The 57,315-nt window shown below is 41.5% G+C and carries 63 protein-coding genes, 1 tRNA gene and 1 pseudogene (2 of these 65 cut by a window edge); 22 read left to right on the forward strand and 43 right to left on the reverse strand.

Annotated elements, in window-relative coordinates; genetic code table 11:
• On the reverse strand, window positions 1-111 hold the start of the coding sequence (lpxD, locus tag B9Y69_RS12075) for a UDP-3-O-(3-hydroxymyristoyl)glucosamine N-acyltransferase (protein WP_085473222.1). It extends 933 nt beyond the left edge of the window; 111 of the gene's 1,044 nt are visible here — the first part of the coding sequence; it begins with the start codon at window positions 109-111; the stop codon falls past the left edge of the window.
• A gap of 43 nt (window positions 112-154) precedes the next feature.
• Window positions 155-1,399, reverse strand: a complete 1,245-nt coding sequence (locus B9Y69_RS12080) for an HD domain-containing protein (protein ID WP_085473223.1) — start codon at window positions 1,397-1,399, stop codon at window positions 155-157.
• Window positions 1,400-1,639: 240 nt separating this feature from the next.
• On the opposite strand from B9Y69_RS12080, the gene porX reads away from it, so the two are divergent.
• The 6 genes from porX to B9Y69_RS12110 all read left to right on the forward strand — a co-directional run bounded on the left by porX (window position 1,640) and on the right by B9Y69_RS12110 (window position 7,057).
• Entirely contained in the window at window positions 1,640-3,193 is a 1,554-nt protein-coding gene (gene porX, locus B9Y69_RS12085; RefSeq protein WP_085473224.1) for a T9SS response regulator signal transducer PorX, read from the forward strand.
• Window positions 3,194-3,231: 38 nt separating this feature from the next.
• Window positions 3,232-3,642 carry a tRNA (adenosine(37)-N6)-threonylcarbamoyltransferase complex ATPase subunit type 1 TsaE gene (gene tsaE / locus B9Y69_RS12090; RefSeq protein WP_085473225.1) on the forward strand — a complete coding sequence of 137 codons (411 nt, stop codon included), beginning with the start codon at window positions 3,232-3,234 and terminating at the stop codon, window positions 3,640-3,642.
• Between the two features lie 60 nt (window positions 3,643-3,702).
• The gene (locus B9Y69_RS12095) at window positions 3,703-4,251 is read left to right on the forward strand and encodes an RNA polymerase sigma factor (RefSeq protein ID WP_085473226.1); all 549 of its coding nucleotides are present in this window, start codon (window positions 3,703-3,705) and stop codon (window positions 4,249-4,251) included.
• Entirely contained in the window at window positions 4,248-5,051 is an 804-nt protein-coding gene (locus B9Y69_RS12100) for a hypothetical protein (RefSeq protein WP_085473227.1), read from the forward strand. Before B9Y69_RS12095 ends, B9Y69_RS12100 begins: the two co-directional genes overlap by 4 nt.
• Before the next feature lie 33 nt (window positions 5,052-5,084).
• The gene (locus B9Y69_RS12105; RefSeq protein WP_144036563.1) at window positions 5,085-5,915 is read left to right on the forward strand and encodes an outer membrane beta-barrel protein; all 831 of its coding nucleotides are present in this window, start codon (window positions 5,085-5,087) and stop codon (window positions 5,913-5,915) included.
• 92 nt (window positions 5,916-6,007) lie between these two features.
• Entirely contained in the window at window positions 6,008-7,057 is a 1,050-nt protein-coding gene (locus tag B9Y69_RS12110; RefSeq protein WP_085473228.1) for an ABC transporter ATP-binding protein, read from the forward strand.
• On the opposite strand, the gene B9Y69_RS12115 is transcribed toward B9Y69_RS12110, so the two are convergent.
• Genes B9Y69_RS12115 through B9Y69_RS12125 form a run of 3 tightly spaced genes read right to left on the reverse strand, consistent with a single transcriptional unit; the run spans window position 7,058 to window position 9,657 of the window.
• Window positions 7,058-7,573 (reverse strand): TlpA family protein disulfide reductase, encoded by a 516-nt coding sequence (locus B9Y69_RS12115; protein ID WP_085473229.1) that lies wholly within the window; start codon window positions 7,571-7,573, stop codon window positions 7,058-7,060.
• A 16-nt stretch (window positions 7,574-7,589) separates the two neighbouring features.
• On the reverse strand, window positions 7,590-8,405 hold the full coding sequence (locus B9Y69_RS12120; RefSeq protein ID WP_234991221.1) for an alpha/beta hydrolase: 816 nt from the start codon (window positions 8,403-8,405) through the stop codon (window positions 7,590-7,592).
• A gap of 40 nt (window positions 8,406-8,445) precedes the next feature.
• Window positions 8,446-9,657, reverse strand: a complete 1,212-nt coding sequence (locus B9Y69_RS12125) for an alanine dehydrogenase (RefSeq protein WP_085473231.1) — start codon at window positions 9,655-9,657, stop codon at window positions 8,446-8,448.
• Between the two features lie 127 nt (window positions 9,658-9,784).
• Here B9Y69_RS12125 and B9Y69_RS12130 point away from each other — a divergent pair, with 127 nt between their 5' ends.
• The 5 genes from B9Y69_RS12130 (at window position 9,785) to ytxJ (ending at window position 14,244) form a co-directional block, all read left to right on the forward strand.
• Window positions 9,785-11,707: a polysaccharide biosynthesis protein gene (locus B9Y69_RS12130; protein WP_085473232.1), complete on the forward strand. Its 1,923-nt coding sequence runs from the start codon at window positions 9,785-9,787 to the stop codon at window positions 11,705-11,707.
• An 87-nt stretch (window positions 11,708-11,794) separates the two neighbouring features.
• On the forward strand, window positions 11,795-12,460 hold the full coding sequence (locus B9Y69_RS12135) for a tetratricopeptide repeat protein (RefSeq protein WP_085473233.1): 666 nt from the start codon (window positions 11,795-11,797) through the stop codon (window positions 12,458-12,460).
• An 83-nt stretch (window positions 12,461-12,543) separates the two neighbouring features.
• Window positions 12,544-13,032: a 6,7-dimethyl-8-ribityllumazine synthase gene (gene ribH / locus B9Y69_RS12140; protein WP_085473234.1), complete on the forward strand. Its 489-nt coding sequence runs from the start codon at window positions 12,544-12,546 to the stop codon at window positions 13,030-13,032.
• A 161-nt stretch (window positions 13,033-13,193) separates the two neighbouring features.
• Window positions 13,194-13,913: a hypothetical protein gene (locus B9Y69_RS12145; RefSeq protein WP_085473235.1), complete on the forward strand. Its 720-nt coding sequence runs from the start codon at window positions 13,194-13,196 to the stop codon at window positions 13,911-13,913.
• 1 nt (window position 13,914) lies between these two features.
• Entirely contained in the window at window positions 13,915-14,244 is a 330-nt protein-coding gene (gene ytxJ / locus B9Y69_RS12150; protein WP_085473236.1) for a bacillithiol system redox-active protein YtxJ, read from the forward strand.
• Here ytxJ and B9Y69_RS12155 read toward each other — a convergent pair.
• The gene (locus B9Y69_RS12155) at window positions 14,234-16,720 is read right to left on the reverse strand and encodes a beta-N-acetylhexosaminidase (protein WP_085473237.1); all 2,487 of its coding nucleotides are present in this window, start codon (window positions 16,718-16,720) and stop codon (window positions 14,234-14,236) included. The genes ytxJ and B9Y69_RS12155 overlap by 11 nt on opposite strands.
• A 184-nt stretch (window positions 16,721-16,904) precedes the next feature.
• Here B9Y69_RS12155 and B9Y69_RS12160 point away from each other — a divergent pair.
• Window positions 16,905-16,976 (forward strand) — tRNA-Glu (locus B9Y69_RS12160).
• A gap of 64 nt (window positions 16,977-17,040) precedes the next feature.
• On the opposite strand, the gene B9Y69_RS12165 is transcribed toward B9Y69_RS12160, so the two are convergent.
• The 20 genes from B9Y69_RS12165 to B9Y69_RS12265 form a co-directional block, all read right to left on the reverse strand.
• The gene (locus B9Y69_RS12165; protein ID WP_085473238.1) at window positions 17,041-17,745 is read right to left on the reverse strand and encodes a hypothetical protein; all 705 of its coding nucleotides are present in this window, start codon (window positions 17,743-17,745) and stop codon (window positions 17,041-17,043) included.
• A 213-nt stretch (window positions 17,746-17,958) separates the two neighbouring features.
• On the reverse strand, window positions 17,959-19,302 hold the full coding sequence (locus B9Y69_RS12170) for a TlpA family protein disulfide reductase (protein WP_234991223.1): 1,344 nt from the start codon (window positions 19,300-19,302) through the stop codon (window positions 17,959-17,961).
• A gap of 12 nt (window positions 19,303-19,314) precedes the next feature.
• Entirely contained in the window at window positions 19,315-20,541 is a 1,227-nt protein-coding gene (locus B9Y69_RS12175; protein WP_085473239.1) for a thioredoxin family protein, read from the reverse strand.
• 35 nt (window positions 20,542-20,576) lie between these two features.
• On the reverse strand, window positions 20,577-22,079 hold the full coding sequence (locus B9Y69_RS12180; protein WP_085473240.1) for a retropepsin-like aspartic protease: 1,503 nt from the start codon (window positions 22,077-22,079) through the stop codon (window positions 20,577-20,579).
• Between the two features lie 22 nt (window positions 22,080-22,101).
• Complete coding sequence (locus tag B9Y69_RS12185) at window positions 22,102-23,214, reverse strand: TlpA family protein disulfide reductase (RefSeq protein WP_144036564.1); 1,113 nt, start codon at window positions 23,212-23,214, stop codon at window positions 22,102-22,104.
• 395 nt (window positions 23,215-23,609) lie between these two features.
• A complete protein-coding gene (locus B9Y69_RS12195) occupies window positions 23,610-24,167 on the reverse strand; it encodes a hypothetical protein (RefSeq protein WP_085473243.1) in 558 nt (185 codons plus the stop codon).
• Window positions 24,168-24,169: 2 nt separating this feature from the next.
• The gene (locus B9Y69_RS12200) at window positions 24,170-24,715 is read right to left on the reverse strand and encodes a hypothetical protein (RefSeq protein ID WP_085473244.1); all 546 of its coding nucleotides are present in this window, start codon (window positions 24,713-24,715) and stop codon (window positions 24,170-24,172) included.
• 30 nt (window positions 24,716-24,745) lie between these two features.
• Window positions 24,746-27,127: a phage tail protein gene (locus B9Y69_RS12205; RefSeq protein ID WP_085473245.1), complete on the reverse strand. Its 2,382-nt coding sequence runs from the start codon at window positions 27,125-27,127 to the stop codon at window positions 24,746-24,748.
• Window positions 27,120-29,405: a hypothetical protein gene (locus tag B9Y69_RS12210; protein ID WP_085473246.1), complete on the reverse strand. Its 2,286-nt coding sequence runs from the start codon at window positions 29,403-29,405 to the stop codon at window positions 27,120-27,122. The genes B9Y69_RS12205 and B9Y69_RS12210 overlap by 8 nt, the downstream gene beginning before the upstream one ends.
• 2 nt (window positions 29,406-29,407) lie before the next feature.
• On the reverse strand, window positions 29,408-30,325 hold the full coding sequence (locus B9Y69_RS12215; RefSeq protein ID WP_085473247.1) for a hypothetical protein: 918 nt from the start codon (window positions 30,323-30,325) through the stop codon (window positions 29,408-29,410).
• A 2-nt stretch (window positions 30,326-30,327) separates the two neighbouring features.
• The gene (locus B9Y69_RS12220; RefSeq protein WP_085473248.1) at window positions 30,328-34,302 is read right to left on the reverse strand and encodes a hypothetical protein; all 3,975 of its coding nucleotides are present in this window, start codon (window positions 34,300-34,302) and stop codon (window positions 30,328-30,330) included.
• On the reverse strand, window positions 34,295-34,492 hold the full coding sequence (locus B9Y69_RS12225) for a hypothetical protein (RefSeq protein WP_085473249.1): 198 nt from the start codon (window positions 34,490-34,492) through the stop codon (window positions 34,295-34,297). The genes B9Y69_RS12220 and B9Y69_RS12225 overlap by 8 nt, the downstream gene beginning before the upstream one ends.
• Window positions 34,493-34,518: 26 nt before the next feature.
• Window positions 34,519-34,989 carry a hypothetical protein gene (locus B9Y69_RS12230; protein ID WP_085473250.1) on the reverse strand — a complete coding sequence of 157 codons (471 nt, stop codon included), beginning with the start codon at window positions 34,987-34,989 and terminating at the stop codon, window positions 34,519-34,521.
• 6 nt (window positions 34,990-34,995) lie between these two features.
• Window positions 34,996-35,496: a hypothetical protein gene (locus B9Y69_RS12235; RefSeq protein ID WP_085473251.1), complete on the reverse strand. Its 501-nt coding sequence runs from the start codon at window positions 35,494-35,496 to the stop codon at window positions 34,996-34,998.
• Window positions 35,497-35,527: 31 nt separating this feature from the next.
• On the reverse strand, window positions 35,528-35,914 hold the full coding sequence (locus B9Y69_RS12240; protein ID WP_144036565.1) for a hypothetical protein: 387 nt from the start codon (window positions 35,912-35,914) through the stop codon (window positions 35,528-35,530).
• Between the two features lie 41 nt (window positions 35,915-35,955).
• Entirely contained in the window at window positions 35,956-36,381 is a 426-nt protein-coding gene (locus B9Y69_RS12245) for a hypothetical protein (protein WP_144036566.1), read from the reverse strand.
• Window positions 36,382-36,467: 86 nt separating this feature from the next.
• On the reverse strand, window positions 36,468-36,842 hold the full coding sequence (locus B9Y69_RS12250; protein WP_085473254.1) for a YcbK family protein: 375 nt from the start codon (window positions 36,840-36,842) through the stop codon (window positions 36,468-36,470).
• A 1-nt stretch (window position 36,843) separates the two neighbouring features.
• Window positions 36,844-37,368, reverse strand: a complete 525-nt coding sequence (locus B9Y69_RS12255) for a phage holin family protein (RefSeq protein WP_085473255.1) — start codon at window positions 37,366-37,368, stop codon at window positions 36,844-36,846.
• Between the two features lie 13 nt (window positions 37,369-37,381).
• Window positions 37,382-38,269 carry a phage major capsid protein gene (locus tag B9Y69_RS12260; protein ID WP_085473256.1) on the reverse strand — a complete coding sequence of 296 codons (888 nt, stop codon included), beginning with the start codon at window positions 38,267-38,269 and terminating at the stop codon, window positions 37,382-37,384.
• A 39-nt stretch (window positions 38,270-38,308) separates the two neighbouring features.
• Window positions 38,309-39,277 (reverse strand): hypothetical protein, encoded by a 969-nt coding sequence (locus B9Y69_RS12265; RefSeq protein WP_085473257.1) that lies wholly within the window; start codon window positions 39,275-39,277, stop codon window positions 38,309-38,311.
• Window positions 39,278-39,416: 139 nt separating this feature from the next.
• Here B9Y69_RS12265 and B9Y69_RS12270 point away from each other — a divergent pair, with 139 nt between their 5' ends.
• From B9Y69_RS12270 to B9Y69_RS12310, 8 genes and pseudogenes are all read left to right on the forward strand, one after another.
• Complete coding sequence (locus tag B9Y69_RS12270) at window positions 39,417-39,854, forward strand: helix-turn-helix domain-containing protein (RefSeq protein WP_085473258.1); 438 nt, start codon at window positions 39,417-39,419, stop codon at window positions 39,852-39,854.
• On the forward strand, window positions 39,854-41,398 hold the full coding sequence (locus B9Y69_RS12275; RefSeq protein ID WP_085473259.1) for a hypothetical protein: 1,545 nt from the start codon (window positions 39,854-39,856) through the stop codon (window positions 41,396-41,398). Before B9Y69_RS12270 ends, B9Y69_RS12275 begins: the two co-directional genes overlap by 1 nt.
• Before the next feature lie 15 nt (window positions 41,399-41,413).
• The gene (locus tag B9Y69_RS12280; RefSeq protein WP_085473260.1) at window positions 41,414-41,716 is read left to right on the forward strand and encodes a hypothetical protein; all 303 of its coding nucleotides are present in this window, start codon (window positions 41,414-41,416) and stop codon (window positions 41,714-41,716) included.
• A 1-nt stretch (window position 41,717) separates the two neighbouring features.
• Window positions 41,718-42,191, forward strand: a complete 474-nt coding sequence (locus B9Y69_RS12285; RefSeq protein ID WP_085473261.1) for a hypothetical protein — start codon at window positions 41,718-41,720, stop codon at window positions 42,189-42,191.
• Between the two features lie 128 nt (window positions 42,192-42,319).
• A pseudogene (locus B9Y69_RS19460) lies at window positions 42,320-43,441 on the forward strand (phage portal protein family protein).
• Between the two features lie 140 nt (window positions 43,442-43,581).
• Complete coding sequence (locus B9Y69_RS12300) at window positions 43,582-44,760, forward strand: minor capsid protein (protein WP_085473264.1); 1,179 nt, start codon at window positions 43,582-43,584, stop codon at window positions 44,758-44,760.
• 81 nt (window positions 44,761-44,841) lie between these two features.
• Window positions 44,842-45,369 (forward strand): phage virion morphogenesis family protein, encoded by a 528-nt coding sequence (locus B9Y69_RS12305; RefSeq protein WP_085473265.1) that lies wholly within the window; start codon window positions 44,842-44,844, stop codon window positions 45,367-45,369.
• 10 nt (window positions 45,370-45,379) lie between these two features.
• Window positions 45,380-45,811, forward strand: a complete 432-nt coding sequence (locus tag B9Y69_RS12310; protein ID WP_085473266.1) for a hypothetical protein — start codon at window positions 45,380-45,382, stop codon at window positions 45,809-45,811.
• A 355-nt stretch (window positions 45,812-46,166) separates the two neighbouring features.
• Here B9Y69_RS12310 and B9Y69_RS12320 read toward each other — a convergent pair whose 3' ends face one another.
• Genes B9Y69_RS12320 through B9Y69_RS12345 form a run of 6 tightly spaced genes read right to left on the reverse strand, consistent with a single transcriptional unit; the run spans window position 46,167 to window position 49,321 of the window.
• Window positions 46,167-46,697, reverse strand: coding sequence for a hypothetical protein (locus B9Y69_RS12320; protein WP_085473268.1), 531 nt, complete (start codon window positions 46,695-46,697; stop codon window positions 46,167-46,169).
• 26 nt (window positions 46,698-46,723) lie between these two features.
• Entirely contained in the window at window positions 46,724-47,449 is a 726-nt protein-coding gene (locus B9Y69_RS12325) for a hypothetical protein (protein ID WP_159451843.1), read from the reverse strand.
• Window positions 47,352-47,849 (reverse strand): hypothetical protein, encoded by a 498-nt coding sequence (locus B9Y69_RS12330; protein WP_085473270.1) that lies wholly within the window; start codon window positions 47,847-47,849, stop codon window positions 47,352-47,354. Before B9Y69_RS12330 ends, B9Y69_RS12325 begins: the two co-directional genes overlap by 98 nt.
• Before the next feature lie 12 nt (window positions 47,850-47,861).
• Complete coding sequence (locus B9Y69_RS12335; protein WP_085473271.1) at window positions 47,862-48,308, reverse strand: hypothetical protein; 447 nt, start codon at window positions 48,306-48,308, stop codon at window positions 47,862-47,864.
• Window positions 48,309-48,345: 37 nt separating this feature from the next.
• Entirely contained in the window at window positions 48,346-48,648 is a 303-nt protein-coding gene (locus B9Y69_RS12340; RefSeq protein ID WP_085473272.1) for a hypothetical protein, read from the reverse strand.
• Complete coding sequence (locus tag B9Y69_RS12345; RefSeq protein WP_234991225.1) at window positions 48,635-49,321, reverse strand: RNA-directed DNA polymerase; 687 nt, start codon at window positions 49,319-49,321, stop codon at window positions 48,635-48,637. Before B9Y69_RS12345 ends, B9Y69_RS12340 begins: the two co-directional genes overlap by 14 nt.
• Before the next feature lie 9 nt (window positions 49,322-49,330).
• Here B9Y69_RS12345 and B9Y69_RS19340 point away from each other — a divergent pair, with 9 nt between their 5' ends.
• A complete protein-coding gene (locus tag B9Y69_RS19340) occupies window positions 49,331-49,570 on the forward strand; it encodes a hypothetical protein (RefSeq protein WP_234991227.1) in 240 nt (79 codons plus the stop codon).
• A 238-nt stretch (window positions 49,571-49,808) separates the two neighbouring features.
• On the opposite strand, the gene B9Y69_RS12350 is transcribed toward B9Y69_RS19340, so the two are convergent.
• From B9Y69_RS12350 to B9Y69_RS12400, 11 genes are all read right to left on the reverse strand, one after another.
• The gene (locus tag B9Y69_RS12350; protein WP_085473274.1) at window positions 49,809-50,285 is read right to left on the reverse strand and encodes a hypothetical protein; all 477 of its coding nucleotides are present in this window, start codon (window positions 50,283-50,285) and stop codon (window positions 49,809-49,811) included.
• A 2-nt stretch (window positions 50,286-50,287) separates the two neighbouring features.
• Window positions 50,288-50,641, reverse strand: coding sequence for a hypothetical protein (locus B9Y69_RS12355; RefSeq protein WP_085473275.1), 354 nt, complete (start codon window positions 50,639-50,641; stop codon window positions 50,288-50,290).
• A gap of 4 nt (window positions 50,642-50,645) precedes the next feature.
• Window positions 50,646-51,038, reverse strand: a complete 393-nt coding sequence (locus B9Y69_RS12360) for a hypothetical protein (RefSeq protein WP_085473276.1) — start codon at window positions 51,036-51,038, stop codon at window positions 50,646-50,648.
• Window positions 51,039-51,162: 124 nt separating this feature from the next.
• Window positions 51,163-51,396 carry a hypothetical protein gene (locus B9Y69_RS12365; protein WP_085473277.1) on the reverse strand — a complete coding sequence of 78 codons (234 nt, stop codon included), beginning with the start codon at window positions 51,394-51,396 and terminating at the stop codon, window positions 51,163-51,165.
• Window positions 51,380-51,691: a hypothetical protein gene (locus B9Y69_RS12370; RefSeq protein ID WP_085473278.1), complete on the reverse strand. Its 312-nt coding sequence runs from the start codon at window positions 51,689-51,691 to the stop codon at window positions 51,380-51,382. The genes B9Y69_RS12365 and B9Y69_RS12370 overlap by 17 nt, the downstream gene beginning before the upstream one ends.
• Before the next feature lies 1 nt (window position 51,692).
• A complete protein-coding gene (locus B9Y69_RS12375) occupies window positions 51,693-52,349 on the reverse strand; it encodes a hypothetical protein (RefSeq protein ID WP_085473279.1) in 657 nt (218 codons plus the stop codon).
• A 168-nt stretch (window positions 52,350-52,517) separates the two neighbouring features.
• A complete protein-coding gene (locus B9Y69_RS12380; protein ID WP_085473280.1) occupies window positions 52,518-52,970 on the reverse strand; it encodes a hypothetical protein in 453 nt (150 codons plus the stop codon).
• A 12-nt stretch (window positions 52,971-52,982) separates the two neighbouring features.
• Complete coding sequence (locus B9Y69_RS12385; RefSeq protein ID WP_085473281.1) at window positions 52,983-53,609, reverse strand: RecA family protein; 627 nt, start codon at window positions 53,607-53,609, stop codon at window positions 52,983-52,985.
• On the reverse strand, window positions 53,609-54,502 hold the full coding sequence (locus tag B9Y69_RS12390) for an AAA family ATPase (RefSeq protein WP_085473282.1): 894 nt from the start codon (window positions 54,500-54,502) through the stop codon (window positions 53,609-53,611). Before B9Y69_RS12390 ends, B9Y69_RS12385 begins: the two co-directional genes overlap by 1 nt.
• Window positions 54,503-54,524: 22 nt before the next feature.
• On the reverse strand, window positions 54,525-56,567 hold the full coding sequence (locus B9Y69_RS12395) for a hypothetical protein (RefSeq protein ID WP_144036567.1): 2,043 nt from the start codon (window positions 56,565-56,567) through the stop codon (window positions 54,525-54,527).
• A gap of 22 nt (window positions 56,568-56,589) precedes the next feature.
• Window positions 56,590-56,784: a hypothetical protein gene (locus B9Y69_RS12400; protein ID WP_085473284.1), complete on the reverse strand. Its 195-nt coding sequence runs from the start codon at window positions 56,782-56,784 to the stop codon at window positions 56,590-56,592.
• Between the two features lie 118 nt (window positions 56,785-56,902).
• On the opposite strand from B9Y69_RS12400, the gene B9Y69_RS12405 reads away from it, so the two are divergent.
• A protein-coding gene (locus tag B9Y69_RS12405; RefSeq protein ID WP_085473285.1) for a S24 family peptidase crosses the window boundary here: on the forward strand, window positions 56,903-57,315 show its 5' portion. 322 nt of this gene lie beyond the right edge of the window; only the first 413 of its 735 coding nucleotides appear in the window; its start codon is at window positions 56,903-56,905; its stop codon lies off the right edge, out of view.

Here is a 57,315-nt window from a genome sequence, read left to right on the forward strand (position 1 = left end):
ACACCCTTCCGTGCCCTCTTCTATTTTAGCCAGCTGACTAACAACCACTTCCGGGCTACCTTCTACCGTGCCTCCTAACAGTGTTGCGATTTGATTTGCAGTAAATTGCATCTTACAAATGTATACTTTTTCTTAATTATTTCTTATCACTTTCTTAAAGATGGCCGAATACCAATCCAACCTCTTTGGGATAGGAAATCGCATATTTTTCTACGCTCTTGGCCAAGGCCTCTAGGTTTGATAAATCCGAAGCTTCCGTAATATCTTGTACTACCCCTTGCTTATTTAATATTTTAATATTGTTTTGCTTCAGATCGTATGCGCTATTGCGCACTACCTGCGTATAAACAAAGTAATCGACTTCCTCTTCAGTCAACCTAAAATGCGCTTTAACTTTTGCACGAACCTGCTTCACCTCTTCCTCTGAGAAACTCGCATTACGCAATTCGGTACGCAACAAATTACGCTGCATCAGCTTCGTACACAACACGCGAAGGATTTTATCCTCTCCAAATGCCCATTCTTTGACGGCCGAAAGGATATCGGTATCGTCCAAACGCATAAAATTGGTCAAGTGTACCGGGTCTTCCAAAAAATTATGAATATCAACTTTATTCGTTAAGAAATGTCGTAACGCTTGCGTTGCAAATAACGACGCGCCTTGTGCACTAATTTCTTTTGCCCGTGCTAGAATCTTAATCAACATCAGCTCTGCGCCAATAACCGTTTTATGCAGGTATACCTGCCAGTACATCAACCGCCGCGCAATCAAAAATTTCTCAACCGAATAAATCCCTTTTGCCTCCACCACCAATTCATCATTGTATACATGTAGCATTTTTATGATGCGATCAAACGATATTACCCCTTCGGAAACACCCGTAAAGAAGCTATCCCGATTGAGGTAGTCCATACGGTCAGTATCCAGCTGGCTCGACACAAGCTGATGAAAGAATTTGCGCGGATACTGATCATTGAAAATCGTTATCGCCAAGGTCAGTCTACCTTCAAACTCTTCGTTCAGCTTATCCATTAACAAAGCTGATATCATTTCATGTGAAACACCCTCGATCAAGGTGTGTTCTAATGAATGTGAAAAAGGACCATGTCCAATATCATGCAACAAAATTGCTGCCAACGCTGCTTCCTCCTCTTCCGGAGAAATCTCCACATCTTTACTTTTTAATGTATCGATTGCGAGACTCATCAAATGCATCGCCCCTACCACATGTTGAAAGCGCGTATGCAAAGCACCCGGATAAACCAGGTGCGTCATACTCACTTGTTTAATGTAGCGAAGACGCTGAAGATAAGGATGCTGAACAAGATCGAAAATAAAAGCCGATGGAATTGATACAAATCCATATACGGGGTCATTAATGATCTTCTTCTTATTCAACTTTCACAGTATTTATACAAATTAATTACCTTTGGTAAAGGCGCATTTTTCGATTATAAAAGAACACACACTTTACCAAAACGAATTTAGGCGCAAAGATAAGTAGAATGAAGTTAATTAATGTTAAAAACGAGGCGAAACTTTCCTTTTTGACTATTTTAGTTTGCGGTTCAATTTCTACGCACCTCGCTTGAACCATGAACGCATAAAGCAGATACGTGCTAAACAGAACAGAATAAGATGCAAAAAACACATATACTTTGGGCCGATGATGAAATAGAATTCTTGAGACCGCATATATTGCTACTCGAGGAGCGCGGTTACCGCGTAAAGACGGTAAACAATGGCAATGACGCGGTTGATGCTTTTCAAAACGAGCCCTTTGACTTGGTTTTTTTGGATGAAAATATGCCTGGTAAAACCGGACTTGAAACTTTAGCTATCCTAAAAACTATTAACCCAAGCATTCCAACTGTTCTGGTAACAAAAAACGAGGAAGAGCATCTGATGGAAGATGCCATTGGCTCTAAAATTGACGACTATCTGATCAAACCGGTCAATCCCAAGCAAATTCTTTTGACCATCAAAAAATTCACAGAGAACAGACGTCTGGTGAGCGAAAAGACATCAATGGCCTATCAGCAAGAATTTCGTACGCTTGGCATGACCATCAACGATGATCTCGATCATCTACAATGGGTAGAAGCTTACAAAAAATTGATCTACTGGGAACTTTCTTTACAAAAACTCGAAGATGCAGGAATGCATGAAATTCTTACCATGCAGAAATCTGATGCCAATACATTGTTCTCAAAATTTATCGAGAAGAATTACATCAATTGGATACAGCAAAAAACCGAAGGCCCTATACAATCTCACCAACTATTCAAGAAGAAAGTTTTTCCGGCCTTACAAAATGACCGTCCGACATTTTTCTTTTTAATCGATAATTTACGTTATGATCAATGGAAAATGATTAATGATGTAATGACAGATTATTACCGCCTAGAGGAAGAAGACGCTTATTACAGCATCCTACCTACAGCGACGCAATATGCACGTAACGCCATCTTTAGTGGGCTTACCCCCCTAGAAATGGAAAAGCGATTTCCAAACTTGTGGCAAAATGACGAAGATGAAGGCGGAAAGAACATGCATGAGGATAAATTTCTTGCGGATCAAATAAAAAGATTGTATCGTCGTGAAATCAAACACTCGTACAACAAGATATTAACGCTAGAACAAGGTAAAGATATTGCGGATTCTATTAGCAACCTGATGCAAAATGATTTGAATGTGCTAGTCTATAATTTTGTGGATATGCTTTCGCACGCGCGGACCGATATGGCAATGATTAGAGAATTAGCTAATGATGAAGGAGCCTACCGATCACTTACACTGTCGTGGTTTGAACATTCGCCTCTTCTGGACACATTAAAATGGCTAGCCCAACGCAATGTCCGTGTGATCATCACAACAGACCATGGAACAATCCGGGTTAAAAGGCCAAGCAAGATCGTTGGAGACCGTAATACGAATACCAACCTGCGATATAAACAAGGTAAAAACCTTAACTACACCAACAAGGAAGTATTTGTCATCAAAAATCCGCATGATGCGCAATTGCCTAAACTACATGTTAGCTCTTCTTTTGTCTTCTCTAAAGATGATTACTTCTTTGTGTACCCGAACAACTATAATCACTTTGTAAATTATTACAATGGTACGTTTCAGCATGGCGGCATCTCTTTGGAGGAGATGATTATTCCGTATGCTGTTTACAGCCCAAAGTAAAGCAGTTATAGTAAGAAAACTTTCCTGTATATTTGGGCATGGAGATTATCGTACATGACCTAACCGAGCTTGACGCGGCTGCAGCACAACTTATACAACACTTTAAAGACGATCGTGTTTTTCTTTTTTACGGAAACATGGGGGCTGGCAAGACTACTTTTGTTAATGCAATATGCAAGGCACTTGGTGTCATCGACAGCACCTCCAGCCCGACTTTTTCTATTGTCAATGAATACCAGTCTCCGGTAGGTGCCTTATATCACTTCGACTTTTACAGACTCAAGACAGAAGAAGAAGCGCTTGACCTCGGATATGAAGAATACTTTTATTCGACGCAATACTGTTTCGTCGAATGGCCAGAAAAAATACCCAACCTCCTCCCTACAGATGCTCGAAAGGTACATATTGAAGTCCTTTCACCCACCTCACGAAAAATAATTGTAAAATAATTTCACCTCCGTGCAACCTTTCTGCAACGAGTGCCGTCTTGCTAGTATAAGACCTATAAATTGGAAAATGTTAACTTAGATATAATATGGAATGGATGCCTCGTGGGGGATCGCAAGGCGCAGTTTGAATTGTATCAACAGTTTTCTGCCAAGATGTTTGGAGTGTGTCTCCGCTATGCACAAAGTAGCGATGAGGCGGAGGATATTCTACAAACAGGTTTTATTAAAGTATTTTCAAAATGCAAGCTGTACGACAGCAAAGGCTCTTTGGAAGGATGGATTCGTCGCATCATGGTCAACACTGCCATCGAGGCGCACCGCAGAAATAAGGTTGCTTTCTTAGAAAGCCTCAACGAACAACACCACTTTATTGAAACCAATAGTGGCTCTAGCGATGAAAACATCCACTACCAAGATCTCCTTCGCCTAGTGACAACGCTGCCGATAGGTTATCGTACCGTATTTAACATGTATGCTATCGAAGGCTATTCGCATAAGGAAATCGCAGCGATGCTTGATATTAGTGAAGGCAATTCAAAATCACAACTTTCAAGAGCGCGCCAATGGTTAAAAGATAAATTAGTGCAAATCGAAAACTTAACGTCATGAACGATAAAGATCTAGATAAGCTTTTTCGAGAACGGCTAACTGGTGTTGAACCTCAACCGTCATCTCGTGTCTGGGAAAATATTGAAGCAGAGCTTGATGCAACGAGTGGCTCATCCAAGGTTCGGAAATTAACGTGGTTAAAGTACGCAGCAGCAGCTGTTGCCGTGGTAGGGATTGGTGTTGCCTTATACGTACAACCCGTCGAGATGGACAGCAAGGTCGCAAAGATAGAAGCACAAAAAGAAAGATCCGATGTAAATATACCGACCACCTCTCAGACGACCCAACAAGCAAAGCTTGATGACACAAATGAGCAACAGAAGGTAGAAACGTTAAATCGGGTTCCACAACCAAGCTCTAAGCAACAGACCGTTGAACGCTTCGCGCAGGTGGATATGAGAAAAGAAAAACAACAAACCGTCGTTTCGAGTTCAGAAAGTGCACATCAATCATCGGTTGATGTTGAAACAAAAAAAGAACAAGTTTCTCTCGCAAAAATAGCATTGGCAGCTGTTGATATTCAACCGCAAAAAGCAACATCTACTCAAGCATATGTAACCTACCAAACGGTAGAGGTAGCTCCCATACGACCGCTCATTGATATTGTTGAAAATGAAGAAACTATGCTTGCTTCAGGAAAGCAGAAAAAAGAAGGCCTCGTTTCTGGACTTTTAAATAAGATATCGGGCGCCCTGAGTAGTGATGAAGAAGGACCAATACGCTTCAGTAATGACGAAGAAGGCTCATTTCGACTTGACATAAACAATGGCTACGCAAAAAACAGATTAAAAAGGAGATAAATATTTCAATTAGAAACCGTAATTATCAGAACTATGAAAATATCGCATAAACATATCGCACTACCTTTAATGGCGTTAACGATGCTATACACCGGCCGTGCAATAGCACAAGAGGAAAATAAAACAACAACAGTTATCACAACGACGACCAAGACGGACTCTGTAAAAAGCGAAGAAAAACAGGTGAAAATCAACGTTTCTGTAGGAAAACAAGATTACGATGACCGAGGTAAAGAGATTAAATATCCTCGCATTTTCGGCGGATTAACATTTACACGAATTGACTGGGGCTTCTCCAGACTCATAGACAATGGTAGCTTTACCCTTTCTGATGAGAATAAATTTCTAGAGTATGGTAAAGCCTCCAACTTTGGTTTCGATGTCGCTCAGTTTGGAGTACGAACAGGCGATGCGACCAAAGTTTATATCTCTACTGGTTTTGAGTGGAATTACATCCGTCTGAAAAAGAATGTTGTTTTAGATCCCGACGCGACACCATTGGCATACACGGAATCTGATATAGCCTATAAAAAGAATATCCTCACAAGCACGTACCTGAGAGTACCATTAACTTTCGAGTGGCGTAGCCGAAAAAACCATAAAGGAGATCGTGCGAAGATTGCGGTAGGTGCAATGACGGGTGTTCTTCTGAAAGGTTCACAGCGACTAAAAAGCAGTGAAATGGGCAAGCAGGGCTTTAGAGATAACTACAATTTAGCGAGCTTTCAGTATGGTGCATTTGCTCGTGTAGGATTTGGCTCCATGGCTTTGTTCACAAAATACTACTTTAATGATATGTTCGAGAACAGCCCAGATCAAAAGAACCTGAACAACCTAACTTTTGGCTTAACGCTAGGCTTTTAACCAACACCGCGAAGACCATATCACCTTCCTTCGCCGATAAAAATATTAATGCTTATTTTTGTGCCGGACACTATAGTCCGGCACTTTAGTTTATGGCGAATCAACCTTCTTCTTGTCAATATATCCCTTCTGATGTACAACGTAATGACGTATCTCTTATACATGGAGAATCTCTATCTCATGTCTTCGAGGCAAAAAACAACATTGTCGCTGTAGACAAGGTAAATTTCGCCATTGAGGAGGGAAAGATTACGGCTATAATTGGAGAGTCCGGTAGCGGGAAGAGTACACTGCTAAAGCTTATCTATGGACTGCTAGAGCCTTCAATGGGTGAGGTCCGCTATAAAGGTTGGTTGGTTCCTACACGAAAGGATAAGTTAATCCCCGGACACGATGCAATGAAATTGGTTTCTCAGGGATTCGACGACCTTAATCTTTATGCAAAAGTATGGGATAATATAGCCTCTCAACTCCCCAATACAAACTTGGAGCGCAAACGATCTAAAACAGAGGAAACGCTAGAGAAATTAAAGATTTCACATCTATCGCAACAACGTATTGCCGATCTAAGTGGCGGAGAGAAACAACGTGTTGCTATTGCGCGCGCGTTAATCAACGAACCAGAGGTGCTCTTAATGGATGAACCTTTTAATCAAGTTGATGCAGCATTTCGCGATGCGTTGCAGCAAGATATTCGACTTATTGTCGAAGAAACCGGGCTCACGATTATCTTGGTGTCTCACGACCCAAGTGAAGTACTAGCTATGGCCGATAGTCTTATCGTCATGAAGGAAGCAAAGATTTTAGAACAAGGAAGTCCCGACGTCTTATATTACACGCCACAAAACAGCTACACGGCACAGTTACTGGCAAAAAGTAATATTCTGACCCCGCGTGAAGCGGCCACCCTCGGGATAGATTCTATGACTAAAATTGCAATACATCAAGAAGATATTGACTATCGTATAGACGCCGAAGCAACATTTTGGATAAAAGATATTCGATTTAGAGGTTTTTACAAGGAGCTGATTCTCACAGATGGAGCACTACATTTACATGTCATAAATTACCCCATTGAAAAAATAGAAAAAGGCACCAAGGTCGCAATAACAATCAAAAGACATACCGCCATCCAGAACTAACTATTTATTCAAGCTCTTTTCAATCAGTTGAATTAAACCAGAAAACTCAGCCTCCGTGTAACCAATAGATTGATAGATAATCTTACCTGTTTTATCGACCAAAACATTTCGTGGTATCTGTGATTCAGCAAAAAGACTAAAGACTTCTCTTTTCATATCGGGATAGAAAGGAAATGTGTAGTTATTTTTAGATGCGAATGGATCTAGTTTATCCCATCCCTCCTCACGGGCTAAGACCATAACAGCAAAATCATCACGGCCACCCCATTTCTCCCATACCTCCTTTTGCATACGCGGTAACTCTTGTCGACATGGCGGACACCAAGTCGCAAAGAAATTAATCAATACGACCTTCCCTTTTAGATCACTAATATTGACCTTCTTTCCTTCTTTATTTGTAACGTGGAATGCCGGAACTTGTTCGTTTACCTTTACTTTCCATGCTTGCGCTGAAGCGCCCTGAAAAAACAGGGTTATGAGCAATGTAAAAACACCGCTGCGGAATATATTTTTCATACTTTTTTGATTTTAACTACTCACTATCTACTTTCTCCAGCCACTCGAACATCGCGTCAGCCCATTTTCTAGAATCTGTCGCATTGTTCAGACCAAATCCATGCCCCCCCGTATCATAAATAAAAATATCATTTTTCACCCCACTCCGGCGAAGACCTTCCTGATAAAGCATCGCGTTTTCAAAAACAACGGCTTTGTCGTCTTTCGCATGAACCAAGAAGGTGGGCGGTGTACCCTTATTCACCTGCTTGTCCAGCGAAAAGTATGTGATATCCGCGGCAGCAGGTTGTGCTCCTAACAAATTGTTTTTTGATCCCTTATGTGTATAGGCGTCTTCCATCGAAATAACAGGATAGACTAATACAGAAAAATCCGGCCGTAAGGGTATCTGTTTAATATTCTCGATTTTAACATCATCAAAATGCGTCGATAATGAGGCCGCCAGGTGTCCCCCTGCTGAAAATCCCAGTACACCTACTTCCTCTAGCTCATAATGAGTTCGAATAAATTGCATCGCCCGCTGTGCATCCTGTAACGGACCATATTTTCGATCGACCATAGTTGCATCTTTTGGTAATCGGTAGTAGAGAACAAAAGCGTTATATCCGTGCGCATTAAAAGCTTTTGCGACATCGTGTCCTTCATGTTGCAAAGCTACACGCGCATAGCCGCCACCAGGAATGATAAGCACGGCTTTCTTTGAAAAGATACCATCATATTTATACAGAACTGGCGTATCTTCTTCAGACAGACTCGATATGTCCTGTTTACTGTTTGGAATTTCAGTAGGGTAAAGCACAACCTTCTCTTGCGCTAGCAAATAATAACTCATAGTAACGAAACACAAAAAAGAAAATAATCTTTTCATAAAATTATTGATTGGCAACGATAATCAGGTTTAAGTCTTTAGATGGTAGATTAAACTTATCAGCAACGTCTTTATTTGTCAACATTCCTTGATAGAGATATATAGCACTTCGAATACATTGATCGGACCAGATCTTATTATTCATTCCTCCAACCTCCCCAATTTGAAGCAACAGGGGCGTAAAAATATTTGTCAAGGCATAGGTTGCCGTACGCGCCACACGAGATGCGATATTTGGAACGCAGTAGTGAATCACATCATATTTTCTAAAAACCGGTCGATCATGCGAAGTTACTTCTGAAGTTTCAAAACAGCCTCCCTGATCTATACTAACATCAATCAACACCGAATTAGGCTTCATATGCGACACGGTTTCTTCTGAAATAATACACGGAGACCGTCCATTTGTCGCACGCAATGCTCCAATAACAACATCACAAGACTTCACCGCTTTATTCAAAACCAACGGCTGAATAACAGATGTAAAAACACGACTACCGACATTATTCTGTAACCGCCTTAACCGGTAAACCGAACTATCAAACACCTTAACCTGTGCGCCTAAAGCAATTGCTGTCCGCGCAGCATACTCGCCCACTGTCCCAGCCCCAATGATCACCATTTCGGTTGGAGGGACGCCAGTGACCCCACCCAACATTAACCCTTTTCCTTCAAAAATATTACTCAAATACTCCGCTGCGATAAGAACCGAGGTCGCCCCAACAATCTCACTCATCGCACGTACTACAGTCAAATGTCCGCCTTCGTCTTTTAGATATTCGTATGAAAGTGCTGTAATTTGCTTTTTCATCAAAGCCTGAAGTATCGGCAGTTCCATTAAAGATGGTTGATGCGAGGACATCAACACTTGTTTCGGACGCAACAACCCAACCTCTTCCAAAGTAGGGCTCGCTATTTTAATGACAATATCACTTTGGAACACTTCTGTCTTGTCGTAAGAAATACGAGCGCCCTGCTCACTATAATGCCGGTCCAAGAAATTAGACGACTCGCCTGCTCCTGCCTCAATCACGACTTCATGACCATGCTCCACCAAAAGCGCAACAGAAAGTGGCGTTAACGGGATCCTCTTTTCTTGGAGAGACAGCTCCTTTGGTACGCCAATTTTAAGTGAGTATTTACCCTTCCTTATCGCGGCTAAAGACTCTTGTGGCTGAAAAACCCCTTTCTGTGCAATCTTGGTAATATCATTCATGTTACTTACCCTGTTCTATTTTCGGATTATACATCAGTGAATTTAGACATAATTCTCCATATTTACATCGGTGCGTAATTAAATACATTTTTTTTGTATAAATTTACATAAGTGTAATATCGTATAGATGCAGAAATTTCCCATTTTTAACCAAATTGGCATTGTCCCGCGTTGGACAATCTTTTTTTGTGACTTAACCATCGCCGCTATAGCTTTCGTCTTTGCTTATGCGGTCTTCTATTCGTTTAACCTAAACGCCTACAGCAGAGTGAATTTTGCCGTAGAGATGATTCACTGTTTAACGATAACATCCATTTCCTTTTTTGTATTTCGACTCTATTCAGGAATTGTACGTTATACGAGCGCTGTCGACTCTATCCGTATACTATCGACACTCTTATTCAATATCATCATCCTATTTGCAATCAAGCTTATCTTCATTGCATTGCGCATCCCTTCGGTCTTACCCACAAACCTGATCATTATTTATAGTCTGTTTGCATTTACCGGATTAACGACCTACCGAACACTCATCAAGATCTTTTTCCAATACTCTAAAACACGTGGAGCAGACAAAAAAAATATTGCAGTTTTTGGGGCAGGCGATTTAGGGATAGCCGTGAAACGTACATTTGACCACGACTCCAAATCTAACAAAGTAATTGTGGCCTACTTGGATGATAGCGACAGTAAAATTGGAAAATCTATTGATGGCGTAAAGATCTATGACAGCGCAAGCTTGAACGACCTGATTGATAAACTTGCTATTGATGAGCTTATTTTTGCCACACACAACCTGAGCCTAGAACGCAAAGAGCAAATTGTTGAAACCTGTCTCGACAAGAACGTAAACGCGCTGACCTTACCACCGGTAAACGAAATCATCAATGGAAATATAACCGTCAGCCAAATTAAAAAAGTTAAAATTGAAGACCTCTTAGAGCGTGCTCCAATTAAACTCTCGCACGAGAATATCTTGGACCAACTTGAAGGGAAACGCATTCTGGTCACGGGAGCAGCAGGTTCTATTGGAAGTGAGATTGCCAAACAGCTGGGAAAATTTAAGCCCCAATTGATTATTCTTTGTGACCAAGCAGAATCGCCTCTGCACAACTTACATCTCGACCTCCAAGATCGTTTTAAACATCAAGCCTACCATTCCTTTATTGCTGATGTTAAAAACGAAGAACGAATGCGTACACTATTTGAGACATTCAAACCCCAGTACGTCTACCATGCGGCGGCCTACAAACATGTCCCTGTGATGGAAAACCATCCGGTAGAAGGTGTTCAAACGAATATTAGAGGGACGTTTACCTTAGCTAATTTGGCCGTTGAATATGGGGTCTCCAAGTTTGTTTTTGTGTCTACGGATAAAGCCGTAAACCCTACAAATGTAATGGGCGCGACGAAACGGATTGCGGAAATATATGTCCAATCATTGAACAATCGAATCTTTGAGCAAAACAACGAATTTAAAACCCGTTTTATCACGACTCGATTTGGGAATGTATTGGGTTCTAATGGGTCCGTCATCCCGCGTTTTAGAGAGCAAATAGAAAAAGGCGGCCCTTTAACGGTAACCCACCCAGAGATTACCCGTTACTTTATGACGATTCCAGAATCCTGTCAGCTCGTAATAGAAGCTGGATGTATGGGCAATGGCGGCGAGATTTTTGTGTTTGACATGGGTAAGTCGGTAAAAATTGTTGATCTTGCGGAGAAAATGATAAAACTGTCCGGCTTTACACCATACCAGGATATAGATATTAAATTCACCGGACTACGTCCCGGTGAGAAACTATACGAAGAGCTTCTCAATGACTTAGAGAATACTTTACCGACACATCATCAAAAAATCATGATTGCGAAGGTGAGAGATAATAATTTCGATGAAGTATGCGCCTTAATCGACCGCTTATTCGAAATTGCAAAATCGAATAATAGTTTAGATATTGTTCGACAAATGAAATGTATTGTCCCCGAATTTAAAAGTCAAAATTCCATCTACGAGCAGCTTGATGTAGAACGGACACCTACAACTAACTGATATAAAGCAGAGAATTTTCATTTAAAGTTGCAATAAATTTTTAAAAGTGTAATTTTGCGTTCCATATTAATAATACGATAATAACAAATGTCAAACATTAATGTAAATCCAATCGAACCTAAAAAAACTGGTTCATTTTTTCAGGACAACCAAAAAAGTATAACCTTCATCGTTGGCGGTATCGTGGTCTTGATATTGCTTTATTTAGGTTATCAGAAACTATATCTAGAGCCACGCGCAGAGAAAGCAGCCAATCAGCTGTATAAAGCGGAAGAATATGTTATGATCGACTCTCTACAAGCTAAAGCAATCAGTGGAGACGGTTCTTTCTTAGGTTTCAAAGAAATTGCAGACGAATACTCGAATACGAAGTCAGCAAATATTGCAAATGCATACTTAGGAGGACTATATTTACGTCAAGGTAACTACCAAGAAGCGATTAAGTATCTTCAAAAATACAGTAACACAGGAAGTGAAATCTTAGACCCACTTGTCATCGGCCTTATCGGTGATGCTTACTCAGAATCCAAAGACTACAAAGCTGCTGCCGATCAATACAAGCGCGCTGCAGAAAAGGCTAAGAACTCTTACACTACACCTTTGTTCCTTAAAAAATTAGGTTTAGTTTACGAAGCATTGGAGGATTTCAAAAATGCGGAACAAACATACCAATCTATTAAAACAGATTATCCAGAGAGCCCAGAAGCAAATCTAGTGGATGGACTAATTGCTCGAGCGAAAGCAAAGCAATAATATAAAATTCAATTACTTTTAGTGAAGGAGATGCCAAAAACATCTCCTTCTTTTATGAACAATGTTTTATTTATCTTTGCGCCATGTCAAGTAGCTTAAAAAATTTATCCGATTTTTCACATATTAAAGTCGGCAATGCAGAGGGATTGAAATTTGCAATCGTTGTATCACAATGGAACGCTCAGGTAACTGGCGCCCTCCTAAATGGTGCTATTGCAGGTCTTGTGAACCATGGTGCACAGGAAAGTGATATTGATATCATCGAAGTACCCGGCAGTTACGAGCTTATCGCGGGTGCAGATATTGCTTTTCGCAACTCAGGCTTTGATGCCGTAATCTGCTTAGGGTGTATTATTCAAGGCGAAACTCGTCACTTTGACTTTATCTGTGATGCCGTAGGTCACGGTGTGGCAAACGTAGGAATCAAATACAATAAACCAGCTATCTTTGGCGTTTTGACTACAGATAACTTGGAGCAAGCCCTCGACAGAGCGGGTGGTAAACATGGAAATAAAGGGGAGGAAGCTGCTATTACGGCAATTCAAATGGCGCTGATTAGTAAACGGTACTAATGGTACTATTTTTGTAAAACAAAGCTTATGAAACGTTTTCTACTCCTATCTATTGGCCTTCTTTTTTTAGGAGCCACTCTTTTTTCCGCTTGTGCTCCGCAGGAGAAGTGTGCTGCTTACAGCACCTATCCGAAGAAAAAAAGTAGAACGAAGTAAACAGAATGAGAAAAATTCTCCCCATTATAGTCTTCCTTTTAGCTTTTGGCAGCTTATCCGTCGTAGCACAAAGTGGGAGCATAGCAAGTTTATGGAAAGGTGTTGGCGGTAAAAGTAAATGGAATGCAACAGATTTCATCTTATTTACCGCCAATGGCAACGATTCCCATTATCTACAGAATGGCAGACGGTTTCTGATTAATAAAAAAACAGGAGAGTGCCGTTTTGAAGGACGAACAATGAACAATCAAAACATAGTCGTCCTTTTCAACTATAAAACAGAGAAATTACTGCGTTATTTCGTCAACGGTAAGGAGGAAAAGAAACACGATGTTGATATCCTTGCATCCTTTAAACAGGTAAACGAGCAATTTCTTCGGGACGCTTCGCTATTATTTCTCCCCACGTTAATGGATAGACCGGATACACGAGTTGGAAAGGTAAGCTCCAAGATAATTAATGCAGAGAAGTTGCATGCCGTTTCCTTCCAGCTAAAAGATAATTTTATTGCTGGCGATATGTTATTTAATGCCGATGATGGTTTTATTCGGCAGCTCATAGACAAAGAAGGAAATGCCTTTTATGTTAATGGCTATAAGGATATTGGTGGCGGTCTATTCCTCCCAACAATATTCAAAAACCTACAACACGCCGATCGAAATACAACATTCACCACCGTTGCTGCATTTACCGATATGGAAGCGGCAAAATTTGAAAATTTATAAAATGAACTGGGAATCTCTTCAATCGCTTGATCAATTACAGAATCTGGCGTCAAGCAATCGTCCTTTTGTCGTCTTTAAACATAGTACACGTTGCTCTGTAAGCAGCATGGCCAAAAAAAGTTTGGAGTTTGATTTCGACCAGCTTCCAGCGGGCGCTGTAATCTATTTTTTAGACCTTATTGCTTTACGGGATATATCTAATTTTATTGCCGAACACTGGGCTGTAAAACACGAATCTCCCCAGCTGTTAGTGCTTCAGGGAGATTCATGCTTGTACCATGCTTCGCATCAAGATATTGAACTGAGCGAGGTCTTGTCTTTTATTTCGTAAAAACGGTCGGCAGACTCGTTCTGCCATCTTCACCTACAGTGACAAAGGTTGCAACTTGTCCTTTCTTTAACGCTATAGGAGCATTATATTTTGCACTTGCTGCTGTCGGCATCCGCCCATCTGTCGTATAGTATATAGCAAAACCGGGGTATTCTGCCTTCGCATGAAGTTTTCCTTCTATTTCTTTAAGACCAACAGCCGGCAAACGAAACTTAACAGTAGCGGCAATTTTTTTCAATTCATTATTCCCTACTTTGTTGATAAATTGACTGTAGTCTTTATCGAATGCCGTTAAGGAGAAAGCATTATCGTCTTCGTAATCTTTACGAGGAGACCAAGCGCGTTCTGCCAGAGCGAAAAGACGAGGGAAGAGCATATAATCAGTCCGTTCTACGGTTTGAATTGTCTCCGCCCATAAGCCTCCTTTTATCCCCACTAAATTCTTCCGTCCCTCTTCTGTCAGGCGAACGCTGTTATTAAAATGGCCTTTAGGGAACTTAGCTCCATTTATACTATATTCAATCGTGGAAAAGAAATGTTCGGGCAAGAAAGTATAAGACTGATACAGATCTGCGTAACTCGCCCATTTCAAACCTGGCTCGTCAAAATTTGTACTCCATGCCATGTCAAAATAGTTATTGTTCGCACTGATATAAACCGTTTCATAACCAGCATTAGCCAAGCGATAAGCAAGATCCTCTTGTCCACCACCAACAAGGTTGTTCCAAACGTCGAGCTGGATATTGCCATTTTTTAACGTTGGATTTACATCCATTCCTTTTCCCTGGTTCACCATGCCCATCTCTTCCCATCCAGCCATCTGTAGACCTCGTGCATGACAAAGTTCATTGATCTTTTGGATATAGTATGGCCACACCTCATAAACCGTCTTAAAATTCTCCTTGCGCATCAATTCCATTATTTTAGGTGATTTTTCCCAAACGCCGTTTGGCACCTCATCGCCACCCAAAGAGACCTTTTCAAGAGTAAGCCCAGCATCCCTATACATCTGCTTAAAATCATCCAACACAACGCCTAAAAACGCATAAACAGACGGAAGCGCCGGGTTCATGATATTATCATTGAAATACTGCGCCGAACTGTAGACCGATTTATCATCAAAATCATGTAACAGGTACTTTTCAGCCTCGGCTTTATTTCCTTCTTTCATATACCTGTGATATCGTGCTTCCATTGCCTTAATTGAAGCGCGGGCATGTCCAGGCGTTTCAATCTCGGGCACGACGGTAATATGACGTTGCTTCGCGTATCGTAAAATCTCGATAAAATCCTGTCGCGTCAGATAGTGCCCTTTCGTGGGCCCTGCTCCCGAGCCATAGGCAGGCTGTATCGTAGAACCGTTATGAAACATTGCCGAACGATTTGCCCCCACCTCAGTAAGCTCCGGAAAGGATGGTATCGCTATACGCCAACCTTCATCGTCGATAAAATGAAAATGAAAGGTATTAAGCTTGTAATATGACATTAAATCCAAATACTTTAGCATACTTTCTTTACCTCGAAAGTTACGAGCAATATCCAACATGAGCCCGCGATATCCATACCGCGGTTCGTCTTGGATGGAGACGAATGGTAATTGAATGGACGTAGCCTTAAAGTCGGATACCGTCAATAAGGAGCGAACAGTCTGTAACGCGTAGAAAATACCGGTTCCGGTAGAGGCCTCCATCCGTATGCCCTGACCATCGATTTCTAATCCGTATGCTTCTTTTCCATAACCGGCTTTCTTCACAATCTTCAGGAGAGCATCCTCCCCTCCTTCGGTAAAGCTAATTCCAGAAAACTGGAGAGCAAACTCGTTGAGGTTCGCGATTTCGGTGTAAAAAGCTTCATCAACACGATATGAAACAGCTCCTTGTAGAGTAAGTTGTCCTTTTTTCTGTTGTATACTTTTAGGTGTCGGCAATATTAATTTACTATCACTAGCCTGGTCACGTGCCTGGATCTTGTCGTATAGCTTCTCCCAAAATAGATTTTGATCTGCTGCGGTTCCTTTAATTTTAGCCGCCTGTAGCGGTATATTATAATGTTTGGAGTGATCTACACGATCTTGGTAATAAAAACCATTCGGAACCGTTGATACATTCACAATTGGATACTTTGAAGCATAGATCATAACAATGGAGTCCTTAGCTTTCAACTGTGTCCCATCTGCAAAACGAATGCAAAAGAGATTCCCATTCTTATCGCTTAATTCAAACTTGCTATCTTTCTTTTCAACAAGTGGAAAAATAGTATTGAACCAGATATCTCCCCTGTCAAGTTGCACCGTCTTATTTTTCGTATTTTTAAGTACTAAAACCAGATCGAGATTATCCTTACCATTATAATTTTCAGAGGCACGCCACGATATTTCGAATTGATCTTTCTGAACCTGCGCATGTATAGGTTCTAATATAGAAATAGCCATAATAGAGGAAAGGAATAATTTAATACCAAGAAATGATTTGCACATGATGGTTATAATTTGATTGTTCTAAAATAATAAAATTTTTCAATTATTCGAGATCGCGAGTAAACGCATAGTAAGGCTGTTAATCTAACTTTAACTCCATTAAATCAACTTTTATAAACTTTTTTCAAAAAAGTTTTGCAAAATGAATTAACCTTTCTATATTTGCACACCGAAACAGGAAAACGGCCCGTTCGTCTAGGGGTTAGGACGCAAGATTTTCATTCTTGAAACAGGGGTTCGATTCCCCTACGGGCTACAAAAAGCGACTTCAAAAGAAGTCGCTTTTTTTTTGTTAAAGGTTATTGTTTGAGAGTATGGTGTTAAAATAATTGGGTACCATACTCACTTGCATTGTCATTGTCCTGCTTCTTAATATCATTATACATTTTGACATAATTAATAAACACCGTACTAGTAAGCTTCTTCTCATTTTCAAGTTGCATTAACAGTTCTGGAGCATCAGGCATAAAATCCTTCAAACTGGCTATAATGCGATCTTTAGACATTCCGCCCATCAAAAATCCTCCTTGACTTTTAAGTACAAGCACTTCATTTTGCGATTTTTTAAATATATAATACTGGGGAGGGCTCGTAACGCCTCCTATTGGGGCACCTCCTGGCACTACACTTGCCCTGCCTGGGGTCGTGGTTCCTCCTTCACCATAAACAATAATATCTCCATCCGCACATACTTCCAAAAAGGACAATATGCCCTCAGATCGTGCACGATCATAAATGCGATACTTCTTCGGTTCCGATCCAGGTATTTTAACTTTTCCATCTAAGACATGCGTAGGTGCAAATAGAGTTTGACTTTTTGCATCAAAAGCACGAAATACCTCTCTAACTCCAAAACTTTTCTTTTTCCCATCAACCTTAAATTTTACAACTCTAGCATTACTTGAGACAAACTCACCATATATCGTATCACTCTTTGGTGTAATAATATAGCTTACGTCTGTCTGGGTAAAGGCCCTACTAAAGAATAGAATAAAGAAGACCACTAAAAGGTTTATTTTTTTCATAGTTGAAATGTTTTTGAAATGGCCGAATATACATGTAATAACTTACAAAACAAGGCTCATTACCGATCAACCATATGTTCCAAGTAGCTATACTAAATCTGGATCAGACTATTTCAGGTATACATCGTTAGATGTTCAGGATTAATACTCAGTGAGATTCTGTGTATTAATATGAACCCCACTTCACCTTAATAGTTATGTGGGGTTCAAACACTATTTCTTCAACCACTCCTCAATTAACGTCTTGAGTTTGGGATCTGACGGTCGTGGGCTATCGGCGGAAATTAGATTTCCATTCTTATCTATCAAAATGTATCGCGGAATACTATTTACTGCATAAGCAGTAGACAAGGGGTTTCCGACGCCTGCGTGGAGTTGAATTCCTTTTAAGTGTTTAGTCTTTACATACTCCTCCCACTTTGGTTTATCCTGATCTGTAGAAATTCCAACAAACGCTACCGCTTGGTTCTTGAATTCCTCGTTCAATTTTTCCCAATGTGGTTCTTCCGCACGACATGGACCACACCATGTTGCCCATACATCCAATAGAACAACTTTTCCTTTCAGATCATTTAACCCGACAACTTTTCCTTTGACATCCGGAAATTTAAACTGAAATGCAGGCACGCCTGTTTTTGTTTCCACCAACTTAGTTTCCACCGCTAGAGCACGCTGCTGTTGTTCTGGCAACAGAAAGTATTTCTTATATTGGTCGTTCATTTCTTGGAAATCATTGTATGAACGAGCCCCCTCGAGACGTTGTAAAATATATTGTCCTTTCAACACATCCGAAGGAATTGCAGCGATCTGCTCATCGAGCTCCGGCATTTTCCCAGAAGGCATCTTACGGAACACTAAAGACGACAAAAATCGATCGCCATAAGGTAGATTCAACAAATTCTCTGTCAGATACTGGTCTGCATTAAATGACGTATAATATTCACTCATTTCCTCCTTACTCGGATGTGCTGTACGTGGCATATAAAGATATGAAATTGCATAGTACGCAAAATCCGTTGATACGATTGTTGGGAAAAGTTTATCAAAAGTTGCATTTCCAGTCTTTACGGAATTTCCTATTCCTGCAATCTGCCCCTTCATTGCCTCTACCTCAGGAAAAAAATCCACATAGGTACTCATACCGCCAGGAGTTGTGCCTTTTACCTTGAAACTTTTCGATTTTTGGTCCCAAGCGTACAGCGCTTCATTCTCTTTACTATTCTTTCCCACCAACACGTAACCATCCTTATTCAGTGTAAGATTTAAGTCTTCATTTCCGCGAAAATAGAAACGATTAAACCCTTGCTGGCTTAAAGGGCTTCCTGTGCCTATCGAATAAAACCCTTCATACTCCGGCACAAACCTAAAACCAAAGCGTCCCTTCTCATCGGGTGTAGACGTTGCTATCTCCACCAAACGACCATTCAACACTTTATACAGTCCTACTTTCTTTGCAGCCGTACCTTCCACCACTCCGGTAATATTACTCGGCGCTTGCGCATAAGTTAAAAACGTTGTTGCAACAGCAACAAGAACAAACATTATTTTTTTAATCATCTTAAACTTCATTTAATCCATGGTAAAACCAATCGGCTTTTTAACATCCTTTGCCTGAAAACCTGTTAATTTTTTATTTGTAATCGCCGTCCTCAACGCATCGACATCCTCCTTCTTTATGGCGAGAAACTGATAAGGCAATTTCTCATCAACAAGCGCTTCTGACACACTTTTTGCCTCCTGGAAATCGCCCAAGTAAGCACAAATAAGGCTCAACTTATAAGCATCAGTAATATCTGATTTACCCGTCTTAAAGGCGGTTGCATACTCTTCTTTCAATTTTTTCAAGAATGTGGGATTATCTTTCTGGTCAATAATAATCTCGCCCAAAGCATTACTACGATGTGCCCAGCTTGGAAAAATTTCGTACTGACTCGCTAAGGAAAGATATACCTCTGCATTTTTACTTCCTTTGTAATAAGAACGCACTAAATTGGGTAGAAACACCGACCATAGACGTTCATTATATACCGGACGGATATGCTTTAAGGTCTGATGGAAACTATCCAATTGTTGCGCCTTTCCGAAAGCTTCAATACGTTGTTCGGCAGCACGATTGACCGGATTCATCAAGAGGCTACTGCCGTATTTTTCCAAAAATTGAGGCAAGTTGTCATAGATACGGTTGGTAATCTCCGGACTATTAACCATAGTACTCGAAACAAAAGATACTTCATCCAGAAGATCCTTTCCCTGTAGAAAAGAAGTTAAAGAGGCTCCATCTCCCTTTTCACCACTACGCATAAAACGATAGTTGTAAGCGTCCGGATACTTTTTATCCATATCCGTATCAAAAGCTAAGAATGTACCTGCACTTTTAAGTTTTCTTGCTTTTTCGAGCAAAGGCACAAAACGACGTACTCCAAAAAAGCCTGCTTCAATCAAAATTGCTTTTCCGGAAGCATCCAGAATCACGTAGGTCGGGAAACCGCTTGCCGCATATTTACGTGCTAATTTCTTCCCATCCTCTTCCTTAAAGACATCCGTTTTATACAATAGGAAATTAGGCTCCAGCACCTTCACAACCTCGGGATCCGGAAAAACTTTATCATCCATCTCTTTACAAGGCATACACCCCTCAAAATAAAGGTCGACCAAGATCATTTTATTCTCTTTGGCCGCCTGCTTTTTGCAGTCTTCAAAAGTACCTTTAAAAACATGCCCTTGCTGTGCAAGAATTTCGTTGTTTAGCCCTATCAAAAAGCAGACAAACAACAGTTTTAATATCTTATTTTTCATTGGTTTATAATTAGTCCGTCTCCTAAGAGGAACCTCTACAGAGAAATTACGGTATTGTTTAAAAGTTTAATCTGAATCTTATTTCCGGCTTTTGAATCCGCACAAAACTGATCAATCACCGCTGGTTTCTTCTGCATACTCTGCGAACTGTGCTCTGCAATACTATGTATTACATCACCCACTTTTAGTGTCCCTTCCTGTGATGGCATACCGGTAGTACCTAAGACAACGAGTTGTCCCTTATTATCCCAGCCCATATGGAAACCGCCCAATACAAAATCTTGTGGGAAAGGGTATAACTTATTCGGTTGAAAAAACACTTCGTTTTCGGCTACATTAATGGTCATATTATAACGACTCAACAACCTTATACCGATGGAACCATCCGCGCCAGGGTTCCAGCTTTCATTATTACTACTTCCACCCATCAAAGTCACCAGTAAGCCTTTCATCGGCACAAGAGGAGAAACTGCAAACTGATAACTTTTCCCCATAAAGGTAGGTGAAGAAATACCCATACTTATTGTGGCCGCTTGCACTTCGGGTTTAAAACCCGACACTAATAGCTTATTGCTACGTACAAATGGCCGAAAGCAGATGAGGTCATACGATGCCCCCGTATCAAACACAAAATTACCGCTATAGCTCTTACTCTCTACAATATCCAACTGTCCAGGAAGAAGCATTACTCCTGACGGCATAGTTACCGCAACGGTATGACCTTCGCCCGAATAAGAATGTTCGCCAAAGCTATACAGGGACATCACATTATTGTCGTAGTCAATATGAGTGATATACTTGCGAAGAAGTGTGTTACCAATAATGCCTTCCGCATGGTCTCTACCCATCTCTGGGAAGATCGCTATTCCCATACCGGTTAAAGTTAGCGTATCCAAGTACACGGTATTTCCATCCGAAACTTGGATCTGTTTATTTCCTCCCACCACGGACGCATTATTTTCACGCGTAACCTTTAAACCGATTTCATCTGCTAGATGTTGACTCACCGCCATCCCATCGGCCCCTGTATCAAACAATAGACGAATCGGTCGTTGAAGCGTATTAATCTTCAGCGTCAGAATAATTGACCCATTATAATTTTCAAAGGGGATCTTCGCTAATAATCGGGATTCCGATTCACGCCGAAGACCATACAACCAATCAAACAACGTGATATACATCAGCTTACCGTCAGAATCAAGTAATGCCTGACTTTTATCGATCTTACCATCCTTTTGCGTAAACTGTACATCATACAACATCCCCTTTTTTACCTTTCTATTCGCCAGTACCTTAACCGATACAGCGGAATAGTTTGTTAGAATTTGTTTCAACCGATATTGCGCACCTTCCCCAGTATTACCTGCAACAGCAAAAGATCCTGAAAGGTAGGGCAATAAAACCTGCTCTTGCTTCTGCTGAAAAGCTTCCTCCAAGGCCTCAAACACCGGTTTATTTTCTTGGGCTACTGTATGCACAGTTGTGACCAGAAATAAATACAAGAACGTCATCAAATGACGCTTTAAATGATATACCATTTTTAAGTACTAAAAGAATAACCTACAAACCATAAACACCTCGTAACGCAGCATCAATAGCATCATCCGCTCCGGAAGAAGTAACGCGAAGCAAGATATTCCCTTGGGCATCTAACAATATCTTGGTCGGAAATCCGCTAATGCCGTAAGCTTTAACAATGTCAAGTTTTTCCTTCCCAGCGTTGTTGAGAATATTGACCCAATGAATTCCCAACTCATCAATAGCTTTCTTCCAACTGGCGCTCGACTCTTCTAATGTCTTTCCACGTTCCTGTGCGATCCCAACAACCTCAAAGCCCTTATCTTTATACTGGGCATACAACGTTTTAAGATGTGGCATACTCGCGCGACAAGGACCACACCAGCTCCCCCAGAAATCCAATAAAACGACTCGGCCTTTTAAATCTGACAGCGCAAAATCTTTTTTATCAATTGTCAATCCTTGAAACTCAATAGCGGGTGTACCTTTTGCAGTGATCAACTCCTTACTTATCTTGCTTTTTATGTCTTGAGCAGCTTTTGTATGATGATATCTCGGGCTTAATGCAGCAAAAGCCTTCGCGTAGTCGTCTGATGTATACCGCGTTTGAAGGCGATACAGCAAAAACAAACTCGCGTAAGCATCCGGATGTGCTGCAATAAAGGCTTTGTCCAATGCAGACTCCTTAAGTAATAAAGCAGACACCTTACTCATTATCTCTTTCCCTTCAGGCGATTCTGAGTTTACCTGCTGCGTTAATATTGGTGCAAATAGTGCCTTTACCTCACGAGAAAAACCGGCCTTTGATTGACGCAGATCATCATACATATTATTTTCCTGATCTCCCGACACCCTACCTAAGTCGAGCTCTTCAATCCGCGCGTTAATTACCAAATCGTCCCTACCAATGAAGAAATCCAACGGACGTTGCATCACATCGGGAGGTGTCTCCCCAATAGCCCGCAACTGTGCTTCTGCAACCGACTCCTGCTTGGGAACCCGAACTGAAAAATGTCCCTCAATCAACGTTCCTGTAAATGTTTGTCGCCTTCCATCTATATTTGAAACCAGCAACGCGACCTTCGATGCCTGATTTGGATGTTCAAACCATATAGTTCCACTGACCGTAACACTATCTCCTTGTATAAACGGCAAAACCAAACGTGCAAATTTTCAAAACCAAACGTGAAAAAAAATGTATATTGCAGTATGATACGCTTCATCAACTTAACATCACAAATATATCTCGATAAGAGACCATGCTTTTCATTCTTTTGTACGATTACTGACACTTTTTTAATCTTGGATGGTAATCAGTATTGGGAATCCCTTGAAGATTTTGAAGACTCGTATCTAGCAGAGAAGGATAAGCCCGAATGGAACGTTGAAACCCATCCATTAAGTAGATTCACAAACTTAATTCCAAAGGGCTTTTTTAGGTATAATAAAGCCATTATAGAATAACATTAAAATCCCTTTAAAGAGTGTTTAAAGGGATTTTTTTTTGCATATGTGGTTTCATTTTAGCGCAAATGTTTTTTGCAATTTTACTATTTTGATGGTTTAATAGATTTGCCTCGTATGTACTTATGATATTCCTTTCTCGCCTCATAAGCAGCCTTATCTGCTTCCGAATATTCTTTTTTCTTCTTTTTAACAGTTTTTTCTGTTTTTGGCACATCAATTATTTGATGTTTATTACTTGTAACAGTACTTGGTTGTAAAAGAAGGATACAAGCAATTAACACTACTATAAAAGATCTAAGTTCCTTATGACTTGTCAATCCTGTTGGAAAAAATGAACTTGATGACAAGTTTAGAGAATCAATCTCCCTCTTAAACTCTTCAAAAGTAAAATCGTGCTCTTGAGCCTTTTTAGAAACTTCTAAAACCCGGTTTAGTTCAGAGTGGCTTAGTTCCTTGAGTCGCTTTACAAGAGTCGCTTTACCATTTTGATCGAAGGAGTAAACACCATCTTTTACTTTGTTCACTTTAAAACATCTTGGGCATTGAACAGTGATACCGGAAAAAGTTCCTTCTGAGTCTGTGGCCGCTATAGGTGATTTTATTTTTGCTCGACAGAGCAAATTACTACAAATTATTTCCATGCTTATTGTTGTAATTTTTGTTTCATTTCTAAGTATCTAAGTTTCGTAATCCTATCTTCAAATTTCTGTGATTTACAATACCACAACAAACCACAAATAATTGAAAAAAACAATGACACGCCAATTGCTATATAATAAAGACACTGTGTGTTTTCAAATTCTTCCTTTTGCACGTTGAATTGCCCTACTTTCTCATTATACAAAACTAAGGTAGAATCAGCTTTTAACTTGGAGTTATCTAATTCTTCGAATTTTTTGGATAAAACATCCCCCATCTCGGAATCTCTATTGGATTTAAACGACTCTGCAACATAAAGGAAATCTTCTGTTAATCGACTATACTTTAGATCTAAGTCCAGTTCTTTAAATTTCAGTTCTAAATCCATCTTCTGGAAATACTCAACTTTTTTATTATGATAATATATAAAAAAAATAAAAACAATAATGCTAAAAACAAAACCGAACTTATATAAATTGTCAGTTGGTAAATTTGGAATAGTCATTTTTATATAGGTTAATAATTTGTCAATTTTAAACTTTTTCTTCATAACTTCAAAAAAATAATACAATCAAAACTCCTAATTATCGCTTATCCCCACCATAATACCACTTTTATAATTTAAGTATCGTGTTCCATTTGGTGTAGAAATAGCCTGTTTTGTCGTCAATCCTTCGGAACCATCAACCACAATTCTCCCTGATAAAATCTCTATAGCCGTTCCCCCGACCATATCCAACAGTATCCCTTTGTCAATTTCAGGATTATTAAGCCGCTTGAATTTTAAAATGGCATCGTCTTCCGAGGTTTCAAGACTGACATAATGAAGTTTTGGCAGGGGCTGTCCTGGCACAAACTCCTGAAACAAAGAGTCCCATGAGAACCCCATAGGCCGGATACGAAACTTACCAGCATATTCCATTGCAGGTAGAATAGGTTCCAATGAGTCGCCAGATATTTTAAACCCGGCAATGCGACTATCTCCTGTGATTATTAGTTTTTCAGCATTTATTTCTTGTGAAAAAAGCTCCTGAACATCTATGCGCTCTGCACGTATCTTGCCTGTAGTAATATTGTCGCCATTAACGTAGGTCATGCCGTTCGTGAAGGAATAATCACGTTTACTGTCTGCCACAGCATAGATAACACCTAAATTGAAATGAATAAAACCTACTTCAACATCAGCAGCCATCGGTGATTCCGATAGGTACCATTGTCCAATCAATGAGGTCGCGCTACATTTTGCAGATAGGAAGTAATATTTGCCATCTATGAGGCTATCAAATGTAGTTCCACCGATCTCCCATATGTAACCCAGCCCCTCTATTTTCAATTCACGGTGCACTATTTGACCAGCTGTTACAACAACAACATTTGGGTTATCACCACTATTAACTTCGATTCTGACACCGTTAGTGTAGAAGTTTTGAGACTTAGCACCAACAGCTAACATTATTGTTTCGATACTATTGGGGCGAATATTAGTGCCATCAAAATAACCATCAGGATCAAAAACAAGCTCCTGAAGCTGTCGCATACGCATCGCCTGAACTCGTTGTTGTTCGGTCTTGGTTCTATCTACTTGTTTGACAGTCTCTTTGATCTTGTCTTTTTCAATGATAAACTGCACCTCCTGAGTGTATGTAATCTTATCGCTTATTACGACGGTGCATTGATTAGGGTTAACCAAAGGAAAAGATACAGACGTCACACGGATCATATCATCGATACCAAGTTTATCATCAACAAGGCGAACACGATCCCCCGACTTTAAAACGAAGGCATTTTCGCGCATATACTTTTCGTCGATTTCAACTTTGTAAGGCGGCCGTGTCAACTGCTTAAAACTTTTCAAAACAGCATCATACAATCGTTTCTCAGCATCATCAATGTACGACTGGGGCTGCTCAATACCAACCAAAGTGTACTTGTCGCCAACAACAGGATTAAATGTTGCGCTTGGTACTGTAAAACCGTTCTTTTCTGTATTGGGTTTAATCCTAATTGTTTTCGTGCCGGAATTGTATGAACTTATATCGAAATCCTGACCGCTCAGTTCTCCTGATTTAAAAACTACTTTTGCTTGCACTCCTTCAATTCGATTACCGTTAAGGTCGAAATCCAATGTGGAGTCGGTTAAAGTCAGCCAATCCTCACTTATAGCTGTCAAAGTTCCAGTACGCTCGGGGAATATGTCTTCAAATATGATCGACGTCTCCCTTCTGCGTTCCCCATCATTTAGCTGCCGCTCTATGCATCCATTATCTAAGGTTAAGCGGTCTGCTTTGTTTCGATAGCTTTCTGCCAAATTTACTGAGGATCCAAAGCCATAGATACGATTGTAAAGCGGTGTTTCCAGCATCCCACGCTCTACCGAATACAAACCCTTAGATCGACCGTACGAAAAATGTATATTAGTCTCCATACCAGCTTGCTGGGTAATGTTAATTGTCTTACCGTCTCCTGAAAACCAATACTCGAGGCTAAATTCCTCCGCAATCTTCTGTAAGGCTCCCTTGCAAGTAAAGCCAGTACCACTCGCAAAGAACTCAACAAGCTTTTCGTCGACGTCTTCGCACGCCCCAACCATCCAGCCAGTATCGTCCACATTCATATTTTCGACAATTAGTTCCAAAAACATTTTAGGCGTCCCGAAATACGAAAATTCAATTGATTGCTGATGTTTAAAACAAACATCCTTTAACCAGTAACTAGGGTGCTCTAACGTTATCGTGTAATGAAAAACATCAGATCTAACGACAGGATACATGACATTAACCGTAAATCTAACTCCGTTATACAGTATATAGTCATCTGTTCGGATATCAAGTACAACTGGTGAATAGAATTGTGTCTGAACATCAAAGCGCCCCATGCACTCGTCAAAGTAAATTGTCTGCTCATCAATAGGGACAAAAACTGTAGGCATCCCATTTCTGTAAAATTGTAGGCTATTAAGCATAAATCTTAAATTTTGTTACTTGGTTTGCAAATCCTGTTATCACCCCAGTACCGGTTTGGGCGCGCAATTTGATATCATTGGCCTCATCGTATCTCAAACCCTGTAGTTCCAAAAGAGTAGTCGTTATTAAACCATCTACTATTTGCTCAACATGTAGTTTTGCCCCTCCGGTTATGTAACGGATCATTTTGATCTTAATCGAAGCGCTGGAAGTCGCAGAAAGTCCGTTAAAAACATTCGAGGTATAGAGGTTAATCGCGCCAAAATCAACAAGTATTTTCGTTCCTGAAGAAACACCAATTGACAGTTGCGAATTAATTTCCAAAAAATCCCCAACGGCCAAGTAATTTGCAGGCATAACATAAGAGTATAGAGTTGTTAAAGTCCCGTTCGTCGTTGGTGAATTGTATTGTGAACTTAGGAGCTCAGGGAAGTTGTCGCTCTTCCAGCTCATTGCTGTCCCACCGTTTCTATAATAAGCGAATTGGTTGCCAGCAGGCATTACGCCATTAAACCGAAATGGCTTATTAAAGTACCATACGGAACCGTTGAAACCCCCAACATTTTCCCCGATAAGCTCGCCTTTGAATCGCGCAGAAAAGAACGATATTTGGGTTGCTGCCACACGAGCAGAAGACCCACCACCAATATTAATAGAATCATCGAACTGACTGGACACGCCAGTAATAAGGTCGACTGGAGATTTTGTAAGCTCATAATTAGTAACGCATAGGGCGCCAACTTTCGTTATTAAGTTGCTGTAACCGTTTCGCATTTCAACAATTGCCGGATTAGTATCCATCTTATTGGACATTAAAGACATGTATGTACTCGTGCGAGGTTTGTTCAAGATCAATTCGCGCTCAGCAACTGGTTGCCAATCTGAATCTGTATAATTAGAAGCCCAAATATTGTTGTAATATACATTTGATGAACCAAATTCAACCGAATCAAATACATCATAATAACCTTCCATTCTCGTAGAGAGTATATGCATGTTCTCATATTTCAGCTTCTTGCATCCTTGGGTTTTGATAAAATTACGGCCGTAAAAACGTTCATGAAAACCGCTAATCGTACCGGAAAAACATCTGTCAAGATAGAATGCAGAGTTGAACGTACATTTCTCAATATGCCCACCTTGCACATCAAATGCAGTGCAAAGCTTCATGTGAACAAGCGCAGAAGTATTACTAACTGGTAGATTAGGCATATCAAGCTGAGCGAACAGCAAGCTGCGAACGGTGATCCCAAAACTATAATGTATGTACAGTATATTTTCACAGGTCTGCCGCGGGTAGTTGGTCGTTATAAATTCATAAATGCCCTGGTCATTATGGGTAGTTCTAATTCCGTGTTTTTTGGGAAATGAAATTGTAACCCCACGATAAATACTGGAATCACAGTAATTATCCCATTCGTTGGCCGGCATTCCTGCCGGGGGATTTTCATCCTGCAAAACCACAGCCCATAAATTTTGTCCACTTACATTCTCAACTAATTGTCGAGTACGATAGTTCTCAATAGCAATTACATCAATATCGTCGCTACCAGCAACAAATGATAGATTCTTAAAAGATACATTAGTACAATAGTCATCCTTTCCTTTGTATGGACGACCATTCTCCTTCATGTTCGTTCGGAAAATTGTTGTCGATCTGGTAGCCACAATGGAACTGCCCCTATTTTCCCATTGCGTAGCAGATTTACCGATCGCATTTCCACCTCTTATTGTTATTGGTATTGCGGCCGCCTTGTTGATATATACTGTGTAATTGACTAACATAGAGTATATAGGATGTGTCGGGATCACTAGATCACCACCTCCGATACGCTTTAGATACTCCACTCCAGCTTGCAAATTTACACTTGCTTCGGTTACGGAATCAGGGAACGCTCCAAAATACCTAGTATCAACGTTATCGCCCAAGTATGCTTGCAGTTTTAGATCGCCAATAACAAAGGTACTACCTCCGTCATCCGGATCATCACTATCAGAGATGTAATAATTAACGGTATAAAAAGGTAAGTCTCCTTTTTTGTAGTATCCAAGTAGTCGTGCACTTTTAACGACACCGCTTCTAAGTAGCTCTTTATCGTTACTATTCATTGATCGCAGATCCTCAACGGTATCAAATTCTAATGTTCGACCAATTTTAGAGACCTCTACTTGCTGTACTTCTTTAGTTTCGCTATTGACGATCAATAACGTGTCTTCTGGCTTCATATCGGTACGATACTGCGCCTGACTTACATCTTTTGTTCCTTCCTGTGACATAATTAGAATTTTTTGATTATTTCACTTAAAGGTTGACCATATTGATCAACCAAAAGTAACTTACTTTGATCTGTTAATTTATTGTATTCCTGTAGTTGACCGACCTCAACAAACTTTATATCGATCTCTGCAATTACACCATTCGATTCCATCTGCATATTGGTAATCTGGAATCCATCCTTGACAAACACTTCCCGAACAGTTCCATCTGGCATTCGTAGGGTTCTTGCATTAGGCAATGAAAAGAGTGTGTACAGTCGATTTATAACTGCTTTAAAACCATTGAACGATGGTTGATTAATTACTCCCTTAAATGCTAGTTCTCGGAAGCTTCTCTTTACCCCATAAAACACCTCGTTCCCATAAGAAGTAGTTTTTTGTATTTTAGGCGTTGGACGATCAAGATCGTTTTCCAAAGTAAGCAGTGTGACACCTAGCTGTTCCCAAGAGAGATTATCTATACTTTCGTTACTATTGTCGACAATTGGGAACTCTACAACTGGAAAAACTACCAAGGGCTCTCTAAAGGTGAAATTGATTTCAGCAATGTTATCCATGTAGTGGTATTTAATAACTACCTCCGAATTGATGTAAACACTCCAATTGCCTAGCCCGGGGTGTGTAAAGTCTATCAATCGATCTGTATCAATCGCATTATAGAAATTCTCTAGGTTGATAATGGCCTCTTTTCGCGACGCTGTTTTCATGAAAGCATAAAAATTTATATCCCTGCCGCCAAAAAAAATTTCATCTGACCTTAAGTATGGTTCTATACCATTTTCGTCACCCCAATCGTGAAAAATCTTTCCAGTACGAGCAGGCATATCCCATGCACCGGAAATCGCCATGTTACCACCTGGTATTTGTGAAGCAACAAGCCCAAATTGTTGCTCGATATTTAACCCATTAATGTAATACATACTTAACCTGTATATGCTCTATTACTCTGTACACTTGTATTCTTATTTATGCTCTTAAGTTCTATTACCGCATTCTTTAACTCCGTAACGGTATCTTGTGTATTCTGCGCAATTGCTTTGAGATATCGAACTTGCTCCAGTATCTGATCATAGGATTTTTCATCAAAGTCAAGCGTCGCAAGTACAGCATTTAGCTGCTGTTTAGCTAGATCATAACGAGCACGCTCGAATCCTAGAATTGCACTACTGGTCTCCTCGGTGGTAGCCCTGTTAATACGGCCAGAGATACTACCGCTGTCTGCACCAATAGTTTTACCAGTAAGTTTTTCGATGTCTTTTACGGCATCTAGACCAGATTGTACAATCTCGGCATATGTTTTTTTGAATGCTTCAATTTCCTCGGCATTTAAACCATCTTTTGCATCCTCCCTGAATTTCCTTACTAGCTCCATAAGCGGTTCCTCCAGTATCGTTGTAGACATCGCAGACAGCAACGCATTTTGTACAACCTCCTCCATTGAATCAGCAAAATCCACTGCGGCACGCTTTCCTTCCTTAAAGCCTTGAATAATCCCCCCCGCTAATGATGAAGCCGTAACATTGCCCGACATCTTATCTTTTATCGTCTCTTCAATTTCCTTCATCAAATCATTGATATCGTCAACCTCTTCCTTTGCTTTTTTTAGGTTCTCAAATAGCGCCTTTGTGCTTTCTGTGAGTTTTCCTTCTGTGTATAGTTTTTCAAGATCATCGTATGTTTTCCCAGCCAGGTCGGCCGTAATATCAACGACACGCGTCTTCTTACCTATACCAAGGAAACCTCCATATTTCTCTGTTTTTTGTCCGATAATCTGCTGACCCTCGGCCTGTATACGTTTAAGCATGTATTCGTAATCCGAGAGCATTTCGGTCTGCTTTGTTTTATTTCGACCTGTGATGAGATCGATCATAGACGGATTTTCCTTGTAGGAGGTTATCTCTCGCACCTGTTTTAATTTCAATTGCGCCTCCAGGAGCTGCTTTTGTGTCTCAAGTTCTTTCAAAGACATTTCGTTTATGTCAGAATGACTTCGAGCTCTCTCCCGAAGTATGCGATTGTACTCAAGTTCGCCCTGCAAAACTTCCTCCTGGTATTTGCGCATTTCCTCTTTGGCTTTGCGCGCCGACTCTTTCGCGGCATTAAATATCCCAACAACGCCGGACACCACCGAGGTCACCGCCGATACCATGGAGCCAATCGGACCAGCTACCCCGGCAATGGCCGAGATACTGCCGAGTATTCCGCCTCCACCTTGTTTTTTGCTTTCACCGTAATTATCAAATCCCTTTTTTAACGCGGTTATGTTTTCACCGACCTGTGCAGTTGACCGTAGTACTTTAGAAACCAGGGAAAGCATATCACCAAGACCTGCATTTACATTGCCAATTTCGCCCGCCATGGTCGCGAAGTCCTGACTTAGCGCATTGATCCGATCCGGCAATCGGTCTTTAAGTGCCTTTTCCGATTCTTTTATTGCCTTTTCAATCTTTTTACGTTCATCGGCAGACATGTTTTTATTGGTTGCTACCATGGACTTTGCGTCCGAAATGACCTTTCTAGCCGCTGCGTCAGATAGATTCTGAATACCTTCGAAAAGGGTTTTATAACTAGCGAGCTGTTGAATATTTGAGTCATCCAATTGGTTAAGCTCTTCGACATGCTTACGATCAAACTCCCGTAACTCCTCTACAGTCGCCTCGCTCACCACTTTAGCACGTTCAGCTTCAAACGTAGCAATAAGTACCTTACGACGTTGATCGTAGGTAATCATCAAAGCGAGAAGATCGGTGTATTTTTTCTCTTCGACCCGTTTTGCCTCATCAGCTTCTTTACTAAGTAACTTTGAACGCTCTTCTTGTCCAGTAGTAGCTGTTTTAGTTGCTACAGCCGCATGTGCTTCCGCTTCCTTTTCAGACAATGCAGTAACATATTGAAAGTAGTTTTCAAAGCCTTTTAAATCAACTTTAAAATGCTCGTCGGCCTTTTCCTTACCAAACTTAGACTTATACTCTTCATAGTCGGCAAAGAGCTTCTTTGCTTCCTCAAGATCAGCTGCTATCTTTTTAGTTTGTTGACTGTAGGTAACCTCTTGGATGGCCATCTGCTCGATAGGTTTCAATTGCGCTGTATCGATCAGGTCAACTGGTTTAAAACCTTTTTTATTTTTGTTTTTTAGATTATACCGGGTTATTTTTTCATTCTCTGTTATGATTACCTGATTGATCTTCGCGAACTTATCTTTTACAGCCTGTATTTCCGACTCATCGCTTTCCATCATCTTACGGGCATACTCTTTCCTTATTTCGGCAACCCTTTGTTCGACATTTTCCCGCGAACCGATTATTGAATTGAGGGCACTTTCGGCAGAACCAGCACTTTTAGGCTTAGAAGGTGCGTCGCGATACGATAAACCGCTCGCTTTCAATTTTTGCAAGTATTCTTTTTCTAGGTTTGTTCCTATTCTAAGATATGAGTCATATTCTTTCCTAAGTTCTGATTCCATACTTCCACGTATACGTTCGGCTCTTCCTCGTTCGAAGGATTTTGAGCTTTCTGACAAATGTGGGCTATTAATATGTGGGATAAATTCACTTGCATCCTTAATCTGTAACTGTACTATTTCCGCATACTTTTTAGCCGCCAATTCCGCCACGGCCATGGCTCGTGCCTTGGCGTAAGTAACCTCGATATACCTGTCCGCATTTTTGATTATTAACCGCTCTGCCTCGTTGAGGTTATTAGCCTGTCCCATGGTACGTCCAAGCCCCTCATTGTATTCTTTCAATGCGCCTGTTTTGGATCGTAATCCTGCCTGCGCCTCTTTTATTGTTAAATGCATGACCGATATCTGCCCACTCGCTGTCGATATCGCCGATTTAGAGCTTTCCATGGCTTCGTTAAGAACTTTTTGACGCTCGGCAGCCTTCTGTTGCTGCTCTCGAAGCTTGGACATGTATTCGATAAGCAGGCCTATTCCTACCACAGCCAAGCCTATCCCCGTACCAAGCAGCGCAAGACGGAACAACCGCAATGCTCCAGTGCTTTGCCCTACAGCAATTGCATATCCACGTTGTAATAAGGTTTGCGAAGTAATAAGAATATTATCCTTCTTGCGTAGTTCCAGCTGGATCTGCTGTAAGCCCTGGAGAATAGACATTGCCGCAGTGATTTTAAGGATCCCTTTTTGTAGGTCTTCGTTCTCCGAACCAAAAAGAGCAGTAACCCCCTGTAGTACGTTGTACCCGGCAATCAAAGATTGAATGCCACGCACGGCCTGGTCGATATAGGGCGTTGGGGATGTCGCCTCCTTTACCGTGGTATTGGTATTCGCAATAGCGGTCTGCAATTCGGTTGCTGCCTGTTTCAGTGTATGGTATTCTTCGCTATTGGCTTTTCCCTGGAGTTCAAGCTCTACCATGGCATCTTTTAACTTTTTCACCTCTGCCGAGGTAAGCGGAACTTTACTTTGCAAGTCATTTAGCTTGCTGGTAAAATTAGCTATCGCCTCCAGGCTTGCGTACATCTCGGTACGTTCGCCCAGCTCCAAACCAGGCATATCCTTAAGCTTTAGCGCCAAAGTTCCCACTACAAGTTGGATTCGCTCAAAATCACCTTCGACAGTGTGCAGCACAGCTGAAAGTTCCAATATCTCATCACCGGAAAGCAGCTTGTTGGAAATCTTTTGCAGCTGATCGCTCATAATTCCTTCGAGTTCTCCGAAAGCATCCTTTATCGCAGTAGACTTAGCAACAAAGCCTTTAGCGAGGTCTATTTTGTTCATCTGCGCCTCAATATGCGAAACCATATTTCCAGCATGTTTCTCCAAGTCATCAAATGTTTGCCCAACACCCTCAACAGCTTTTCGAGATTCAGCCATGCTGCGACGGAGGTCATCTTCGTTGGCGTTCCATTCGATATCGAATCTTAAGTTATCCATTGAACCGTTCTCTATGTGCTTTTAAATCTATTTTATTTACTTTCTCTACGATATCTTTCCGTTTTACCATTCTCGCCTTATCAGAAGACAGCATGACCAGGTTAGTCCAGCTCACTGTTTCCAGGATTTTATCCAGTCGGGTCGGGTCATCTCCGCAAAGCTGCCCAAGCCAACCCCAAGGGCTATTCATGCCAATTGCAATTAACTCCTCTTGGTCTAGTGCCCCATCTTTTTTGGAGCCGTTATCATCTTGGCTCGTAGAAATCTGGTAATAATCATAAAATCCTCACTTCCTCCCTGTAGTATGGATAGCTGTAAGAGAGCCAGGGCTTCTTTTGGTGTAATGGCCTCTCGCAGGTAGTTTGCATAAGGCCTTAGAAACAGTTTTGTAAGTCGCCTATCGACAAGGAAGAGACAGGCCAGCGCCCGATAGATACAGCGCGAATAGCGAACCTGAAACAACAGGGCATCCTGTACACTTATCTCCTGAAGCTGATCCACTGATAGCTGACACCTTAGGAACCATTCGCCCATACGCAGAAAAGCGCCGCCCGTAGGCGCACGAAGTGTAAGTGTTATCGTTTTCTTACCAAGCAACCGTAACCACAAAGGGGCGCGGGCTTTAACCCTTACGCCCCTTTGTAATAGTGTTTCGGTCGCATGCAATTCCGTTCTGTTTGCGTCCATAGTTTACTATTGATCTGTCCAAGCCATTTCCGCAACAGCTTCCACACCTGTCGATTTTATCGTGGCCACAACCGGTATAAGACCGATATCTGTATCGTTCAGGTTCGTTGCAAGTCTACCCGCACAATCGGTATGTGGGATCGTCATAACCGAGCCATCCTCAAGGGTAAAACGCAAGGCCTTGACGGTTGAATTTACCTGTGTTTTGGGCGCGTTCCAGGTATCTTTTTGGTCTACTGTAGTAACCGTACCACCCAACCATTCAGCTTTGCTTTCCGCACTCATATCCATGATGGAGAATGCAACTGTTTTTACCACACGTGCAAAACGGGATACCTTTGGCGCAGGATCGCCCTGCTTAAAGTGATCGGTTCGGCTTGCTTCCGGCTGCTCAAGGGTGATCGTATCCTGGTAGATGTCGATCTCTTTCCAGGCGGAAACTGCACCTGTGCTAGGATTAAATGTTCCTATTTCGGCCTTTTGACAGCCATACTGATATTTTGCCATAACTTTTTTTTAAAATGTTTTAAAGATAGTTTTACTCCTCTTCGTCAGAACCAGGCTTTTTATCTACAGGAATATCGTTCTTTTTAGCTTCTGTCTCCTGGGCAGCGACCTCAAGAAGTCTCTTTTCCTCCGTCTCGATTTTTACCTTTAGCTTCTCGATACCTGCGGTTTTCGCAGGTGGTTTTCCGAACAACTCGGTATGTTTGCTAATAAGTGCCTCGCGCTCCAAATCGAGTTGATTATCATCTACTGGTAGTTTTGCCGCAGTGACATAATCGGAGCGTTTGGCGATGGTTACCTCTTTATCATCAAGGCTTACGGCATGGTTCTTGGCATCCGAGGCATTAAGGAACATCAAATCATCCGATGTAACGTGCAGTTCATTGACCGAGGGGTGCGAGCTGAAAGCGTACTTCAACTTTTGCTCAAGTGTATTTTCATTTGACATATAAATGTGTTTTAAAAAGATTTTAACTTTGATTTAATCCGGTTGTAGATCGTGATAATAAGAAGAACTAGACCTCCCGCTCCTAGGAGCCACAACCACCAAGGGACTTGTATACCCTTCGTCTCTTTATCGGCGACGGTCTTCCGTTGTTTTTCAATATTGCTAGATTCTTGATCGGTATCTATTTTGATGGCGGTAGAATCCTTTTGTTGTGTTATTTGATCCGACTGTTCTTTTTTTGAACCGGATCGGTGCAGCTCCGCTTGATCCGCCGAACCTTCCACTTTGCCATCTCTGTAAATTGTTCCCGTGAAGTTCTTCAGGCGGACTGCATTCATCCAGGCGCTGTCTACAGTAAGAGATGTGTATTGCGCCCAAAGGGCAGTAGTCTGTACCTCTAAGTTGTTTACTTCGCGATCGGTCTGTACGATTTCCATTGTACTTTTCTCTACGTGACTTTTACGACTCTTACACCCTGAGAGCACAAAACACATAAACAGCATTATCAAACCTATATTTTTCACTACCAACGAGCTTTTGTTCCGCGAATATCGTAGTGCACAAAGCCGGGATAAACACCAATACCACCTTGTTTCATCTTACCCTCCGCTATCAGCTTTTCGATAACTGCCGCCAGCTTCTTCGGAGTATAGTTTTTGGCATTGATGTCTCCTCCTGAGGCTGTCAGGTGCTGCGATAATGGAGCGCCGCCTACAGCCTTATTATGCGCAGGTGTACGATAACCACTACCGGTTATCAAAACAGGTTCACCGATATGATCACGGAGCACTTGAAGATTGATCGCTAGAGTTCTGACATTGTCCAGGAACTGAACAGGCACCTGCGTACCATCCTTACAGTCGAACTCTTCACGCGTAAAATTTTTTGTTAGTTGCATGCTAATCGGATTTTGATGATTTAAATAAATCGTTAACCTTATCCTGTATTTGGGCAATCCAATAGGTCTTACCTTTACCACTGATCACACCCAGGTTTTCCCCAATAGAAATAATATTCTCGGTTGCGATGTGGATAGCAAGAAATAAATGTAGCCAGTCGAAAAACCAGTAGCCAACACTTGACCCTTTCCCATCAAAGCTCTCCGCAAAGGCATTACTCACAAAAAGCATTATTAGATAACAAGCCATCTTAAGCGAGAACCGGCTCATTTTTAATGAACTGGAATCAATCTTTTGCACCTTGGAGGCTAGTATGCCGGAAAAAACTTCAGCAACCATCACGACAACAAAGGCTATGGTAGCCAATACGTCAAGCCCGAATATCTTGTAGGTTATCACCGAGATAGCACTTGTTGATATAGCCAAAGGTGTGAGCGAGTACTTTAAAGAGGGGAATAGAGAGCTGGTCAAACCCGACCAGCCTTCAAATTCAAATGTCTTCAACAATCTATCGATGTGATCCATTTCCTCTCCTTACCTAAGCACTTTCGTAGATAGCACCAATTGCCTCTTGTTTGATAGGCAATACAATAAAGTAGTGTCTATAGTTCAACAAGTTCGCTTGGTTGGTCGTTGTCGGTGCATCATAATACTGCTTTAGGATACCTGTTTTCTTACCCACATTGTCTTCATAAAAGGCAACGGATGCAACCTTATCTGTAGCTCCGGGCACGGCTTTGAAAGCGACCTTTGTTCCGGCTGTAGTGAAGTACGGTCCTCCCACATATCCATATACCTTAAAGCCGGCTAAAATACCGCTTATCTTACCCGATTGCTTGTCCGCATACAAAGCCGCTGAATACTTCTCAGAAGTAAGTAACGCGTTCGCGTGATCGGGAGCCAGGTTCAATCGGCGGCCTTCCGCTGGAACTTCCATTTTATCGAACGCTCCCTTTAAAGCCACAATCTTCTTATACACATCTTCCGCAGTATAGTTCGGCGCTAACGCGATTACTGGGGTGCTCGTGCTATGGGCTGCCGGAGCCAGGGCGTGGATAGCTTTTTTGTATTTATCACGATTGATCGCTTTCACATGTCCACGAGAAGCCGAATCAATCTTGTCATACGAAGCACCGAGCGCCTGATCCTCGGAGATTCGAGTCGCTTTCGTTTGATACTTGTCCAAATTTACCGTCTTGGTTCCATCGTCGTGATCCTGCACTTCGATCGGATAAGTTGTGTTGTTGATCAACACGTCAGGTGTGAAGGTCTCCAAGGGAATATGGATGGTGTTTTGATCGGTCACCGGATCGACCATGATTTGCGCATCGAGTTCAGGGATACCATCCAAGAAGTCCGCTACATGAGTTGTTGATAACAACTCGCGAACCCGACTTTGCCACGCTTCTGGAAAATTTCTAGGCATTTTTTTATGTATTACGTTAATTATTCTGTTAATGGATCATTAAGCGAAAAGCGCCGTGTAGGCCGTCGGATTACCGTTCTTAAAAGCCAATTGCGCTTCGGTCGAAAGTTTCAAGAACTCTTCTACATTCTTCGGATCAACACTAGCACCACCCTGACCGACAACCTGAGCACCTAAGGACACTTTTTTAGGCAGACCATCGATAAGCTTCTTGGCTGCGTCAAAACCCAACGCTTCAAAATCGCTTCTTTTATCCCCCATAATTTGTCCGTCGCTCACAGCTTGATCCAGCAAGGCATTCAGCTGTAAAGCCTGCTGTTCATTGAGCTTTTTTTCCAACGATTCACGTTGTGTTTTTTCTAGACCATGTGCAGTCTGTTCAGCTTTTAAGGCCGTAGATAGTTTCACCACAGCGCCTTCCACCTCCTCGGGCGAATCGGCGTTTGTCAGTCCATAGGCAGTCAAAGCGGCCAATGCAACTGAATTCGTAATAATTTTTGACATATTGTTTTTTTTGTTTTTTGGAATAAGCTCCTGGTCTGCATGCTTACTGGCAGAGAGCATGTATGCTTTTACCTGCTCATCGTCCACCTGTTTGCCATCAGCAAATAGCGTTACAGATAAACTATTTTGGTTACCGGGGATATCCACGATACTGGCTTCCCAGACCTGCGCATGCTTCATCCAAACACGGCCTTGCTCGTCTTGGATAAACTCGGTTTTATCTGTGATATACAGATATAGGGAAGCTCCCTTAAGGTAACCACGTTCCCATTTTCCTGCGATCTTATTAGAATCAGGATCGGCCGTGTCGAAATCAGGCGTTGCAGTCAACTGTGATCCCTCGAATTTCCAATCCTCCCATTTGCCATGTACTTCACCACGAATATGCATGTAGAGCAAAATCGGGTTGTGCTCGAAACGCGACATGTCCAATGTGGAATGATCCACATAGAATCCGCGGTAATTTGGTATAGACTGATCACTTAATACGACTCTCTTTGACATGTTACTTATCCTCGTTTCTGATTTGTTGACACAAAGAAACCAAGTCAGGGAAGGCTATTTAAATAAGTACGCAAGCATTGCACAACTAATTCATTTTCGGGGTTTTTCGCTTGAATTTTGAGCCATAAACAAGGATAATATGGCACTAACAAAGGCACAGGCGAAGGAATTTGCTAAGACTCTCTACGTCTCTGAAAACATGCACCAAAAGGTCATTGCCGAGCGCGTGGGCGTTACGGAAAAGACACTTAGTCGATGGATCGTGGACGGGGGATGGAAGAACCTTAAGCGGTCGCTCATTACCACAAAGCAAAACCAAATCTCCTTACTCTACGATCAACTGGAACACCTCAATAACAGTATTGCAGAGCGTGAAAACAAAGTAGCAACCAGTAAAGAAGCGGATGTGATCATAAAGCTAACGGGCGCCATCCAAAAACTTGAGACAGAGACTGGAGTAGGTGAAACTGTAGAGGTCGCGAAGAAAATCATAAATCTTATTCAACAGGAAGATCTTGAACTCGCTAAAAAGGTAACAACCTATTGCGATGTGCTTATCCAAACAATGATCAAGTAATGGCTAGTTACACTGATAAAAAGTATCTCGAAGATTGGCAAGAGTTTAGCGAAAACATCAACAGGGCAACACCCATTGACCTGGCTGAGTCACCGCTTGATAAAAAGAAAAGGATAGAGCGACTGGAGAAGGATGACGAAGCCTGGTTCGAATACTACTTCCCGACATTCTACACATCCAAACCAGCAGATTTTCAAACAAAATCTACTAGGTACGTCATGAGTAACGATGAGCTGTATCTGGTACGATCGTGGGCGCGAGAACTTGCCAAGTCTGCCCGTACAATGATGGAAACCATGAAAAGGATCCTGACGAAAAGAAACAGGAATCTCCTTATGGTGTCGGATTCAAAGGATAATGCTACCCGTTTGCTACTTCCATACAAGGTCAATCTCGAATCGAATAATCGAATCATTAACGACTACGGAAAGCAGCAATCCATAGGCAATTGGGAAGCCCATGAGTTCAAGACAAAGAAGGGCGCATCATTTCGCGCCCTTGGTGCTGGTCAATCACCCCGCGGAACACGTAACGATGCTGTTAGACCTGACATCATTTTGATTGATGATATAGATACCGATCAAGATTGCAGAAATAAGGACATCATTAAAGACCGATTCGAGTGGATCGAGTCTGCCCTTATCCCGACAAGATCGATCTCTAAGCCATTACTATTGATTGCATGTGGAAACATCATCGCAAAGTATTGCTGCATAACCGAGATGGCCAAGAAGGCCGATCGCCATGAAATCGTTAACATTCGCGATAGCCAGGGTAAAAGTACATGGCCGAGCAAGAATACGGAAGAAATGATCGATAGGGTTCTTAAAACCATTGGACATACTGCCAGACAAAGAGAGTATTTCAATGATCCGATCATTGAAGGCACGACCTTTACTTCGGTAAAGTATGCCAAAGCCCCTCTCTTGCGCACATGCGAGATGGTGGTGGTATATGCCGACCCTTCAACCTCCAACAAGGATAAACAGAAAGGGAAAGCTTCCGCACAAAGATCATATAAATCTGTGCAGGTTATTGGTTACAAGAATCATCAATACTTCACCTATTGGATCCGTTTGCAACAGGTAGGCAATAAGACGTTTGTCAATTGGCTCTACGATTCTTATGCTTTCTGTAAAAGACAGGGTGTTGATACCGTCAATATATGGATAGAGAACAACTCACTCCAAGATCCACATTATGAACAGGTCATCAGCCCACAAATAAAACTTAAAGCAGAGGAGGACTGTATCGATCAGATTCCTGTTCGGAAAGACACTAGAAACAAACCTGAAAAATTTGAAAGGGTGGATGGAACTCTACAACCCATTGATGAGGCGGGGAATCTTCTTTTCGACGAAAAACTGAAGGGAACCGAGGATATGGACACGATGGAATCGCAGATGCTGAGCGTCTCTCCGGATTGCAAGATCATGGATGGCCCGGATTGTAATGAGGGCGGCACATGGATCATCCAGAACCGTAAAGTAGTACGCTCAAATAACAGGCACGCATCAGGTAAACGATCATCACACAAATATTAATCAATCTCAAATACGATGAAAAAACTATTTAAAACAATACTTATAGGCGCAGGGTTGGTTTCCGCCTTAGCCCCGCAAGTTGTCAAATCGAAAATTGACATAGTTGTAGAAAGACAGGTCATTAACGAAACCAAACCGTTAAAACGACACCAAATAACAAATGTGTTCGGAGGAATACCTGTTTTGACGGAACATTACGGTGGTGTGTTCGGCCTTACCCCAAAAGAATATGGCCAACGATATGGCAATGGTAATAGCAGGAAACCGAAAACCAACAAAATACACCGTTCATTCAAGATAAAGCAAAAACACAGATAACATGGCATTCCTATCTAAGAACGAACTAAAATCGGTAATACGCGAAAATAAAGTGACGCATATTTCCGACCATGACGATACTATCGTCGAAATAGCTATCAATGCCGGAATCACGGAGGTTACAAGTCGTATTGCTCCCAACCATAAAAAAGCCTGGATGGATGGACGATTGAAATACGATGTAGCGGCAATTTTTAAGGCGGAGGGCAGCACGCGTAACCCTCTGATCCTAGAGCTGACCAAAGTAGTAGCGTTGTGGCACCTTATATTAAGATGCAATGCGGGCATACACTATGAGGTGATCCGCGATCGATATGAAGCAGCGGTGGAATACCTAAAGGATTTGGCGTCCGGTGATGCCAACGACCCAACGCTCCCCATCCTTGAAGAGCCTTTGGATGAACACGGGAACCCTATTAATGCTGCGAAACCTTTTAGCACAGGTTCACGCCCCAAGTTTAATCATGAATTTTAACTACCGATATGGCAACAAACAGTAGAATTGGCAAAGCAAAGCCCTCATTTAGATCTGCCCTTCCTTGGAAGCTCAAAAGCGTAAGCCAAACGCGTCAAGATATACAATCCTGGAGACGGGCGTTGGCTATGTTCCAGAATATTGAACAACCAGCCAACTGGGTACTCCAACAATTGTACAACAATGTAAAGATCGATGCCCTGCTTACCTCACAGATAGAGAACCGGAAAGACCAGACCTTCTCCTCGGAATTTGTCATCAAAACATCGGATGATAAAGAAGACGAGCAAGCGACAAAGAACTTGGCCAACAGTCCTGCATTTCGCAAGATTGTAGATGCTATAATCGATAGCCGTTTCTTTGGGTATTCCATGGCCGAACTATACATCGATGAAAAGGGTGGATTACAGACCAATGAACTACCACGGACGAATATAGTACCGCAGATGGGGATATTCTTACCTGACTACCTGGAGCAATCCAATTCAATAAAGTACCGGGAATTACGCGAATATGGCACCTTCATACTTGAATTTGACAACCTGGTTATGCATGAGCAAGAATTTGGTTTACTTAACAAGATCGTACCACATGTCCTAATGAAGAGATTTGCGCAATCTTGCTGGTCGGAACTCTGTGAGATCTACGGTATACCACCCCGGTACATGAAAACCTTGACAAATGACCCATGAATGATGGCGCGAGCCGAACAGATGATGGGTGATATGGGTGCCGCAGCTTGGTTTATAATAGATAAGGAAGAGGAACTGGAATTTGCTCAGGGCGTATCGACAAATGGGGATGTGTACAGAAACTTCATAAACCTTTGTAACAATGAAATATCCTTACTCATTTCAGGGGCGGTATATGGTCAGGACACGGTAAATGGAAACCGATCGAAGGATGAGGCTGCGCAGGAGGTTCTGTGGCAAAAAGTATTGGCAGACCAGCGATTTATCGAACAGGAGATCAACACAAAGGTATTACCAGCATTGGCACGACATGGCATCGTTAAAGAAGGCTCGTACATGCAATACAGTGAAGCGGAGGATATCAATAAACTATTCGAATTTGCAACTAAGCTAATGGTACATAAAAATGTGCCCAATGAATGGATCGAGGAAAAATTTGGAGTTCCTGTATTTGACAAGGAAAAAGAAGATGTCTTAAAGTCAGATTCGAAAAAAAACGCTCTGTTGGAACGTGAGGAAAAACTAAAAGCTTCACTACCTTCTAATTTTTTCGACTAAGCCCCCTAGATCAAAAGAATGATTTAGGAGGGCTAGCCCTCAATTCTGTAAATAACTATTATTGCTGTGACCAGGCGCACGATCATATCGATTTAACAACTGTTGGTGAAAGTGACTTTGGGAAATACCTTGAAAAGTTGGTGCGCCAGTTATGGAAAAAGAAAGCACTGGAAAAAGGCTTTGATCCAGTACTGGTGCAGGCTTATGGTGAGGAACTGAGCGACGCGATCGATAAAGGCTATACCATATCAGAGGACTTCACCACAGAAGACCAAAGGAAAATACATTCTTTGAAAAAAAATGTATGGCAATTCTCTACAGCTAAGACCTATGCACAGTTGCGTCAAATGTCCGATGCCCTGGTCAAGCCCGACGGTACCATGCGCACATTTGAAGAGTTCCGGATACAGACCACTATTATTACGGGGGAACAGCTACGACATCTGAAGACAGAATATCAAACGGCAGTTGCAGGGGCGCAGATGGCCAGTAAATGGGAAGAGATCCAGCGTATGAAGGAAGCTTATCCACTACTGGAGTTTATCGCCGTGGAAGATGAGCACACAACAGCTTTATGCCGATCGCTTGATGGTGTTATCCGACCCGTAGACGATTCTTTTTGGATGCAGTTTTATCCGCCTAACCATTACAATTGTCGCAGCACGGTAAAGCAGCACAGAAAAGGAGAGATCACCCCGGATGATAAGATTCTGAAACCGTCAATACCCGATATTTTCAAGGTGAACCTTGGTGAACGCGGTTTGGCTTTCCCCGAAGATCACGCTTATTTTGAAGGGGTTCCAGCTGAGATAATAAAAGAGGCAAGACAATTCTTTCCCTATGCCATGCAGTTTGACATACTGGATGTAACGGACAGACTCAAGGGGATTGTACGACAGCACTTCATGACGGATGCAGAGGCAAGTGATTACAGCCGGGTATTGGATTATGCGACCCAGCAAGCGAGATCCAAAAAAATAATAGTTGATATTATGCCAACCCTAGACCCACAGGGACATGCTGCTCAACGGGAGATCATCTTTCCTGATGCAAGGCATGGGAAGTCAGCAGACCTACGGATCGATAAGTTGTTGTGGGAGGAAGAAGGGATAAAGACGCATTCACGCAGGGCAATCAAGGGAGCCATCGAGGCAGGAGCCAATCAGGCGAATAGGGTTGTTATTAATATACCAGTAGACATGGTGCTCGATTTTGAGTTAGCAAAAGTTGCACGAGATAAATTCAAAGATTACAGAGACCTGCTTACAATTGTGTTTAAACAGGGAGATATGGAGTATAGGTTCGACCGTAAAAAGTAAAAGCAGATAGAGGATATCTATCTGCTTTCGGCACGGTGACCCCCATTACTGACGATCTCCGTATCACAAATATACGAACAAATGAGTAATCAACAAAATATCGAACAATTCTTCCATGCCTTTCAGCAAAAGATTGAGCAGGCACAACAACGATTGCCGGATATAATCGGAACCGAAGTACTCAACTCTGCCCTGGACAACTTTAGGGACGAATCCTTTTTTGGGGATAAGTGGCCAGCACGCAAAGACAAAAAGAACACACGAAAATTACTGGTCAAGACAGGAGCGCTGCAACGTAGTCCACGGGTTATACGTTCACAGCCTGGACTTGTGACCGTAGGTTCTGACGTTCCCTATGCATCGGTGCATAATAACGGGGAAGAAATAAGTAGAAATGCCCGTTCGGAAACATTCATACGCAATCGACACACCAAGGGAAAGAAGAAAGGTCTTTTCAGCCGTGGCATAACAAGAGGTCAGGGTTTTTCCTTTAAAGCATATACATACAGTATGCCGAGACGTCGCTTTTTTGGTGCGCACCCCAAACTTAAGGAGCATCTACAACAAATAATTAAAGAAGAATTTCAAAACGCTTTAAAGGGCATTTAAACACATAGAAATGAAAGAACTGTTCTTATACCTTCGTGCCAAAATAATGGCAATACCAACAATCAATTGGGTGGATCTCGATAAAGGGCAACTCAACCAGTACGATAGTCGACCATCGATAGACTTTCCAGCTGTGCTACTTAAAATTGAATACCCGAGCACGAGCAAAATTAGCCGAAAGCAACAGCAATGCAATGTGCTTATTACGGCAACATTGGCATTTGATTTTATGGATGATACCGACAGTATTACCGAAGAAGAACCATTGAGTAAGTCGCTACAGGTTTATGACATCGCTAGCCAACTGCACGAGACTCTCCAAGGCCATATTGATAACGCGATAATTCGATCGCCGATGGATAGAGTTAATTTGCGCGATCCGAATCGTGTAGACACGATAAAGGTCATCACACAGACTTATAGAACGAAAATAATTGGTTAACAAAAAAGCCTTACCGATTTTTCGATAAGGCTTTTTAGCGAAACAGCACTAATTGACTAGCTCCATACTCACTAGGCTTTAGTCCCTTTATGTTCATCCATTGTCGATATGATATGTAAATGCCATGGGAAGGAAACACATGTCTTAGGATACGGGTGTCGGGAACATCACGTTCCTTGGCCTTACTATATACCTCGCGGATATATTGCACTCGTTTAGAATAATTGTTTCGATTATAGGCCATTAAAAACTTGATTTCAAAATTAAATTTCGTATAAAACAAAAATACAAAATTTAAATCAATAAAAAAGCCTGTGTACTTTCGTGCACAGGCTTTTTTATTGATTTGTTTATTCTAATACCAGACAGAATCCAACTTGACAAGATAAGAACCTAGGTTATATTCTCCACCCAACGCAGTTTGCGTATAGTCCGAAGGTTCGAGCAAAACTTTTCTAACATTACCATTAACGAAATACTTTTTCCCAGACTGTATAAGAGTCACATGTTTTGGGTCTAGAATAAGTAAAGCCTTTAAATTAAGTTTGTTATTGTTGTTGGAATAATCTAAGCTTAAATCACCCCGCGCAATACTGACCAATTCATTACCATCTTGCACCTCAGAAAGCTCAGATATTACAAACCTGGTTCTGTTAAGAGCAAGGCTATCTTTCATCCAAAGAGAAATACTATCTAACAAAACGGGATTGAGTTTCTTCGTAAGAATTTCATTCTTACCTAAATCAGGATTATTTCTTTCGAAAGTGTTGATTTTATCCAGGATAAATGGTTCTGCATTGAAATCATCTTTCTTAGTGATCTGCCCACTATTTGTACATCCTGACAGCAATATTGCACTAAACAGAGATAAAAAAAAAGTTTTCATAAATTTATAATTAACATCCAAAGATATTACTTTTTCTCACTATTAGCTTGCATGAGAAGTACAGCCCCAGTAGCTTTGTCTAAAAAGACTTTAAGAGATTCTCCTCGTTCCGACCTCCCCATTTCTTTACCAGCCTTATATTGTACTTCGTTGGAGTAATGCTTATTCGCAAGGCGCTCATGTTTATCTTCGATATAAAGACGTAACCATTTCATTACGGTGCTACCATCCAAACGCTGATAATCTTCCCCATAAAAACCTTTTTTCGCTTGAGCAAAGCATACCGCTATTTCCTCCAATGTCAAAGCTGGATAGGTAGAGACGATTAAATTACTTAACACCTGTATCCCGGAATCCGTTATCATCCTATCAAGGATTAAGTACCGACGAAGATCATTTACGAGTAGACTGATAAAATCAATTGTCATCTCCATATTTTCACGACATAATCGGCCGATAGTTCGGGGGCATGAGAGTCCAGCAATTATACTTTCCATCTGGCCGATCATTTTTCGGATTTCAGCAAGATGTTTATCTCTATCATTCCCTGGATACTCCTTTTCAAAGTATCGTTCAGATGACTGTAAACTATCAAGCTCTTCACTGGCACGAAGGTATGCCTCAAACTTACGTTCGACCTGCCAAGGTGTATACTTAGCTATCTTTGCTAGTGTTTCCGTAGGTTTTTCGCGTAATGCGATCATGAAATGCGTCGGCTTCCATACGGTTACTTTGTTGTTTTGATGCTCCATTCTTTATCTTATCAATTATCTCCAGTAAGTTCTTGTTAATAGCTGCTAGCGATTTGTTCCTCTGTAACGAAACATTCAACCGCCCCCAGTGCGTCAATATTACTTTAAAGCTTTCAAATGCAGATTCTTCTGTTTTTTGATTACTTGCATCCTTTAACTGTACAAGGATCGATTTCATCGCCTTGCCCTGGCTTGGGTTCCTAATCTCTGGAAGGTTAAACCCTCGTAACCAATTATAATAAAAGCCCATTGCCAAATTGTGATAGGGGCTTGGTAATTCTTTCCTTTCTAAGCCTTTTAAACGAGTTAGTATAGACCGAAGGAAGGTAACATCATCGCCTTGCTTTAGCTGTCTTTTAATGAAAGAGTCAAGCCATTTAATTTCTTCTTTTAGTGTCATAGCTTTCTTCGATTATAATTCCTTAAACATCATTTCCGTGAAATGATCCCTATACAAAGGAGGCGGGAAGTCTTCAATTATTCGCCAGTGTGTTACATACTCAAACATTCCTAATGTCTCACTAAATTTCTTTTTGGAGCCGTTATCGAAGTATAACAACAGCCTGTCATTTGGCACATCATCAGGGACTGGATGATCATGTATGCAGTTCCATCCGTTGTTGTCTTCAAAACCTCTGAGTGCTTGTGGCCGCCACCTATAAACATCCACCATCCGCTCCCCGTCATCTTCCCTGATCCACTCTTCGTCGATATCCGAACGATTTGGTCGGGGGCAATCTATCTTATTATATGGCTTATCTTTACACCAGCCGTTATGTTCATCAATAAAGTTGTGGACTAGGTCAAAATCTGAACCGTATGCACATCTTAATAATTCCTTTTCTGTCATTTCTTTCATTGATTTTAATGATAATGCAGATTATCACTGTTATTAGTTATATAAATTTGTAGCCCCTTGGTTTAAGTGCGGTTATTGTGGCAGCAAATGGAAATCCATCGATATCCCTAACCTTTTCGCACTGTTCTTGTAGAATCACGGATCCAGTAAAAATCACTCTTTCTTTTTCTTCAAACCTTATACTCAAGGTAAGTCTCATGCCATTCCCTTTATCCTTGAATTTGGAAGGCTCAAGTTTATAATCAAGCACCTCTATCATATTACCGACAACCTCATCAATCTCTATCTTTTTACCCGTAAAGTTGTCTACCTTGATATTGAAGTCACTAAAATTTCTCATTTGTAAGTTTTTTGATTAGATTTTTTGAATTACAATGTTTTGCCCAGCCCATGTAGCTTGCGATACTGGCTTTGGACTTTTTTGCTTTTACTGCCCGTGCAAACGCCTGTTTGATGGACTTACGTAACATAGTGTGCGTATGGTAGTGAACATATCCACAAAAGTCTATACCCAAACTGACGGGAAAGACTCCACGATTGGGTTTTAAGTCCAGTCTTAATTGACTTTTAAGATATGTTGTCAGTGTACCATGTAGCTCTCGTAGGTACTTCTTGTCGCTATGTAATACAAGGATGTCATCAGCGTACCTGATATAGTAACGCAGACCAAGTACCTCTTTGACCCAGTGATCAAAATAGGTGAGGTAAAAGTTGGATAGATACTGGCTAAGGTAGTTACCTATTGGTAAGCCCTGGGCACTATCAATAATACCATCTAGGAGCCCTAGCATCTCTTTGTCTTTTATCTTCTTGCGCAGTAAGCTTTTCAGAATCGTATTATCTACACTGGGATAGAACTTCTTAATGTCTACTTTTAAACAATAACTGGTATGTTTCACATCCTTAAGGTAGCCACGCAACACAGCGCTGGCTAGATGAACTCCACGCCCCTTAATACAACTGTATGTGTCGCGTGTGAATACGGCTACAAATAAGGGCTCCAAAACATTCATTATGGCGTGGTGGACAATCCGGTCACGATATGGGAGAACGGATATGACCCTTTCTTTTCGTTCGAATATTGTTCGATGGATATATGGGGAAGTGCAATAGGTATGGGTGACCAGCTGTCTATAAATATCTGCAATGTTTTGATCGAAATTTTTATCAAATTCAATTATGCTGGATTGTTTCGACTTTCCTCTCCTTGCTATGGAGTCCGCAAGGAGAAGATTATCGATGCTGCATACTTGTTCGTATAAATTGGTTGCTCTTTTCATGATGTGCGCCTTTGCTTAAGAGGTCGCCTTCGTCCGAACCAATCGGAGTACCAACGCCCTGAAAGGATTATCTTTTGTTTTTTACCGTTATGGGTAAGGTCTGCGCTGTTAGATTTTATTAGCATTGTGGGCACTGACATTCGCGTTGTCGTTGTCGTAGTTGTAGTCGTTGTACGAAAACGAGACCGACGAACCAGTACAGCACACAACCTTAAGATTTTTACTTCGCTGCTTCCGGAGCTAGGCTAAGGTTATAATACTCAATAAACTTCTTACCCATGTAAACTGCTTTTTCAGCGGTATCCACAGATCGGCGGGCACCGACATTCGCGAGGACGTAGTCGTAGTAGTAGTCGTAGTACGAAAACGAGACCGACGAACCAGTATTGCGTTCAAAGTATGGATAGTACCAGCGTTGATCCATTCTTAGTGGCTTACCCTCGCGTAGTGCCAAAGCAATTTCTTCTAAGGCCTTTTCTGCTTTTTGTGCCGGGGTATCCCTCTCGGTTTCCCAGTTAAATTGTTCTTGTGTTTTACCATTGTATTTTAAGGCAGAGGGGAGGTCAATTACGACATCCATGATATTTTTGACAAACACCTTTTCACCAAATAGGTTTTTTAGAAGGTCTTTACCCTTAGTGTTGGCTTGATCAAAAGCCTTAACCGCATTTTCTTTACTGATTGTTAGATTTTCCATGATTAATCATTTGTATTATTAATGTATTGACTATACTCCAGCGGGAAGGTGTCACCTGCATACCTTGCCAGTTCTCGTGTTTCCAAAAGTTGGCGGGCACAGACAAACGCGTGGTCGGAGTCGTAGTTGAAGACGTTGAACGAAAACGAGACCGACGAACGGTTAGGATTGTAAAACCAAGGGTAATATCCTTCTTTGACATGTTTACCTCCATTCAGCGCGAATACGATGACATGTATTTTCTCTAGCCCCTTCATATCGACATCCATTCCTTTTGTACGTTCATTGAACTGCTCCAATGTTTCGCCTTTGAATTCGAGTGCTTTCTCGAATGTGTTGATTTGTTTGAAATCCATTTTTTTAAATCTTTTTTAAATATTCTTTATAAATCTTGTTTTCCATTACCCAAACAGCCTTGTTGAGTTTTGCTACGTCCAGCTGGTTAAGCTCCTGTTGATATTGATTTTGACACCACACATTGAGGCGACCAATAATCTCCAATGTATTTGCGCCCCAATGCATCTTTCCAGCTAAAGCGATCAACTTCTTTCGTTGCGAGTCTCCCTCGGGAATATCTGAAGGGCGCTTTGTCGGCTGCCATTTCCGCACCTGTAGCATTAGTTCCTTCCATTCTCCATCATCTAACTTTGATAGGCTATCGGTGCGGCCACCAGTGAACTCTAACACGACATCTTCTTTGTCTCGCCCGACCGCCTTGCAGATAGCGAAAAATTGTGCGTAGTTACGAGCCACTATTTCCAAATTCTTAAACCGATACCTAGGATCATTAACTCGACCTTGTGAGGGCTAAAAGCGATCGCCACAACCGGCATGAACACAAAGCGGTCACGCTTCCAATAATTGATGAATCCGATTCTCATAGTTCTAATAGTTTGCTTTTTAAAATCTTTAGGAAAAGCTCGTGTATATCGTAGTGCTGTCCATCCTTTACCGCTACGTCCTGAGCGCTCTGTATCATCGTATACACGTTCTGATATAGACTGACTTCTTTTTCGATATGGATACGCTCAATCATGTATCCATATCTCTCAAGGAATGCTTTTTTCTCCGCTACGGAAAAGAAAAGCTTAATGTCATCCAGTTCCGCCATAAAGTCTCTTGTATTCTTCTTCCTCTTTGGGCGAAGCTTTTCGCCATCTCTTTACCAGGCTAACATCATTAAAGCCATCACCACCATCGAAACGAGCCCATTCTACATAGAGAACACCATCTTCTATCTTAAATTCGCCTGTTTGCCAAGGTTGTGGTTCTAGGGGTGAAGAAAATACGCGGAATTCATCGTTCTTGTTTTTCAACTCTTGATTCTTGTCCTTTACTTTCGATAGGATATCACTGAGTATAGCCAGTGCGATTGCACAGAAAAAAATAATTAATCCCTCAATCATACTACTTGGTTGAAATAGTGAATTCCATCTTTAGCTCCTTACCTTCGCCATCTTGACGCTTGAACCAACCTTTAACATAGGTAGTCGTGCGGGTTTTGAACTGCGCATTGACAATAATGTCGACACCTTCGGAAAAACCTTCGTCATCGGCTTCCTGTTTAAGGCCTACAAGCTCCACAATACGTGTCGGATTTAATTCTCCTTTCTTATTTGGCTTCATAAACGTCTCCAGGAATCGAATTAAGATCTTACGCTTTGGATCATCGGCCGCTAATGAAGTCATGTACTCCCGGATCTTGATCACTCCGGCGTTCTCCGTGCCATCAAATCCAATAATCTCGTTATAGCCAATCACAATGGAGCCCATCCCGTCACGTGAAGAGAAGGTATGGCTTGCCTGCGTATCGTTGTAGCCAAAGAGTTCCTTCTTGATCTCCAATGCTTGGCCAAAAGCTTTAAAAGTCTCTTCGACCTTGATGTTTTGCATCGTTCCGAAGTCAGCCAGTTCCGGAGCTTGCTTCATCACCAGTTCGTCAACTAACTTTTTATAGGCATCAATATCATCAGCGCGCTGTGCTTTTTCTGCCTTTTCCTGCTTTGCTAAGTCTGCCATAAGCGCCTTGCGCTCCGCAGCTGTCATTTTGGTTATTTCAGTCATTTTATTTGTTTATTGTTTGTTGATAACTTGTTTCTAGTTCCACTCTAGGCTTGCAGCCCATACATTTCTTTATTTTTGATCGGTCGATCGGTTTTACTTCGACCTCTTTTTCACAGCTGATCATTGTCAATACTATGGCAATGAAAAGATAGATCGTTATTGTCTTCATTATTTGGAAATAAGGTTAATAGCGTAGTTCACTTGTGCCATAAAATCAGCATCGTTCAAAAGCCTCTTGCTGTTATGTAGCCAGCAATACTCATCGTATACAGTCGCGTAATCTGTGTCTGAAGGAACATAATGAACCAGGTGCCCCAACTCATTCACATGCATACTTTCTGTACACATTTCCGTAGCAAATGGGATAAAATCAGAATTGTTGCGAGAGATCCATTCATTCTTCCACAGCCCTGCCATTACAGGGGAGTAACGAACCTTGTTTAATATCTCCTTTGGCAGACCATGAAATCGACGTTCCAAGAATAGTTCGTACTCCTTCAACTGATGCTCGCTATAATATTCCTCCGTCCATCCCAACAGGTCACATATCTGTAACATTTGGTTGTAAGCCATATCGCGGACAGCTTCGATATGGGTTGGTTTTGATAATGTTGTTCTCATATTGATTAAGTTTTAATTTTGACCGTGGTACAACCAGGCCTTGGCTTCATGTAAGTTGTATTCACCTCCCGGAACCCGACCGGAAACCATCACCCGCAACCCTTCTACACGGAAAATTGCTTTCGCCCAAATCTTAATTTTCTTTGCAATGGCCGTATATGGCTCATTCTTCTCCTGATGGGCAACATATACGAAGAGTACATTCGGAAAGTCTTGTGATAACTTCCTGGCAGCATCTTGGCGCAGTTCATGGATCATCGCGGTAACATTGTCCACAAACACAACCTTTGGAGCATTTCTACGCCCGAGTATCACCCTTAGTTCATCGATGCTTATGTATTCACTAAAGAACAGCCTGGGATTGTTCGCATCAATGTTCAGCCTGCTCATAGTGTCCTGGAAGTGTTGCGATATACCTTCCTCCGCGGAGATATACACGACCTTTGTGAGGTTACTCAAAGCATTGGCCAACATCAGTGAGCAGAGGGTCTTTCCGTGCTTTTCCTTTCCGTAAACAATCCATATACCGTACGCTTCCGGCTCACCCAATACATCTGCAAAGTGGCTCTCTAGACCTGTCAGTGTCTTGAACTTCTTTGCATAGGCATTCTTGGAGTTTAACAGTCTAATTTTCTCCATTAGCTATGTAGGATTAAAAGTGATTCAGCACGTCTCAATCCCCCGATCCGGTTATCCTCATCTTTGGTCAGGCACTTCCGAATAATTTCATTGAGCTGGCTGTTATCAGGAGCATTAACTTTCAAAACGTCCGTTATCAACTGTTTGTAGAAGCTCTGTTTCTCCTGCAAGTCTGTAGGTACAACCGAGGTGTAACGTTCAGAAAAACGGGAGAATATCTCCCGGAAACCGACTTTCTTTGACTTCATGCCTCTGCGGATAAATTCACGAAAACCTTCCGCACCCATCATGTACCAAGCGCAGGCATTTTCGGTCGCGTTCCAATACTCTTTAAGATCAAGGAATGCCGGGCGATCCAAATCGCCTGCCTCATCAATGATTATGATAGGTTGGGGTAATGTCTTTAGGTAGTATTTTATATCTTCCTTTACCTCGGCCAGTTTTCCTGCGGCATCCACACCGATCGCTTTTGCTAAAGCACGTGTAAAGAGATGTCTCGTTTTACATTGACTTGCGTCAATATAAAAGCAGTTCTTCCGGGTGCGGGCTAGATACTTAGCGGTAAAGGTTTTACCTATACCACAATCATCGACAAACATCTTTGATTTTCCGTGTGTCTGACAGAAATCAATATCCTCCTCAATTATGGTGAACACCTCCGTTTTTGCCGCTTTCCACTCGCGCTGATTCATGCTGATATTCAATTGGCGTCCAATAGTCAGCCATTGCGCATCACGGAGGATTCCTTCTGTTTCTCCTTTGCGGATGCGTGAGAACACAGAGCCATTAATACCCCATTGCTTGGCAAACGCAGCATCACTGCCACTATAATTTGGCCGCACGGCTAGTAGAGCTGTGCTGACGTCCTGTTTAAAATTCTTTGGTAAGTTCATGTTACTTATAGTTTATTGCTTGTTAAAATCGATCTTTAATTGACTGGCGTAAGCTCGAATAGCTACTGTAATCTTCGTCCACATCCTCATACTGCGGGAGTTCAATTGGTTGTCGTTCTGTATGTTTGATTCTTGTCGACGGTTTGGAAAATATCTGATGCTTAAGTGGTGCAGGATCCTCCTTAATTATGACAACCCCATCCAGTTGCTCACGTTGACGTTTACCGAAGGCATCAACCGTATTGGTATATGCGGCAAGTAATCCCTCTGCGAGTTCATCGGCAGCGCTACGTTCAAGCCGAGCACGTATAGGTCTCGGTTTGCGAACTATCTCACAGACACACTTGCCATCGATGTACGCATAAGCTTTCATGACTTCACCTTGGTCATCGTCGAGCCAGTAAACTTCAATCTCCTGGCCTTCAATCTGTTTCATCACCTGGATCAATCGCTCTCCTTTTGCGACTATGCCATGGTCACCAATCAAACAAAGACCATTGTTAAGCTGTATATTGCCCAGTTTGCAGGATGTCTCGGTGCGATTGCCAATATAAGGGAGTATTGCCTCAAAATTTATCGGGGATAACGATGGGTGCTGCCGCTCCAAAAAGTATTCCCATTTGCTTATCCCTTCCTCCGTTGGGTGCGGCTCATTGTTCCAACTATCTATATCCGCCAAGCAATCGTTTACAATCGTGTCAAAAGGGATACGTGGTACTTTTTCGATATCCACCCCCGGTTGATTTGTTTCGCTTAAAGCCTTAGGCCTTGCTAACCATCCGTCACGACCTTTTTCCTTACGATAGCGCAGCTCCTCGTTTACTCGTTCGATGTATTTACCTCTCGCGTTGTTCGCTTCCATTTTAATGTAGTCGAACATTACCCCCTCCTTAAGTATAGTATCTGTGTAGGAGCTATTTAGGGACATCTCGCACTCAAGTTCAGCAGGAAGGCATAAGCCCCAACTGTAATAGTTACGAACCATCTGGCGGTAGAATTCCAATATGATACCCTCTTTGGTTTCACCATAAACAGCGCACGTAATAGCCCTGCTGGCTACATCGACCGCTAAATAAAACCACACACGTTTCCCGCTTAAAGATTTAAATGGCGGCTGTCTATCATCAATTGAAATCATTGATCCGGAGAACTTAGGCATCTCAAAAGAATAGTAAGGTTTGAATTTTCCCATATTCAGTTGACGATCGTCCGATCGTTTTTGATGCGTTGCTATTCTGTTTTCCCAACGTGCTAAATAAGCCGTTACAGTAGATATGCTCAATTGCTTGTAACCTTTTGGTGAATACAGTTCTCCGGTTTTATTATTTACCACCTGAACGTACCCGGAAACGAATCCATCATATTGTTCGTGAATTTCTTTTGCGGTTGGCTTGCGAACTTTATCAGCAAACATATCATTGAGTAGGCGAACCGTGTTTTCGTCAACCTTCCGACTGTTGATATTTCGGTGTTTTTTTGAGATCAGTCCTTCGTAATTGAATGACCCGTTAACCAATGTTTCAAAAGTGTTTAAACTCTCTTTAAAACGACCGACAGACTTGGGTAGATCGTGCTCTATCCGGAACTTTTTCCGAAGGCTTTCGTTAAAACTGAGCACATCTGCCACTAAGGATTGCATAATTCCACTTTTGGATCGGCCTTTATTTCTCCATTCCACCAGTCTATCATTGCGAAGTGCAATTGCAGCTTTCAAAACAGAAGCATTTATGATGTAACGCTCCTGGTGTTCCATACTCAAATATGTTCCATCGTCAAATTTGTGTATTGCATAAAAACGAACGGCATCAGGATCTACCGAGTAGTAGCGCTCCAGTACGTGATCGGACTTACGTGGATCATGTATCGCGTCCTTTATATGTCCGGGTAGTGTGTCCAGGTCGATCAACAGTTGTCTACCGTTACCGCCAATCATGACGCGTTTAATACCATAAGGCAGCTCCTTATAGCGCTGTATCGTCGAGTACAACGTGTTTTCACTTTTAAAAAAGTGTGGCACGAGTTCCTCTTTGGATACGGCAACAATATTTCCTAACATTATGGGCATAATCAATTGGTTATAAATTCAATTAAACTTTTGCAAGTACAGCATTGAGCTTTTGCACACCATTCTTATAATCCTTCTTAAGTTTATCAGCTACTGTAGCCTGACGCGTTCCATCCAAACATTGACGTATGTAAGCTTTCGAGAAGCCGTACTTCTTTTGAAGCTGATCTATTACTGATGTGTTGTAGGAATTTCTTTTTTTGCTAGATTTGTCCATTGTTCTTTTTGTTGCGTTTTTGAATACTCCGTGTAATTGTTGTTTTCATTAATGCAAATATATAGAGTATATACTCATATATCCAAATATTTATAGTAAATAATCTCAAAAGTGATTTATGATAGTAGATAGAATATTACAATTGATTGATTTTAAAGGGATTAACAAAAGCCAATTCTATAAGCAAACAGGGCTTTCAAATGGTTTTTTAGATAAAGTAAAAGATATTGGCTCCTCAAAATTAGAGAATATACTCAAAACATATACTGATATTAGTGCGGAATGGTTGCTTACAGGAAATGGTTCAATGATAAAGCCTATACAGAAACAAATGATAGGCTACACAGGAGAACAACAACCTTCAAGTGACAAACCTCCTATACAAGGTGAGACGAAGTCAGAGTATTTACTTCGGACTGACCATAGACGTATGGAGCAACTTGTCCCTCTATACAATATTGAAGCATCCGCAGGATTAGTACAGCTGTTTGGAAGAGATCAAACTACTCCAATAGATTATATAAGTATACC

It is taken from the genome of Sphingobacterium psychroaquaticum (genome assembly GCF_900177625.1).
Classification (GTDB): Bacteria; Bacteroidota; Bacteroidia; order Sphingobacteriales; family Sphingobacteriaceae; genus Sphingobacterium; species Sphingobacterium psychroaquaticum.

Bases quoted from the DNA above. Each gene is read 5' to 3' on its own strand.
- porX (WP_085473224.1), top strand. From the start codon at position 1,640: ATGCAAAAAACACATATACTTTGGGCCGATGATGAAATAGAATTCTTG.
- tsaE (WP_085473225.1), top strand. From the start codon at position 3,232: ATGGAGATTATCGTACATGACCTAACCGAGCTTGACGCGGCTGCAGCA.
- B9Y69_RS12100 (WP_085473227.1), top strand. From the start codon at position 4,248: ATGAACGATAAAGATCTAGATAAGCTTTTTCGAGAACGGCTAACTGGT.
- B9Y69_RS12105 (WP_144036563.1), top strand. From the start codon at position 5,085: ATGAAAATATCGCATAAACATATCGCACTACCTTTAATGGCGTTAACG.
- B9Y69_RS12110 (WP_085473228.1), top strand. From the start codon at position 6,008: ATGGCGAATCAACCTTCTTCTTGTCAATATATCCCTTCTGATGTACAA.
- B9Y69_RS12115 (WP_085473229.1), bottom strand. From the start codon at position 7,573: ATGAAAAATATATTCCGCAGCGGTGTTTTTACATTGCTCATAACCCTG.
- B9Y69_RS12120 (WP_234991221.1), bottom strand. From the start codon at position 8,405: ATGAGTTATTATTTGCTAGCGCAAGAGAAGGTTGTGCTTTACCCTACT.
- B9Y69_RS12125 (WP_085473231.1), bottom strand. From the start codon at position 9,657: ATGAATGATATTACCAAGATTGCACAGAAAGGGGTTTTTCAGCCACAA.
- B9Y69_RS12130 (WP_085473232.1), top strand. From the start codon at position 9,785: ATGCAGAAATTTCCCATTTTTAACCAAATTGGCATTGTCCCGCGTTGG.
- B9Y69_RS12135 (WP_085473233.1), top strand. From the start codon at position 11,795: ATGTCAAACATTAATGTAAATCCAATCGAACCTAAAAAAACTGGTTCA.
- ribH (WP_085473234.1), top strand. From the start codon at position 12,544: ATGTCAAGTAGCTTAAAAAATTTATCCGATTTTTCACATATTAAAGTC.
- B9Y69_RS12145 (WP_085473235.1), top strand. From the start codon at position 13,194: ATGAGAAAAATTCTCCCCATTATAGTCTTCCTTTTAGCTTTTGGCAGC.
- ytxJ (WP_085473236.1), top strand. From the start codon at position 13,915: ATGAACTGGGAATCTCTTCAATCGCTTGATCAATTACAGAATCTGGCG.
- B9Y69_RS12155 (WP_085473237.1), bottom strand. From the start codon at position 16,720: ATGTGCAAATCATTTCTTGGTATTAAATTATTCCTTTCCTCTATTATG.
- B9Y69_RS12165 (WP_085473238.1), bottom strand. From the start codon at position 17,745: ATGAAAAAAATAAACCTTTTAGTGGTCTTCTTTATTCTATTCTTTAGT.
- B9Y69_RS12170 (WP_234991223.1), bottom strand. From the start codon at position 19,302: ATGATTAAAAAAATAATGTTTGTTCTTGTTGCTGTTGCAACAACGTTT.
- B9Y69_RS12175 (WP_085473239.1), bottom strand. From the start codon at position 20,541: ATGAAAAATAAGATATTAAAACTGTTGTTTGTCTGCTTTTTGATAGGG.
- B9Y69_RS12180 (WP_085473240.1), bottom strand. From the start codon at position 22,079: ATGGTATATCATTTAAAGCGTCATTTGATGACGTTCTTGTATTTATTT.
- B9Y69_RS12195 (WP_085473243.1), bottom strand. From the start codon at position 24,167: ATGGAAATAATTTGTAGTAATTTGCTCTGTCGAGCAAAAATAAAATCA.
- B9Y69_RS12200 (WP_085473244.1), bottom strand. From the start codon at position 24,715: ATGAAGAAAAAGTTTAAAATTGACAAATTATTAACCTATATAAAAATG.
- B9Y69_RS12205 (WP_085473245.1), bottom strand. From the start codon at position 27,127: ATGCTTAATAGCCTACAATTTTACAGAAATGGGATGCCTACAGTTTTT.
- B9Y69_RS12210 (WP_085473246.1), bottom strand. From the start codon at position 29,405: ATGTCACAGGAAGGAACAAAAGATGTAAGTCAGGCGCAGTATCGTACC.
- B9Y69_RS12215 (WP_085473247.1), bottom strand. From the start codon at position 30,325: ATGTATTACATTAATGGGTTAAATATCGAGCAACAATTTGGGCTTGTT.
- B9Y69_RS12220 (WP_085473248.1), bottom strand. From the start codon at position 34,302: ATGGATAACTTAAGATTCGATATCGAATGGAACGCCAACGAAGATGAC.
- B9Y69_RS12225 (WP_085473249.1), bottom strand. From the start codon at position 34,492: ATGAATAGCCCTTGGGGTTGGCTTGGGCAGCTTTGCGGAGATGACCCG.
- B9Y69_RS12230 (WP_085473250.1), bottom strand. From the start codon at position 34,989: ATGGACGCAAACAGAACGGAATTGCATGCGACCGAAACACTATTACAA.
- B9Y69_RS12235 (WP_085473251.1), bottom strand. From the start codon at position 35,496: ATGGCAAAATATCAGTATGGCTGTCAAAAGGCCGAAATAGGAACATTT.
- B9Y69_RS12245 (WP_144036566.1), bottom strand. From the start codon at position 36,381: ATGGAAATCGTACAGACCGATCGCGAAGTAAACAACTTAGAGGTACAG.
- B9Y69_RS12250 (WP_085473254.1), bottom strand. From the start codon at position 36,842: ATGCAACTAACAAAAAATTTTACGCGTGAAGAGTTCGACTGTAAGGAT.
- B9Y69_RS12255 (WP_085473255.1), bottom strand. From the start codon at position 37,368: ATGGATCACATCGATAGATTGTTGAAGACATTTGAATTTGAAGGCTGG.
- B9Y69_RS12260 (WP_085473256.1), bottom strand. From the start codon at position 38,269: ATGCCTAGAAATTTTCCAGAAGCGTGGCAAAGTCGGGTTCGCGAGTTG.
- B9Y69_RS12265 (WP_085473257.1), bottom strand. From the start codon at position 39,277: ATGTCAAAGAGAGTCGTATTAAGTGATCAGTCTATACCAAATTACCGC.
- B9Y69_RS12270 (WP_085473258.1), top strand. From the start codon at position 39,417: ATGGCACTAACAAAGGCACAGGCGAAGGAATTTGCTAAGACTCTCTAC.
- B9Y69_RS12275 (WP_085473259.1), top strand. From the start codon at position 39,854: ATGGCTAGTTACACTGATAAAAAGTATCTCGAAGATTGGCAAGAGTTT.
- B9Y69_RS12280 (WP_085473260.1), top strand. From the start codon at position 41,414: ATGAAAAAACTATTTAAAACAATACTTATAGGCGCAGGGTTGGTTTCC.
- B9Y69_RS12285 (WP_085473261.1), top strand. From the start codon at position 41,718: ATGGCATTCCTATCTAAGAACGAACTAAAATCGGTAATACGCGAAAAT.
- B9Y69_RS12305 (WP_085473265.1), top strand. From the start codon at position 44,842: ATGAGTAATCAACAAAATATCGAACAATTCTTCCATGCCTTTCAGCAA.
- B9Y69_RS12310 (WP_085473266.1), top strand. From the start codon at position 45,380: ATGAAAGAACTGTTCTTATACCTTCGTGCCAAAATAATGGCAATACCA.
- B9Y69_RS12320 (WP_085473268.1), bottom strand. From the start codon at position 46,697: ATGAAAACTTTTTTTTTATCTCTGTTTAGTGCAATATTGCTGTCAGGA.
- B9Y69_RS12325 (WP_159451843.1), bottom strand. From the start codon at position 47,449: ATGGAGCATCAAAACAACAAAGTAACCGTATGGAAGCCGACGCATTTC.
- B9Y69_RS12330 (WP_085473270.1), bottom strand. From the start codon at position 47,849: ATGACACTAAAAGAAGAAATTAAATGGCTTGACTCTTTCATTAAAAGA.
- B9Y69_RS12335 (WP_085473271.1), bottom strand. From the start codon at position 48,308: ATGAAAGAAATGACAGAAAAGGAATTATTAAGATGTGCATACGGTTCA.
- B9Y69_RS12340 (WP_085473272.1), bottom strand. From the start codon at position 48,648: ATGAGAAATTTTAGTGACTTCAATATCAAGGTAGACAACTTTACGGGT.
- B9Y69_RS12345 (WP_234991225.1), bottom strand. From the start codon at position 49,321: ATGAATGTTTTGGAGCCCTTATTTGTAGCCGTATTCACACGCGACACA.
- B9Y69_RS12350 (WP_085473274.1), bottom strand. From the start codon at position 50,285: ATGGAAAATCTAACAATCAGTAAAGAAAATGCGGTTAAGGCTTTTGAT.
- B9Y69_RS12355 (WP_085473275.1), bottom strand. From the start codon at position 50,641: ATGGATTTCAAACAAATCAACACATTCGAGAAAGCACTCGAATTCAAA.
- B9Y69_RS12365 (WP_085473277.1), bottom strand. From the start codon at position 51,396: ATGGCGGAACTGGATGACATTAAGCTTTTCTTTTCCGTAGCGGAGAAA.
- B9Y69_RS12370 (WP_085473278.1), bottom strand. From the start codon at position 51,691: ATGATTGAGGGATTAATTATTTTTTTCTGTGCAATCGCACTGGCTATA.
- B9Y69_RS12375 (WP_085473279.1), bottom strand. From the start codon at position 52,349: ATGACTGAAATAACCAAAATGACAGCTGCGGAGCGCAAGGCGCTTATG.
- B9Y69_RS12380 (WP_085473280.1), bottom strand. From the start codon at position 52,970: ATGAGAACAACATTATCAAAACCAACCCATATCGAAGCTGTCCGCGAT.
- B9Y69_RS12385 (WP_085473281.1), bottom strand. From the start codon at position 53,609: ATGGAGAAAATTAGACTGTTAAACTCCAAGAATGCCTATGCAAAGAAG.
- B9Y69_RS12390 (WP_085473282.1), bottom strand. From the start codon at position 54,502: ATGAACTTACCAAAGAATTTTAAACAGGACGTCAGCACAGCTCTACTA.
- B9Y69_RS12395 (WP_144036567.1), bottom strand. From the start codon at position 56,567: ATGCCCATAATGTTAGGAAATATTGTTGCCGTATCCAAAGAGGAACTC.
- B9Y69_RS12400 (WP_085473284.1), bottom strand. From the start codon at position 56,784: ATGGACAAATCTAGCAAAAAAAGAAATTCCTACAACACATCAGTAATA.